Below are 57671 nucleotides of genomic sequence, written 5' to 3'. Positions count from 1 at the left end.
CGGCCGAGTTCGCCGACCGTCCCGACGACTACGTCGCCGAGGTCTGCGGGCCGATGCTGACGGCCGCCGCGGCGTACTCGAAGTGGGTTGATGTGTTCTGTGAGCGTGGGGCGTTCGACGTGGAGCAGGCCCGCGCGGTGTTGACGGCCGGGATGGCGGCCGGGTTGCTGCCCAGGGTGCACGCGAACCAGCTCGCGGCGGGGGGCGGGGTGCGGTTGGCCGTGGAGGTGGGGGCGGCGAGCGCCGACCACTGCACGCACCTGTCGCGCGCGGACGTGGACGCGCTCGCGGCGTCGTCGACCGTGGCCACGCTGCTGCCGGGGGCGGAGTTCAGCACCCGGTCGCCGTATCCGCCGGCGCGGCGGCTGCTCAACGCGGGCGCGACGGTGGCGCTGGCCAGCGACTGCAACCCGGGGTCGTCGTACACGTCGTCGATGCCGTTCTGCGTGGCCCTGGCCGTGCGCGAGATGCGGCTCACCCCGGCCGAGGCCCTGTGGGCGGCCACGGCCGGCGGCGCGAAGGCGCTGCGCCGTGACGACGTCGGACACCTCGGCGTGGGGGCGCGCGCGGACGTCGCGCTGCTCGACGCACCCTCCTACCTGCACCTGGCCTACCGGCCGGGCGTCCCGCTGATCACATCCGTGCTGCACGATGGAGTGCCCTCATGACCGCCACCCTGTCCTGGCCCATCCACGTCGCGTCCACCGGGATCGCCGCCGCCGACGTGCTCGCCGTCGCCCGCCATGACGCGCCCGTGGCGCTCGGCTCCGACGCGACCGCCGCGATGGCCGCGTCCCGGTCGCTGGTCGACGCGATCGAACGCGACGGCCGGCCCGTGTACGGGGTGTCGACCGGGTTCGGGGCGCTCGCCGGCACGCCGATCACCCCGGCCCGGCGGGAGGAGCTGCAGCACGCGCTGATCCGCTCGCATGCCGCGGGCGTGGGCGTGCCGATGCCGCGCGAGGTCGTCCGGGCCATGATGCTGCTGCGCGTGCGGTCGCTCGCGCTGGGGCGGTCCGGCGTGCGGCCGCTGGTCGCGCAGGGGCTGGTGGACCTGCTCAACCACGACATCACCCCGTGGGTGCCCGAGCACGGCTCGCTGGGCGCGTCGGGCGACCTGGCGCCGCTGGCGCACTGCGCGCTCGTGCTGCTCGGCGAGGGGTGGGTGCTCGGCAAGGACGCCGTGCCGGTCGGGCCGGTCGGGGTGTCCGCGTCGCGGATCCCGGGCGGGGAGGCGCTCGCGTCGGCCGGGCTGTCGCCGGTCACGCTCGCCGCCAAGGAGGGCCTCGCGCTCATCAACGGTACGGACGGCATGCTGGCGATGCTGCTGCTCGCCATCGCCGACCTGGAGCACCTGCTGACCATGGCGGACGTGACCGCGGCCCTGGCGACCGAGGCGATGCTCGGCTCGGACCGGCCGTTCCTGCCGGAGCTGCACGCGATCCGGCCGCACCCCGGGCAGGCCGTCTCGGCGGCGAACATCCACCGGCTGCTCCAGCACTCCGGGATCATGGACTCGCACCGCGACGACCTGGAGCACGCGGTCCAGGACGCGTACTCGATCCGGTGCGCCCCGCAGGTCGCCGGCGCGGCCCGCGACACCCTCGACCACGTGCGGCTCGTCGCGGCGCGGGAGCTGGCGTCGGTCGTCGACAACCCGGTCGTGCTGCCGGACGGGCGGGTGCTGTCGACGGGCAACTTCCACGGCGCGCCGCTCGGCTTCGCGGCCGACTTCCTGGCCATCGCGGCGGCGGAGGTCGGCTCGATCTCGGAGCGACGCACCGACCGGCTGCTCGACGTGACCCGCTCGCGGGAGCTGCCGGCGTTCCTCACCCCCGATCCGGGCGTCAACTCGGGGCTGATGATCGCGCAGTACACGGCGGCGGGGATTGTCGCCGAGAACCGGCGCCTCGCCTCGCCCGCGTCGGTCGACTCGGTGCCGACGTCGGGCATGCAGGAGGACCACGTGTCGATGGGCTGGGCGGCCACCCGCAAGCTGCGCGTGGTGCTCGACAACCTGACGAGCCTGCTCGCCGTGGAACTGCTCGCCGCGGTCCGGGGCCTGCAGCTGCGCTCGCCGCTGGCCCCGTCGCCCGCCGGGCGGCGCGCGGTCTCGCTCGTCGCCGAATTCGCCGGGTCCCCCGGTCCGGACGTCTTCCTCGCGCCCGTGCTCGAGTCGACCCGCGCCCTCATCGCCGGCCGTACGCTGCGCGACCAGGTGGAGGCCGAGATCGGGCCGCTGGCCTGATCCGCACCACAAGATGCAGGCCATCATGCTGGTCAGCGGCTACGTGTGGCGCGAGTCCCAACTGATGATCGACATCGAGGCGGCCGTCAGCCGCGACGACAAGTGGCAGCAGATGCTGCTCAACTACGGCGCCAACCTCGCCGCCGTCGCCGACCGGGCCAGGTTCCCCGAGGTCAACGCCCTCATCGACGCCGGCACCTTCGAGGACGCCGACACCATCGACGAGGACTTCGCCTTCGGCCTCGACCGCATCCTCGACGGCATCGCCACCCTCATCAGGTGAGAGAATCGGTGCGATAAAGGAGCCACAGGGAGGCGCCATGAGCCGTGAAGGGATCGCGCCGCCGGGCTCGGGCTACGCCCAGCAACGGCACTACGTGATCGCGGTGCGTCTGGCCGACCTCCGCGGCCCGGACAGCGGCACCGTCACCCTCGACCACCGGCTGGACTGGTCCGGCGATGCGACATACGACCTCGATGACCCCGGCGACCTGCAGGTGATGTATCAGACAGTCCTGAACGAGGCGACCAGCGTCGATGATCTACACCGCTGGCTCGACGGTGCCACGCTGCGGCGACGATGGAGCGACCTGTGGCTCCCAGCCCAGCTCCGGGCGCTGTGGCAGGCCCCGCTTCCCGGAGCTTGCCGACCCGCCCCGAGCTATGGCCGGCTGAGTGGACCAGGCCCACGGCATTCTGGACCGGCCCACCGAGGACGTCGATCTCTTCACCGCATGGGTCCGCCGCAGCGAATTCGCCACGGCGGTTGACGCGGTTGTGGCCACCTACGTGGAGCACGGCTACAGCGTCGTGGTCGCGCAGCGCTTCGACACCTTCGCTCGCCTGGCAGTAACCGACCCGGCTGCCGCCGATCATCCATACAAAGTGGAATTGGCCGCGAACTGGCGGGCCCTGCCGCCAGTGACGATGAGCGTCGGACCGGTCCTCCACCCCGACGACGTCATCGCCGGCAAGATGTCCGCACCCTTCACCCGCGCGGAACCACGGGACTTCCTCGACGTGGACGCCGCGATCACGTCCGGACGCTACAGCCGCGACCGACTCTGCGAACTCGCGGAGCAGACTGACGCCGGCTTCGACCGCCGCATCCTTGCTGACCTCTTCGGCGTTCTGGGCCGCTACCCCGATCGGCGTTTCGCCGCCTATGGCGTGTCCGCCACCCGTATTGCCGACATGCGCGGACGCTACGCAGATTGGCGCATTCGCCTCCTCGCCGAGGCGTAGGTCGCCACCGGACGGTAGGGCTAGCCCTACCGTCGACTGTGGAGGTGTCCTGGTGTCGTGACGACAGCCCAACTGGAACGCTCTATCTCATGGCATTCGACGCGTTGCTAGGCCTGGACGGTGGCGTGCTCGACGTGGGCTCGCGCATATTGATCATCGCCTTCATCGTGATCGCCACCCGCGTCGCCCCGTTCCGCGAGGTCCCTCACGAGCCCGAGGTGGCGACCCACGCCGACGCGCACGCGGACGCCGTTCGCTAATCGATCACCCCCACTTAATCTTGGGACCAAATCCACGGATAACCGCGTGATTCGTCCCAAGATTTTCCATGGAGATCAGGATGCGTCGGGTTCGAGGAGGGCGATCGTCTCGGCGGCGCTTGCCGCGGCCGGCTTGTCGGCCGTGCGGGTGTAGAGGTCGTGTTGCCAGCGGGCGCAGCCCAGGGCAACGAGTCGCGCCTTCGGGTCGATCATCGCCGGCAGCAGGAGTTGACCGACGATGCCCGTGAGCCACCGGGCCGCGTCGAGGGCCGCGTCGAGGAGTTCGTTCTCCAGGTGGCGCTGGCCGAAGTTCACGACCGCCGTCGCCCAGTGCTGTCCGAAGTGACCGAACTCGTAGCGCATCGCGGGCAGCTGGGCCTGCGAGGCGCCGGCGAACAGCGCGTGCGCCTCGAGCGCGAGGAGCCGCTCCTCCATCACGCCGGCGGCGTCGATCTGGGCGTCCGACAGCATCACGGCGTGGGCCGGGGCCAGTTGCCGGGAGCAGCGCATCGCGGGCACCAGGATCCGCACGTCGCGCGCCGGGGCGGTGAGCGTCCGCGCGGGCCCGTGGCGTTCGACCGAGTCCAGCGCCCACGCCAGCGTGACCAGGCCGGTGGCCTGCGCGACGATGCCGTCCTCGGGCACCCGACCGCCGGCCGTGGTGAGGAACCACCGCGCCATGGGCACCAGGTCCTCCCGGCCGGCCGCCGCATGCAGGACGTACGCCGTCGTGCCCGCGGCCTGCACCGCCGGGGCGTACTCGAGGGGCAGGGCGAACCGGCCGCCGGCACCGAACGCGCCCAGGAACTCGCGCAGCGCCCAGTCGGCGGCGCCCACGGCGATGTCCGGGTCGGCGCCGATGAGCAACTGGACGTGGGAGGCCATGCCGAGCACGCGGGCCGCGTCGAGCCGGGCCTGCCGCCCGGGGTCGTCCTCGATCCGGTCGAGGCAGGCCAGGACGGCCTGCTGCGCGTCGGAGATCGCGGACAGCGGGTGCCCGGCCATCGCGTGCACCCGCGCCCGACGGATCACGACGTCGGCCACGAGCTGCCCGGCCCCCGGCCGGCGGAGCCGCCCGTAGGCCGCCTCGGCCTCGGTGAGCGTGTCGACGGCCGCGTCCAGGTCGCCGCCGTTCAGCTGCCACTCGCCGAGGGTGTAGAGCATCGCCCCGAGCTGCTGGACGTTGTCCTGGTCGCGGGGTTCGCTCTCGATCGCCTCCCGGACCATGACGCACGCGCGCTCATACGCGTCGATGGCGCCGGGCTGGTCGCCCCGCGCGTGCCGCCGCTCGCCGTCCTCCATCAACCGCAGCACCGCGTGGCGCAGCGCCCTGTCCGCCATTCACCCAACGTATACGACGGCGTCACGCTTCGATATTTGAATTCGTATCAACCCCGGACAATGCCGAGGATCGTGTCCATCGCCTTGAGCCGGTCGGCGCCCGTGCCGAGGAACCCGTCGGGCACGATCAGCTCGTCGAGCCCGATCGCCCGGTACTGCGCGATCGTGTCCGCGAGCGCCCCCGGCGACCCCCCGATGACCGGCATCGGCATGTTCTCCGGCAGCGGCCCGTCGACGACGGTGAGGGCCTGCGCGGACCGGAGAATCGACCGCGGGTCCCGGCCCACGGCCGCGCAGTGCCCGTCGAGCACGGCCATCTTGTGCGCGATCAGGTCGGGGCGGCCCCACGTGTTCCACGCGTCGGCGTGCTCGGCGACGATGCGCAGCATGCGCTTCTCGCCGCTGCCACCGATGAGGATCGGCAACGGGTCCTGGACCGGCTTCGGCTCGCAGTACGCGTCGGTGAGCTGGTAGTACTCCCCGTCGAGGGTGGTGGTCGGCTGGGTGAGCAGGCCGCGCAGGACGCGCAGCGCCTCGACGAACCGGTCGAGCCGCTGCTTCACCGGCGGCAGCTCGATGCCGTACTGCTCATGCTCGTTGACCTGCCAGCCCGCGCCGACGCCGAGGATGAACCGGCCGTCCGTGATGTGGTCCACGGTCGCCGCCATGTTGGCGAGCACGGCCGGGTGCCGGTACGTGATGCCGTAGACGAGCGCGCCGATCCGCACCCGCGGCACGAGCGCGCCCAGCGCGGCGAGCAGCGAGCCGCACTCCAGGACCGGATCGTCCGGCAGGCGGACGCCGCCCGCGTTCGGCATGAAGTGGTCGGCCACGTACACGCCGTCCCAGCCGGTCTCGCCCGCGTGCCGGGCCGCCGCCACCAGTTCGCCGTAAGGTTGCCCCGCGCCGGGCCAGATCGACAGTCGCATGCGCTCCACCTTGCCACGTCGTAGTCTGTGCACCCCGAGAGCAGGAGGTAGTCGTGTCCGACGAGGCCGTGTTCTTCGCCGTCGCCGCCCTGGTCCTGCTCGCCGCCGGCATCGGCGCGGGCCGCTGGCTGGCCCGCCGACCCGCGATCACGCTGTGGCCGCTGCTCGGCGCGCTGGTCGCCGTGGCGCTGCTGCTCTCGCTGATCGGCGACGGGGCGACGGCCGCGCTGACCGCCACCCTGCTGTGGGCCGCTGTGGTCACCGGCACCGCCCTGATCGCGCGCCGCCTGCGCCCGGCCTGGGCCGGCGTCCTCGGCGTCCTCGGCGGGGCGGTCGCGGTGCAGGCTGCGATGATCGCCTTCGTGTCCGCGCGGTTCAGCGCCGCCGAGGCACCCCGGGAGTACGCGCTGGCGTGGCTGCCCGCCGCGATGACCGGCGCGGTCAAGCGCCTCGGCGGCCCGGACGACCCGGACGCCCTGCCGCTGTGGGTGCGCATCTCGCAGGACGCGGGCGTGCTGCCCTGGCTGCTGGTGATCTGCACCGGCCTGGCGCTCGCCTACGTGGCGCGGGCGGGCCAGGCCACGGTGACGGTAGCGCCCGCGAAGGCGCCGTAACGGGCGAAGGCCGCCTCGATCGCGGCCCGCTCGGCGTCGGACAAGTCGACGGCCACGGTCGGGGTGACCTCGATGCCGGCGCCGGTTACCGTGCGCCGCCAGTAGCCGATGAGCTGGCTGTCGAGCACCAGCGGGTGGGCCAGCATGTTCAGGTTGGCCGGGCCGATGTCGCGGTCCGCGACGTTCACGATGGGCAGCCGGCCCTCGGAGTAGGCCTGCACGTACTCGTCGTAGATGGGCAGCACGTGCGCGGTGGGTGACGGGTCGCGCGGCGGCGGGGCGGACGGCGCGAACCAGTAGACCCGGCCGTCGACCGTGACGGACTCCAGGGCCGGACCGACCAGCGACAGGCCGTGCCGGATCTGGGTGAGTGTCAGGCTCGACCAGGACGCGAAGTCCTTGACCGTGGCGGGGCCGTGGCTGGTGAAGAAGCGGCGGGTCAGCTCCGCGAGGGCCTCGTCGGGGGTGTAGTCCGGACCGCGGTCCGGCACGCGCTCGTCGAGCAGCGCGTACGTGTGCTGCTTGCCGCGCATCGGGCCGTTGACGATGAGGCAGTCGAGCTCGGCGCGCATCACCACGTACGCCAGGTGGTTGCCGGTGGCCGGCAGGCCGGCGGCGGCGAGCACGGCGGCCAGCTCGGGGCGGGTGAGGTGGTTGCCGCCGCGCAGCGCGGACGCGATCACCTTCGCGGTCCGGGCGGCCATCTCGTCGTCGAGGCCGTGCATGCGGTAGTAGGTGCCGCTGAGCCGGTGCACCCGCGGCGCGGTGGCGGCCTGGATCCACCGGATGTCCTCCGGGGCGACGAAATGCCAGGTCGGCCTGATGATGTGGGTGCGCAGGATGCGGCCCGCGTCGACGGCGTCGCGCACCGCGTCGTCGTCGACACCCGCACAGCGTTGCCCGACGGCCCAGCGCGCCACCGCGTACTCCTGGGCCTGGACGCAGCCGAGGTGGCGGACCACGGCGACCGGATCGCTCAGCGCGACGCCCGAAAGGTGTTGATTGTGCAGCCGCCGGCGGGCGACCTCCAGCGCGTCCATGGGCACGGAGTCTAGGCCCGACCTGCGACAGCATCCGTTTCCCGGGCCACCGCGTCCTTACCTACGTAGGTACGCTCAGCAGCCACGAAGGGCGGGGGACGTGTCGGCCCACGACGAGTTCATCGAGTACGCGACGGTACGGGCGGCCCGGCTGCGGGACCTGGCCTACCTGATGTGCGGCGACTGGCACCAGGCGCAGGACCTCACCCAGCAGACCCTGGCCAAGCTGTACGTCTCGTGGGCGCGGATCCTGCGTCGGGAGAACGTCGACGCGTACGCGCGCCGGGTGCTGCTGCGCGAGCTCCTCACCGAGAAACGGCGGCTCCGCTCGACGGAACGGCCCGTGGCCGACATTCCGGACAGCGCGGGTTCCGGGGACCAGGCGGACCTCCGCCTGACCCTGGTGGACGCGCTGCGCGGGCTGCCGCCACAACGCCGCGCCGTGATCGTCCTGCGCTACTGGGACGACCACAGCGTCGAGACGACCGCCGAGATCCTGCGGCTCACGCCGTCCGCGGTGAAGAGCCTCACGGTCCGGGCGCTGGCGGACCTGCGCGCGGTCCTCGGCACGGACCTACCGATCACCACTTCCTGAACCGCCCTCCGAAAGAGGTTGCTCATGCAGTCCGAGATTCGCGATCGGCTCACCGGGGAGCTGGCCGACAGCGGCCCGCCGCCGCTCGGCTCGCTCGTCACCGACGCCGTCGCCGCCGGGACGCGACTGCGGCGGCGCCGGCTCGCCGCGCTCGCCAGCGGGGCCACGGCCCTGGTCATCGCCGCGTCGGCGGGCGTGATCGCCACGCTCACCGCCGGCCCGGCCCCCACGACGGTCCCGCAGTTCGCGTCGGCGGCCGGGACGTCGGCGGCCGAGAAGACCGTCGAACCCTCGGCGTCCGCGCCCGCGCTGGTCATCCCGCCCGGCCACAAGGCCACCAGCGGGCAGGCGGTCGTCGCCGTCCTCAAGACGCTGGTCCCGGACGGCCGGATCTCCGAGATCGACTTCTACGACGTCCCGGGCACCGCGTCGGGGATGTTCGTCCTCGACGACGGTCACGGCAAGGCGACCATCACGGCGGGCGTCAGCAACCAGCCGTTGAGCTACACCGACGGCGAGCCCGCGCCCGGCGAGCTGACCTGCCCGCCCGACGGGAAGGGCTTCACCTGCACGGTGTCGGACCTGCCCGGCGGCGCCAGGTTGCGGGTGGCCACGATGGGCCCGTACGGGTGCCCGGACACCAAGTGCTCCCTCAAGGACGTCCGCATCGAACTGATGCGCGCCGACGGGGTGGTCGTCATGATCGAGTCGTACAGCGGCCCGTTCGGCCACGGCCGCGGCGCCACCCGCCCGGACACGATCCTCTCGGTCACCAGGATGACGGCCATGGCCAAGGACCCCCGCTGGTCCCTAACGATGCCCGCCCCCTTCGTCGACCAGTCCAACAAGATGATCCACCGCGGCAAGTAGCCCTGCAGAAGTCGACTTCTGGCGGTCTCCCAGCCCGGGATAACCGCCAGAAGTCGACTTCTGCCGCTCAGGCAGGGGCGACGCCCGTGTAGTTCTCGGCGAGGGTGGTCGCGGCGGGGCGGGAGGTCGTGACGTAGCGGAGCTGGGCCAGTTGCAACTGCGTGGTGAAGGGGTCGCCGGGGAGCGGGTGGAGCATCCGGGTCATCCACCAGGAGAAGTGGGTCGCGCGCCAGACGCGTCGCAGGGCGGCCGCCGGGTACGCGTCGGCGAGCGACGGGTCGCCGTCGCGGAGCCAGGCGATCAGGGCCGGGGCCAGCAGGGCGACGTCGGAGACCGCGAGGTTGAGGCCCTTGGCGCCCGTCGGGGGGACGATGTGGGCGGCGTCGCCGGCGAGGAACAGGCGCCCGTGCCGCATCGGCGAGCTCACGAAGGAGCGCATCGGCGTGATCGCCTTCTCCCGGACGGGGCCCTCCCGGAGCGTCCAGCCGGGCAGGGCGAAGCGCCTCTGCAGGTTCTCCCAGATCCGCTCATCCGACCAGGCCTCGATCGCGTCGTCGGCCGGCACCTGCAGGTAGAGGCGGCTGACGTGCGGCGTCCGGATGCTGTGCAGCGCGAACCCGTCCGGATGGTGCGCGTAGATCAGCTCGTCCGTGGACGGCGCGACGTCCGCGATGATGCCCAGCCACGAGAAGGGATAGACCCGCTCGTACGCCACGACGTCCGGCACCGCCGCCCGGCTGATCCCGTGGAACCCGTCGCACCCCGCGATCACGTCGCACGCGATCGCCCGCGCGGCGCCGGACGCGTCGACGTAGCGCAGCACCGGACGAGGTCCGTCCAGATCGGAGACCGCCGTGGCGGAGACCGAGAAGTCGAGCCGCTGGCCGGCCGCCAGCCGGGCCGCGATGAGGTCCTTCACGATCTCCGTCTGGGCGTAGATCGTGACCGTCCGGTCGACGAGGTCGCGGAAGTCGAGATGGTGCCGCTCCCCCGCGTACTGCAGATAGATGCCGCCGTGCTCGACGCTCTGGGCGTCGAGCCGGCCCGCGAGCCCGGCCGCCCGCAGCGTCGCCACGGTGCCGTGTTCGAGCAGGCCGGCCCGCTGCCGCTGCTCGCAGTGCTCGCGGCTGCGCAGCTCGACGACGACCGACTCGACACCCGCGAGGGCCAGCAGGTGTGACAGCAGCAGCCCCGCCGGCCCCGCCCCGATGATGCCGACCTGCGTGCGTTCCATGGCGACCATCAAAATGGAAAAGCAGCCGCGCCGCCAGGTTCGTGCCGCGAACAGTGGTTCGGCAACCGAGCAGACGTGAGACAGATTCACAGGTCAACAAGTTGACCCGAGGTTCTCCGCCCCCGTAGCGTTCGCCAAGAGCACCTGCGTTCGGTTTCCGAACAATGAGAAAGAGGTCGGCATGGCGGAGATCGTGTCGCTGGCGGACGCCGTCGGCGGGCTGGTCCGCGACGGCGACACGGTGGCGCTGGAGGGCTTCACCCACCTCATCCCGTTCGCCGCCGGGCACGAGATCATCCGCCAGCGGCGGCGGGACCTCACGCTCGTCAGGATGACGCCCGATGTCATCTACGACCAGCTGATCGGCATGGGCTGCGCCCGCCGGCTGGTCTTCTCGTGGGGCGGCAACCCCGGCGTCGGCTCGCTGCACCGGCTGCGCGACGCGGTCGAGAACGGCTGGCCCCGCCCCCTCGAACTGGAGGAGCACAGCCACGCCGGCATGGCCAACCGGTACGTGGCGGGCGCCAGCGGGCTGCCGTTCGCGGTGCTGCGCGGGTACGTCGGCACCGACCTGGCCGGCCAGACCGCCACCATCAGGCCGATCGAGTGCCCGTTCACCGGCGAGGTCCTCACCGCCGTCCCGGCCCTGACCCCCGACGTCGGCATCGTGCATGCGCAACGCGCCGACCGGGCCGGCAACGTGCAGCTGTGGGGCATCACCGGCGTGCAGAAGGAGGCCGTGCTCGCCGCGAAGCGCAGCCTCGTCACCGTCGAGGAGATCGTCGACGAGCTGACCCCGGTGCCCGACGCGGTCGTGCTGCCCGGCTGGGCGCTCACCTACGTGGCGGTCGCAAGAAACGGGTCGCACCCCTCCTACACGCACGGATACTCGACCCGCGACAACGACTTCTACGTCGCCTGGGACGACATCAGCCGCGACCGCGACCGGTTCGCCGCGTGGATGGAGAGCCATGTCCTATAGCCCGGACGAGATGATGTGCGTCGCCGCGTCGCGCGCGCTGCGCGACCGGGCGGTCTGCTTCGTCGGCATCGGCCTGCCCAGCACCGCGGCCAACCTGGCCCGGCGCACCCACGCGCCGCACCTCGTCCTCATCTACGAGTCCGGCACGCTGGGCGCCAAGCCCGGCACGCTGCCGCTGTCCATCGGCGACGGCATCCTGGCCGACACGGCCGACTCCGTGGTCAGCGTGCCCGAGGTGTTCAACTACTGGCTGCAGCCGGGCCGCGTCGACGTCGGGTTCCTCGGCGCCGCCCAGATCGACCGGTACGCCAACATCAACACGACGATGATCGGCGGCGACTACCAGCACCCGAAGGTCCGCCTGCCCGGCGCCGGCGGGGCGCCGGAGATCGCCGCGTCCTGCCGCGAGGTGGTCGTCATCGTCCGGCAGAACCGACGCGCGTTCGTCGAGCGCGTCGACTTCGTCACGAGCGTCGGCTTCGGGTCCGGCCCGGGCGACCGCGAACGCCTCGGCCTGCGCGGCGCCGGCCCCCGCACGGTCATCACCGACCTCGGCATCCTGGAGGCCGACCCGGCCACCTGCGAGCTGACGCTGACCCACCGGCACCCCGGCGTGGACCCCGACGCGGCACGGTCGGCCACCGGCTGGGACCTCAGAGTGGCCCACGACGTCCGGACCACCCCGCCACCGACCCCGGAGGAGCTCGCCGTGCTGCGAAAGCTGCAACAGACATGACCGAGCGGAGCGAGGTGGCGACATGACCGAGGTGTTCATTCTCGACGCCGTGCGCACGCCGATCGGTCGCTACGGCGGCGCGCTCGCCGACGTCCGCCCCGACGACCTGGCCGCCGTCACGCTGCGCGCGCTCGTCTCCCGTACCCCGGGAATGGATCCTGCGACGATCGACGACGTGCTGCTGGGCGACGCGAACGGGGCGGGCGAGGACAACCGCGACGTGGCGCGCATGGCCGTGCTGCTGGCGGGCCTGCCGACCAGCGTGCCCGGGGCGACCGTCAACCGGCTGTGCGGCTCCGGGCTGGAGGCGGTGATCGGGGCGGCGCGGGCCATCGCGGTCGACGACGCGTCGCTGGTCATCGCAGGCGGCGTCGAGTCGATGAGCCGCGCCCCGTGGGTGCTGTGCAAGCCGGAGCGCGGCTTCCCGCGCGGCCACGAGACGCTGCACTCCACCACGCTGGGCTGGCGCATGGTCAACCCGCGCATGCCCGCCGAGTGGACCGTCGCCCTCGGCGAGGGCGCCGAGATCCTCGCGGACAGATACCGGATCACCCGCGAGGCCCAGGACAGCTTCGCGCTGCGCAGCCACGTCCGCGCGGCTGCTGCCCACACCCACGGTGAGTACGTCCGGGAGCTCGTGACCCTGCCGGAACTGGCAACGGACGAGTCGATCCGCGCGGACACGTCACTGGCGGCGCTGGCCAAGCTCAAGCCCGTGTTCCGCCCGGACGGGACGGTGACGGCGGGCAATTCGTCGCCGCTCAACGACGGGGCGGCTGCGCTGCTGCTCGGCTCCCCGGACGCCGCCGAGCGCGTCGGGGCGCGCCCGCTCGCCCGGATCGTGTCGCGCGCGGTCGTCGGCGTCGACCCGCACCTGTTCGGCATCGGCCCGGTCGGGGCGGCGCGCACCGCGCTGGCCCGGGCCGGCATCGGCTGGTCCGACCTCGCGTCGGTGGAGCTCAACGAGGCGTTCGCGGCGCAGTCGCTGGCCTGCCTGTCCGAGTGGCCCGACCTGGACCCCGAGATCGTCAACCCCGACGGCGGCGCCATCGCGCTGGGCCACCCGCTCGGCTGCTCGGGCGCGCGCCTGCTCGGCTCGCTGGCCTGGCGGCTGCACCGCCGCGGCGGCGGCTACGGCCTGGCCGCCATCTGCATCGGCGTGGGCCAGGGCCTCGCCGTCGTGCTGGAAGGACTCGCGTGATCGTCCTCCCCTCGTACGAGCGGCCGGTGGGGGTGCACCCGCCGCTGGACAGCCCGGGGTACGGGTCGACCGCCCTGCGGCACCCGAAGCGCGACCTCGTGCTGCTGCCGCAGAACCTCACCGAGGTGACCGGCCCGATGCTCGGCGCCGACCGGATCCGGCCCGGCGACGACGACCTGACGCACGCGCTCGGCGGCGAGGCGCAGGGGCAGCGCATCCGGGTGTTCGGCCGGGTGCTCGACTCGGACGGCCGGCCGGTGCGCGACAGCCTCGTCGAGGTGTGGCAGGCCAACGCCGCCGGCCGCTACCGCCACGCGGCGGACAACTGGGACGCCCCGCTCGACCCGCACTTCACCGGCGTCGGCCGGGTGCTCACGGACGCCGACGGGCGGTACGGGTTCACGACCGTCAAGCCCGGGGCGTACCCGTGGCGCAACCACCACAACGCGTGGCGGCCCGCGCACATCCACTTCTCGTTGTTCGGGCGCGCCTTCACCCAGCGCCTCGTCACCCAGATGTACTTTCCGGACGACCCGCTGATCCCGTACGACCCGGTGCTGGGCGCGATCCCCGACCCGGCGGCGCGCGAGCGGCTCGTCTCCCGGTTCAGCCTCGCCGGCACCACGCCGATGTACCAACTGGCGTTCGAGTTCGACATCGTCCTGCGCGGCCCGGCGGCCACGCCCATGGAGGCACCGCACGATGACTGACCTGGCGCCCACCCCGTCCCAGACGGCGGGGCCCTACCTGCACCTCGGGCTGCTGTGGGACGACGGGCCGGACGTGGTCGCCGAGGGCACCCCCGGCGCGATCGTCATCAGCGGGCGGGTCCACGACGGCTCCGGCGCCCCGGTCACGGACGCGCTCGTGGAGACCTGGCAGGCCGACCCGGACGGCCGCTTCGCCCACCCGGACGACCCGCGCGGCCCATCGGCCTGTCCCGGGTTCCGTGGGTGGGGCCGCTGCGCGACCACCGCCGACGGCGGCTACGCGATCCGCACCCTCAAGCCCGGCGCGCTGCCCACGCCCGAGGGCGCCACCGAGGCGCCGCACGTCAACGTGTCGGTCTTCGCGCGCGGGCTGCTCGACCGGGTCGTCACCCGGATCTACTTCGCCGACGAGGACAACGCCGCCGACCCCGTGCTGGCCACGGTGGACGCCGACCGGCGCGACACCCTGATCGCGCGGCCGGTCGACGGCGGCTACCGGTTCGACGTTTGCCTGCAGGGCGCCGGGGAGACGGTGTTCTTCGATGTTTGACGAGACGTTCGGCGCGCCCGCGGCGGTCGCGGCGACAGGCGACGCGGCGTGGGTGCGGGCCATGCTGGACGTCGAGGCCGCCCTGGCGCGCGCGTGCGCGGCCCGCGTCATGATCCCCGAGGCTGCGGCCGACGCGATCGCCACGGCCTGCGCGACGGACCTGGTCGACCCCGCCGACCTCGCCCGCGCGGCGGTCGCCTCCGCCACCCCGGTGATCCCACTCGTCGAGGCGATCCGGGCGGCCGTGCCGGAGCACGCCGAGCACGTCCACGTCGGCGCCACCAGCCAGGACATCGTCGACACCGCGATGATGCTGGTGACCCACCGGACCCGGCCGATCATCGAGAAGGACCTGCGCGGCTGCGTCGACCGCCTCGGCGACCTCGTCAGGCAGCACCGCGACAGCGCGCAGCTGGGCCGGACGCTACTCCAACCGGCCGAGCCGATCACGTTCGCCGGGACGGCCGGCGGGTGGCTGGACGCCATCGGCTATGCCCGGGCGGGCCTGTCCCGCCCACGGCCGGTCGTCCAGCTGGGCGGGGCGGTGGGCAACACCGCCGCCTTCGGCGTCAGGGGCCGGCAGATCGGCATCCAGATGGCCAAGCTGCTCGGCATCCACTACACCGAGCCGTGGCAGACCGACCGGGCGCGGGTCGCCGAGCTGGGGGCCGCGCTCGGTGTGGTCGCCGGCACGCTCGGCAAGGTGGCGCTCGACGTGGTCCTGCTCGCGCAGGCCGAGATCGGCGAGGTGAGCGAGGCCTCCGCCGACGGCGGCCGGTCGTCGGCCATGCCGCACAAGCGCAACCCGGCCCGCGCCGTGCTCACCATCGCCGCCGCCCACCGCGCGCCGGCCCTGGTCGCGACCCTCTTCGCGGGGATGCCGCAGGAGCTGCAGCGCGCCGCGGGCCGCTGGCAGGCCGAGTGGCCCACGCTCACCGAGCTGCTGCGGGTCACCGCCGGCGCCGCCCACCACGCCCGGGCCATGCTCGACAACCTCCAGGTGCACCCGGACCGGATGGCCGCCAACCTCGCCGCGGCCCGGACATGACGCTCCATCACGTGGTCGACGGGCCGGCGGACGCGCCCGTGCTGCTGCTCGGCGGGTCGCTGGGCAGCGACGTCTCGCTGTGGGCGGCGCCCGCCCGGGCGCTGTCGGAGCGCTACCGCGTGGTGCGGTTCGACCACCGGGGGCACGGGCGCTCGCCCGTACCCCCTGGGGTCTGGGACGTTGCGGATCTCGGCCGGGACGTGCTCGCGTTGCTGGACCACCTGGGGGTTGCGCGGGCGCACTACGCCGGCCTGTCGCTGGGCGGGATGGTCGGGATGTGGCTGGCCGCGCACGCGCCCGAGCGGGTGGACCGGCTGGCGCTGGTGTGCACGGCGGCGTTCCTGCCGCCGGCGAAGGGGTGGCTCGACCGCGCGGCGGCGGTGCGGGCCGGCGGCCTCGCGAGCATCGCCGACGCGGTGCTGGCCCGGTGGTTCACGCCCGGGTTCGACCCCGGCCCGGCGCCGCGCGCCATGCTGCTGGGCACGCCGGCGGACGGCTACGCGGCGTGCTGCGAGGCGATCGCCGCCATGGACCTGCGGGCCGACCTGCCCCGCATCGCGGCGCCGACGCTGGTCATCGCGGCGGCCGACGACCTGGCCATCCCGCCGGCGCTGGGCGCCGAGATCGCGGCGACCGTGCCCGGCGCGCGGTTCGCGGTCGTGCCCGGCGCCGCGCACCTCGCGGCGCTGCAGCGACCCGACGCGGTCACGGACCTGTTCGCGCGGCACCTGGCCGGCGAGGTCGTGGGTGACGCGGCCGCAGTGCCGACCGCGACCCGGCACGCCGCGGGCATGGCCGTGCGGCGCGCCGTGCTCGGGGACGCGCACGTCGACCGCGCCGTGGCGGACACGGACGCGTTCACCGCCGACTTCCAGGACCTGATCACCCGGTACGCGTGGGGTGAGGTCTGGACGCGCGACGGGTTGGGCCGGCGCGAACGCAGCCTCATCACGCTGGCCATGCTCGCCACGCTGCGCAGCGGGGAGTTCGCTGTGCACGTGCGGGCCGCGCTGCGTAACGGGGTGACGCCGGAGGAGATCTCCGAGGTGCTGCTCCAGGTCGCCATCTACGCTGGTGTCCCCGCCGCCAACGCGGCGTTCGCGGTGGCCCGGCGTACGCTCGCGGCGACCGGTGAGGAGACAGAGCCGACGTGAGCGAACCGACGACCGAGTTCGTCCAGTCCCTGGACCGTGGGCTGGCGGTGATCCGCGCGTTCGACGCGGAGCACCCCGAGCTGACCCTGGCCGAGGTCGCCCGGGCGACCGGACTGAACCGGGCATCGGCGCGGCGGTTCCTGCACACCCTGGTCGAGCTGGGATACGTCCACTTCGACGGGCGCCTGTTCTCGCTGCGGCCCAAGATCCTCGAGCTCGGGTACGCGTACCTGTCGAGCCTGTCGCTGCCCGAGGTCGCGATGCCGCACCTGGAGCGGCTGGTCGAGCGGGTGCACGAGTCGTCGTCGGTGTGCGTCCTCGACGGCGACGAGGTCGTGTACATCGCCCGCGTGCCCACCCGGCGCATCATGCGCATCGCGATCGCGGTGGGCACCCGGTTCCCGGCGTTCGCCACCTCGATGGGTCGCGTGCTGCTGGCCGGCCAGTCCGACGACTGGCTGGACGGCTACCTGGCGACGGCCAAGCTGTCCGCGATCACCCCGAACACGATCGCGGACGCCAAGCGGTTGCGGGCCGAGTTGCTGTCGATCCGCCGCAGCGGGTACGCCCTCGTCGACCAGGAGTTGGAGGAAGGGCTCATCTCGCTGGCCGCCCCGATCCGCGACGGCGACGGTCGGGTGATCGCGGCCGTGAACCTGTCGACGCACGCGAGCCGGGGCTCGGCCGAACAGATGCGCGAGCAGTTCCTGGAGCCGCTGCGGGAGACCGCGGCGGCGATCGAGGAGGACCTGCGCGCCACGGGAGCAACCTGGCGCTCCTCGCGCTAATTGTGCCTTTGCGTCCGTTTTCAGTGATATACCTGGTCGTAGGAATTGTCACTAAATGGGCGGTTTACCCATGCCTGCAATCTCCCGGCGAACGCGCCGCGCGACCATGTCCGTCACCGCCGCCATGGCGGCCCTGGGCCTGGCCACGGTGCTGGTGATGCTGCCCACGGGCGCGTCGGGGGCGACGGTCGGACCCTTCAACCCCGTGGACCCCACGGACGGATTCCTCGTCTACGTCGCCGAGGACGCCAACCTCATCACGAACGAGAACGAAGGGACCCTCGCGGTCGGCGGCGACCTCACCGTCGGCGGCAACTACCAGCTCGCGTTCGTCACCGCGGGCAACTTCATCGTCCCGGGCGAGACCCTGCCGACCTCGCTCGTCGTGGGCGGGCAGGTCGACTGGGCCGCGAGCACCGCGGGCGTCCGCCTGTACGTCAGCCTCGCGAGCAACGTCCACATCGGCGACATGTCCAACAGCTTCGCGCGCTGGACCGACAACAACAACGCGCAGGTGAGCACCCGCATCCTGCCGGGCAACGACTACAACGCGTACCCGAACATCCAGCTCAACACCCGTCAGGACCCGGCCACCGTCCAGAAGAGCGTGCTGGACTTCAGCACCGCCTTCGCGACGATGGGCCAGCAGGCCACCGCGATGGCCACCTGCGCACAGAACGTCACGCTCACCGACACCGGCGGCACCGCGATCACCCGCCCCATCACCGCCGACACGCAGGTCACGGTCCCGCTGACCGCCGGGGTCACCAACGTGCTCAACCTGACGGCCACCGAGGCCAACCACCTCACGGTCGCGAACTTCCCGACGGCGCCGACGGCCACCTCGCCCCTGATCATCAACGTCGACACGAGCGACGTCGGCGACGACTTCACCTGGCGCATGCCCACGTTGAGCGGCAGCTTCGACGCGCACTACATCCTGTGGAACTTCCCCACCGCGACCCGGATCGTCCAGCCGTCGTCCGCGGCCGCGTCCGTCGAGGGCACCATCTACGCCCCGAACGCGGACTTCATCGACGACAGCCCGGGCAACAACGAGGGCAGCATGGTCGTCAAGTCGCTCATCCACGGCGGCCCGCCGTCGGTCGGGACCGTACGCAGCGGCGAAATCCACAACTTCCCGTTCCTTGCCCAGGTCAGCTGCCTGACCGCCACCCCCACGCCGACCACCACGGAGACCACCGGCACCCCCACCGCAACCACCGCCGCACCCACCGAAACCACCGCCGCACCCACGGAGACCACCGCGGCCCCCACCGAAACAACCGCGGCCCCCACCGAAACAACCGCCGCACCCACCGAAACAACCGCCGCACCCACGGAGACAACGACGGCGCCGACCGGCCCTCCGGTAACGGCAAGCCCGACGGCGGGTGAACCGACGCCCACCGCCACGGGCGGTGGCGGCGGAGGCGGGGCCGCCGGCGGTGGCGGCCTACCCGTCGTCGCGTCGACCACCGGTCTATCGGGTCCACCGGGCGGCACGCTCCCCGTGACAGGGTCCGCCGCAGCCACCGCCCGGGCCTGGGCCGGCGCGGGGCTGATCCTGGCCGGCGCCGCGTTCCTCCTCGCGGCCCGTCGCAGGCGCGACGACGGGGCGTGATCCGCCGGAGGATTGTGTGTGGTGAACCCGCGTTGTTACCGTCGTGCTCCGCCGACGACGGGCTGGGGTGCACGTGGGAATCAAGCAGAGACTCAGGACGGGCCTCAAGGGCAACCGGAGGGTCGCGCTCGGCTGGTCGGTGCTGTTCGTCGCGGCGTACCCGGGACTGTTCGTGGGCGCGGCCATCCCCTCGGCCGCCGCCTTCGCGATCAGCCTGACCGTCGTCTGCCTCGCCGAACGGCAGACCCCGCGCCGCGCGCCGGGCCTGGTCACCGCGCTCAAGCGCGCGCAGCTCGACGCGCCGCACCGGCTGCTGCTGCGCGACGGGGCGATCCTCGCGTTCGCCGTGCGGGTGGCGCCCACCGCGGTGGCCGTCGCGCTCGCCGTGGCGCTGCTGGCGTTGCACCTGCTGCGCGGCCTGCTCGCGAACCGGCTGCGCAACGTGGTGCTGCTGCGCACGTTCCCGCTGCTGACGCGCAACCTGAACCTGGATGCCCTGCGCATCCCGGACGCGCCGCCGGCGTGGCTGGGGCACGCCCACCGCGGCTGGTTGATCTACGCGGGCCTCCCCCTCGCCGCCGGGGTCCTCCTCGACCACCTCGCGGGTACGGGCATGAGCGCGATCATCCTCGCGACGCTGACCGTGGCCGGGGTGGCCGGGGTGGCCGGGATGGCGGCCGCGCACGTCGGCCGCAACCGGCACCTCGGCGACGCGGACCGGGTGAAGGCCGAGATCGCGCGCCAGGTCGCGGCGTTCCGCCCCGAGGTGGTCGTCTACTTCTCGCTCGCCGGCGACGGCACGTCGACATACCAGATCGACCAGTGGCTGCCCACGCTGCACAAGCTGCCGCGGCGCACGCTGATCCTGGTCCGCGAGCGCGTGCACCTGCCCCGTATCGCGCCCACGTCGCTGCCGATCCTGTGCGTGCCGACCTCGGCCGACGTGCAGGATCTGGCGCTGCCGCAGGCCCGGGTGGTGTTCTACGTCGCCCACGCCGCCAAGAACATCCACATGCTGCGCGTACGCAGCGCCCGCCACGTCTTCATCAACCACTGCGAGAGCGACAAGGAGGCGAACTACAACCGGTTCGCCCGCGTCTACGACGAGGTCTGGGTCGCCGGTCCGGCGGCCCGCGACCGGTACCGGGTGGCCGGGGGCGGGGCGGTGGCCGACCGCGACATCGTGGAGGTGGGCCGCCCGCAGACGGCCGGCATCGCCCCGGCGGTCGCGCCGGGCACCCGCCCGTTCACCGTCCTGTACGCCCCGACGTGGGAGGGCGTCGCGTCGACGTTCGATGTCTCGTCCGTGCGCGCCGCCGGCGCCGCCATCGTCACCGCCCTGCTGAGCCTCGATCCGCCGGTCCGCGTCATCTACAAGCCGCACCCGCTCACCGGCAGCCGCGACCCCGGCGCCGCCACCGCCAGCAGAAAGATCGCCGCCCTGGTGGCGGAGGCGAACGCCCGCCGCGCCGCCGACCCGGCCTTCGCGGCCGACCCTTCCTATGTGGCGGATACCGCCACCCGCGCGGCCGCCGCCGAGCAGGTCCGCTCGCTGACGGCCCGCATCGCGGAGCTGGCCGAGCCCTCAGGTGACCGCGACGAGGCGCAGCTCGCCCGCGACCACGGGCGCCGCGACCCGGCCGCCTTCGCGGAGCTGGTCGCGTGCGAGCGGCAGCTGCGGGAGGCCGACTGGGCGGCGGTCGGCCGTTGGTCGCACCGCGTGGTCACCGACCGCGCGCCCGACCTGGTCTCCTGCTACAACGAGGCGGACCTGCTGGTCTGCGACATCTCCGCGGTGGCGTCGGACTTCACGGTCAGCGACAAGCCGTACGTCATGGCGAACGTCTCGGGCATCGACGACGACACGTTCCGGGCGGCGAACGCGACGGCCGCCGGCGCGTACCTGATCGCTCCCGACGCGGCCGGCCTCGCCGAGGTCGTGGCGGCCGTGCGGGGCGCCGCCCCGGGCGCCGACCCGCTGGCCGGGACCCGCCGGATCACCCGGGAGTACCTGCTCGGCCCAGCCGAGCCGGACTCGTACACCCGGTTCGTCGCGGCACTCGACGCGGTGGAGGCGACCCTGCCGGCGCGCACCGTGCCCGCCCAGGCGCGCGGCGAGGTGATCGCGGCCCACGGCTGAGGGGCGCGCCGCTGTTAGCGTGACGTCATGCCGGACCCCCTCATCATCGCGCTGGCCGTCGTCGCCGGCGTCATCGTCGCCGGCCTGGTCGTCTCCGGCGTGCGGCGCCGCGCCCAGGGCACCGACCTGGTCGGCTCCCAGCTGGCCCGGCGCGCCGCCCCGGCCGCCCCACCGGCCACCATGGAGGAACGGATCGCCGACCTCCTGCGGCACGGCCGCAAGATCGAGGCCATCAAGGTGTACCGCGAGGCGACCAGCGCGAACCTCGCGGACGCCAAGCGCGCCGTCGAACGCTTCGAGACCGGCAACCCGCTCTCCCACGACCCGCTGCCGCCCGTCACCCCCAGCGTCCTCGACGACGCCGCCTGGCGCCAGCTCCGCGACCTCACGTCCCGCGGCCAGAAGATCCAGGCCATCAAGCTCTACCGCGACCTGACCGGCGCCAACCTCCGCGACGCCAAGAACGCCATCGACTCCCTCTGACAAAGAATCCTGGGACGGGATCAATGGATGTCCGTGGGTTTCGTCCCAGGATTCCCCAAGAGGATCACGCCCGCTGCCTCCAGTGCCATCGCACGTTACTCGCGCGTACGTGGTTTCGGTAAGGCAACGGTACGCAACATATCGACCACCGTCGTGGTATGAAAACGTTGACAGAGTCCCGGCGGGCCGGAATGCTGTTGCGATCGGCGAAACCCGCTTCGAATTGTGAAACGTCTTCAGTCGCGGAACTCCACCCCGGGAGCCCCATGACGACCACGCTGCCGCCGAGCCTGCTGGCCACGCTGCCCGGAACCGCGTACACGGATCCGGCCGTGTTCGCCCACGAGCAGGAGCTCATCTTCGAACGGATGTGGTTCTGCGCGGTGCGGGCTTCGGACGTGGCCGACGCCGGGGACTTCCGGACCGTCACCGTCGGGCGGGAGAGCGTCATCGTCGTGCGCGGGCACGACGGTGCCGTCAACGCGTTCTTCAACGTGTGCCGCCACCGGGGAGCCCGCGTCTGCACCGAGGAAGCGGGTTCGGTGAAGCGGACGCTGCGGTGCCAGTACCATGCCTGGTCTTATGATCTTGATGGTCGGCTGGTCGCGGCGCCGAACCTGGTGCACATGCCCGACATCGACCGGGTCGCGTTCGGGCTGAGGCCCGCACACACGCGCGAGTGGCTCGGCTACGTGTGGGTGTGTGTCGCCGACGAGCCACCGTCCTTCTCCGACGACGTGGTGGGCGCGGTCGTGACACGGCTGGGCGACGTCGCCTCCATCGACCGCTACGCGCTGCAGGACCTCGCCGTCGGCGCGCACATCCGCTACGACGTCAGGGCCAACTGGAAGCTCATCATCGAGAACTTCATGGAGTGCTACCACTGCTCGACGATCCATCCCGAGCTGGTCAGCGTCCTGCCGGAGTTCGCGAAGGGCTACGCGGCGCAGTATTTCGTCGGCCACGGCGCCGAGTTCGGCCCGCGGATCGAGGGCTTCACGGTCGACGGGTCACCGGGCCACGGGACGATCCCGACGCTCGCGCCCGAACAGGACCGGCGCTACTACGCGGTGACGGTCCGACCCAACCTGTTCATCAACCTGGTGCCGGACCACGCCATCCTCATGCGGATGACGCCGCTGGCCGCCGACCGCACGATCGTGGAGTGCGACTGGCTCTTCCAGCCGCACATCGTCGCGCAGGGCCGCGACCTGACCGCGAGCGTGGAGCTGTTCGACCGGGTCAACCGGCAGGACTTCGACGCGTGCGAGCTCTGCCAGCCGGCGATGTCCTCGCGCGCCTACGCCGGTGGCGGCGTCCTCGTGCCCAGCGAGCACCACCTCGCCGACTTCCACGCCTGGCTGAGCGCGCGGCTCAGCCCAACCAGCCCAGCCCATGACTGATCTCGTCGGCGCCGGCCACGAGCACCGGCGCGCATTCGGTCATCCGGTCCGGCGTGAACCGGTACGCCGGCCCGGACGCGCTCACGGCCGCCACGACGTCGCCGCGACCGTCGCGCACCGGGGCGGCGATGGCGTTGAGCCCGACCTCGTACTCCTCGATGGTCTGCGCGTAGCCGCGCGACACGGCGCCGACGAGGTCCCGCTCCAACGCGGTCCGCGTGACCAGGGTCGCCGGCGTGAAGCGGGCCAGCCCGGCGGTGCGCAGCAGGTCGGCGCGCCGCGTCTTCGGCAGGTACGCCAGCAGGATCTTGCCGCTGGACGTGGCGTGCAGCGGGGTGGCCCGGCCGACCCAGTTCTGCGCGGCGACCGCCGCGGTGCCCTGCACCTGGTCGATGTTGACCGCGTGCTCGTCGCGGGCGACCGCGACGTTGATGGTCTCGCCGAGCGTCGCGGCGAGACGCTCGCACACAGGCCGGGCGCAGCGGCTGAGGTCCATCCGCGCGGTGACCGCGCCGGCCAGCCGCACGATCCCGAAGCCCAACTGGTAGCGCCCGCGGTCGCCGTCCTGCTCCACGAGGCCGCGCGCCTCCAGGGCACCGAGCAGGCGGAACGCCGTGGACTTGTGCACGCCGAGCTCGTCGGCGACCTCGGTCACCCGGCTCGGCCCGCGCCGGGCCAGCAGCTCCAGCACGGTGATGGCGCGGTCGACCGACTGGACGCCGCCGGAGTCCTGGCTGTTGCTCATGGCGAAACCTTAAGCACAATCGTGGGAACGGGGTGGCATGGCGCCGACATATGACGTGGTGATTGTGGGCGGCGGCTCGGCGGGCAGCGTGCTGGCCGACCGGCTCAGCGCCGACCCGGCCATCTCGGTGCTCGTCCTGGAGGCCGGCCGGCCGGACTACCCGTGGGACGTGTACGTGCACATGCCGGCCGCGCTGACCTTCCCGATCGGCAACCGGTTCTACGACTGGGGCTACGAGTCCGAACCTGAGCAGAACCTGAACGGCCGCCGGATCTACCACGCGCGCGGCAAGCTGCTCGGCGGCTCCAGCAGCATCAACGGCATGATCTTCCAGCGGGGCAACCCGCTGGACTACGAGCGCTGGGGCGCCGACCCGGGCATGGAGACCTGGGACTACGCGCACTGCCTGCCGTACTTCAAGAAGTTGGAGGACGCCACGGCGGCCGCGGCGGACGACGAGTTCCGCGGCCACGGCGGCCCGCTGACCCTCGAGCGCGGCCCGGCGGACAACCCGCTGATCGGCGCGTTCTTCGGCGCGGCCCAGCAGGCCGGCTACAACCTCACCGACGACGTCAACGGATACCGCCAGGAGGGCTTCGCGGCCTTCGACCGCACGATCCGCAACGGCCGCCGGTGGTCGGCCACCCGGGCCTACCTACGGCCCGCGATGCGCCGGAGGAACCTGACGGTACGCACGCGCGCGCTCGCGCACCGGGTCCTCTTCGAGGGCACGCGGGCGGTCGGCGTGGTCTACGAACACGGCGGCCGGCTCGAGACCGTCCACGCGGGCGAGGTGATCCTGTGCGGCGGGGCGTTCAACTCGCCGCAGCTGCTGCAGCTGTCCGGCGTCGGCAACGCCGCCGAGCTGGGCGCGCTCGGCATCGAGGTCGTCGCCGACGTACCGGGCGTGGGCGAGCACCTGCAGGACCACCTGGAGGTCTACATCCAGTACGCGTCGACGCAGCCGGTGTCGATGCAGCCGTACCTGAAGTGGCGGCACCGACCGTGGATCGGGGCGGCGTGGCTGTTCGGCCGGACCGGTCCGGGCGCGACCAACCACTTCGAGTCGGGCGGGTTCGTGCGGAGCAATGACGACGTCGCGTACCCGAACCTGATGTTTCATTTTTTGCCGATCGCGGTGCGCTACGACGGGTCGTCGCCGGCGGGCGGACACGGGTACCAGGTGCATGTCGGGCCGATGTATTCCGACGCCCGGGGCAGCGTGAAAGTGCTTTCCTCCGATCCGCGCGCGAAACCCGCGCTGCGGTTCAACTACCTGTCCACCGAGACGGACCGTCGCGAGTGGGTGGAGGCGGTGCGGGTGGCCAGAAACATACTGAACCAACCCGCATTGGCGCCGTTCAATGGTGGCGAGTTGTCGCCGGGCCCGGATGTCGGGACGGACGCGGAGATTCTCGCGTGGGTCGCCCGCGACGCGGAGACGGCCCTGCACCCCTCGTGCACCTGCCGGATGGGGACGGACAACATGTCCGTTGTGGACCCCGCAACCATGGTGGTTAATGGGCTGTCCGGCGTCCGCGTGGTGGACGCGTCGGTGTTCCCGTACATCACCAATGGGAACATCTACGCGCCCACGATGATGGTCGCTGAGAAGGCGGCCGATCTGATCCTGGGCCGTCAACCCCTTGCGCCGTCCACAGTCGAGTTCTACCGTCGCAACGCCCTACCTCATTGATCCGGTACGGTCCCCTGTGGACCTTGCCATGCGTCGATCATCCAACCCGCCGGGATTGTGGCTTAAGTTACAATCATTTAATTTGGTGGAAATGATGGTCGCCAATCCTGAGTCCGATTCATGACGTCCGGCGGTCTGGAGATCCACAGCATCCAGGCGCAGATGGGAAGCGGTGCCACCTGATGAGACCGGCCACAACGCCCACCAACAACCGGCCCTCGCCCACGCGCACAGCGGCTAACGAAGTGGTTGGACACCGCCGCACCCGCGCCGCCCGCGACCGCGCCGGTTGGCAACCGGGCGAGGTGACCGAGCCCGCCGCCGGTCCGCCGGGGGGTCAGTGGTCGCCACCCACCAACATGCCGCCGCCCCCGCCCCCGCCACCCGGCTGGCAGCCCAACGAGGAGCCCGTCGCGCCCGGCCGCACCATCGGCGGCCGGCTCGGCCGCATCCTGGCGCTGCCGTTCGTCGCCGTCGTCGGGCTGCTCTCGGTCGTGGTGGTCAACGACTTCGACGCGTACCAGACGTCGACCCGCGCCACGGCGGCCGTGGAGCTCACGCTGCAGGTTCAGGACCTGGTCCAGGAGCTCCAGGTCGAGCGCGGCATCGTCAGCGGCCTGCTCGGCGGCAACGCCTGGTTCACCAACGTCATGGCTGACGCGCGCACAAAGGTGGACGCCGAGGTCGTCGACCTGCGGGCCAACGCGAGCGGCACCGCCCAGGGCGCCGACCAGGTGCGCAAGGCCGTGACCGCACTGAGCGACCTGGCGTCCGTCCGCGAACGGATCGACAGCAAGAAGATCACCCGCGCGGCCGCCTTCACGTACTACACGCGCCACATCGCGGCGCTCAACGGCATCGACTTCGGCCTCGACCGCGTCAGCGACCAGCGGCTGCGCCGCGCCGCCGTCGCGATGGAGGAGCTCGGCCAGATCAAGGAGACGACCGCTCAGGAGCGGGCGTTCCTCAACGGCGTGTTCGCCGCGGGCGGCTTCAAGGGCAAGGAGTACGTGCAGTTCTCCGCGATCCAGGGCGACTACCAGGCCGCCCTCGACCGCTTCCACCGCTACGCCAACCCGTACCAGAAATGGCTGCTGGACAAGTCGCTCGACACCGGCGCGGCCCGTGAGGCGGCCGCCTTCCGCGAGGTGGCCGTCGCCGCCGGCGCCGGCCGCCGGTTCGTCGTCGACCCGCAGTCGTGGTGGTCGGCGCTCACCACCGTGCTCGACGACATGCGCGAGGTCGAGGAGGAGGTCGGCGAGGGCATCTCGATCCGCGCGCACAACCTGCAGATCGACGCCACCTGGCGACTGGGCCTGCTGCTCGCGCTCGTCGCGATCTGCGTGATCGGCGCGATCATCCTGGTGGTCACGGCCGCCCGGTCGATCACCCGACCGCTGGCGGCGCTGGCCACCGAGGCCGACGCCGTGGCGAGCCGCCGGCTGCCCGACGCCGTGACCCGGGCGCAGGGCGCCACCGAGGTCGAGGATCTCCCGCCGCCCGAGCCCGTACGCGTGCCGGCCCGGGCAAGTCAGGAGATCCACTCGGTGGCGGCGGCACTCGACCGCGTGCAGCACACCGCGTACGCGCTGGCGACCGAGCAGGCGCTGCTGCGCCGCAGCACCACCGAGTCGCTGGCCAACCTGGGCCGGCGCAACCAGAACCTGCTGCGCCGCCAGCTCGGCTTCATCACCCAGCTCGAGCGGGAGGAGACCGACCCGGCGGGCCTGGCCAACCTCTTCGAGCTCGACCACCTGGCGACGCGCATGCGGCGTAACGCGGAGAGCGTCCTCGTGCTCGTCGGCGAGGGCGCCCCGCGCAGCTGGGCGACGCCGCTGCCCGTGGCCGACGTGCTCCGCGCCGCGATCTCCGAAGTGGAGGAGTACCGGCGGGTCCAGCTGCGCCGCATCGACGACGCCTGGATCGGCGGGCAGTACGTGGCGAGCATCGCCCACATGGTCGCCGAGCTGGTGGAGAACGGCCTGTCCTTCTCGCCGCCCGACGTGGACGTCGAGATCCAGGGCCGCCAGCTGCCCGGCAAGTACCTCATCGCCGTGACCGACCAGGGCATCGGCATGGAGGAGGCGGAGCTCATCCGGGCCAACGAGCGCCTGCGCGGCGGCGAGAACTTCCTCACCGCGCCGACCCGCTACCTCGGCCACTACGTGGTCGGCCACCTGGCCCGCCAGATGGACATCGACGTGCAGCTCGCGCAGTCGCCGGTCACGGGCATCACCGCGCGGGTCACGTTGCCCGGCACCGTGCTGGCCTCCCGGCCCAGCGTCACGTCGGGCAGCGCCGGTGACGGCGCACACCAGGCCCGCCAGGCACCGCCCGCGCCCGAGCCGCAGACGTCGTACGCGCGCCAGCCCGAGCCCGCGGCTCCGGCCGCGGCGTCGCAGTGGACGGCCGACTCGTCCTGGGGCGACCCGCTCACCGACTCGTCGTGGGGCCAGACCGACACGTCCTGGATGGACGCGCCGGTCCCGGACACGCCCCGGGCGATCCTGGCGACGCCCGTCTCCGTCGTGGAGTACGTGACGGCGCCCGGCGACTCGTTCGCCCAGCCGACCACCCACATCCCCGTGGTGGGCACCCCCGCCACCGGCGGCGACCGTACCGCCAACGGCCTGCTCAAGCGACAGCCGCGTAGCCGCGCGGCGCAGCCCGGGCCGGCCGTGCCCCAACAACCCGCGGCGCCCCGCGCCGCCGAAATGGATTCCTCGCCGGCGGAGGTCCGGTCGCGCCTGACCTCCCTGCGTGCCGGCATCCTGCGTGGCGAGAACGACACATCGATGGGGCTCGGTGCGTGGCCCGGCTCCGACGCGGAAGGGGGCTCCCGTGCCCGTTGATCTCCAGGCCGACGTCAACAACCTCAACTGGCTGCTGGCGAACTTCGTCCGGAACACCGACGGCGTCCGCGACGCCGTCGCGGTGTCCTCGGACGGCCTGCTGGTGGCCACCTCGGACGGCCTCGACAGGGCCAGCGGCGACCAGCTCGCCGCGATCGTGTCGAGCCTGGTCAGCCTGTCGCGCAGCGCCTCGCGCCGGTACGAGTTCGAGGCGCTCAAGCTGATCATGATCGAGATGAAGCGGGGCTTCCTGCTCGTCTCGGCGATCAGCGGCGGCAGCTGCCTCGGCGTCATCGCGGACTCCACGGGCGACCTCGGCCTCATCGGCTACGAGATCACCACCCTGGCCGACCGCTTCGGCGCCCTGCTGACCCCCGGCCTCATCGCAGAGTCCCGGCGTTACCTACCGCAATGAGCAATCTGGAGGGTCCCAGACTGCCGGATCCCCGGATGATCCCGCAGTGGCAGGCGCCGCCGCCCCGGCGGGCCGTCGACGATGACGGCCCACCGCCGGCACCCGGCCGCCACGCCGAGGACCCGCTCATCCGGCCGTTCTTCGTGACCGGCGGCCGGACGCTGCCGCTCCAGGACGGTCTACGCATCGAGACGCTTGTCAGCGCGCAGCCGTGGGCCGCGCACGCGCCGCTGCGGTTCGAGGCCCAACAGATCGTCGAGCTGTGCCAGTCGCCGCGCTCGGTGGCGGAGATCGCCTCCGGGCTCGGCGTACCGGTGGGGGTCGCGAAGGTGCTCATCGCGGACCTCGCCACCGACGGCTACGTGACGTGTCACCAGACCGTCGAGATTCCCATCGACATCATCGAGAGGATCAGGGACCGTGTTCGGGCGCTCTAGCCAACCGTCACCGCCGATGGCGGTGAAAATCGTGATCAGCGGGGGCTTCGGCGTCGGCAAGACGACCTTCGTCGGGGCCATCTCCGAGATCGAGCCGCTGGTGACAGAGGCCGACATGACCGAGATCTCCATCGGCGTGGACGACACCACCGGCGTCGACGGCAAGACCACCACCACCGTGGCCCTCGACTTCGGCCGGATCAGCCTCGACTCCTCGCTGCTGCTGTACCTCTTCGGCACGCCCGGTCAGGACCGCTTCTCCTTCCTCTGGGAGGACCTGGTCGACGGCGCGCTGGGCGCGGTGATCCTGGTCGACACCCGCCGCATCGAGGACAGCTTCCCGTCCATCGACTTCTTCGAGGACCGGAACATGCCCTTCCTGCTCGCCGTGAACGCGTTCGACTACGCGCCCCGGTTCGCGCTGGAGGAGATCCGCGAGGCCCTCGGCGTGAGCCTCGACGTGCCGATCCTCGAGTGCGACGCGCGCCAGCGCGGTTCGGTCAAGGGCGTTCTCGTGGCGCTCATCGAACAGGTGCTCGCGCACCGCCTGAGCCAGGCCACGGTGGGCACGCGGTGACCGGCGACGCCACGCTCGACGTGCGGCACCTGTGGAAGGTGTTCGGGCCGCGCGCCGAACGGGTCGTCGGCACCCCGCTCGCCGACCTGTCCCGGGCCGATCTGCTCGCGCAGACCGGTTGCGTGGCCGCCGTCAGAAACATTTCCTTACGCGTACGCCCTGGCGAGCTGTTCGTCGTGATGGGACTGTCCGGTTCCGGCAAGTCGACACTGGTGCGCTGCATGAACCGGCTCATCGAGCCGACGGCCGGGCAGGTGCTGCTCGACGGCGAGGACGTCGGCGCGCTGGACGCCCGCGGGCTGCGCGCCCTGCGCCGCAACCGGGTCGGCATGGTGTTCCAGCACTTCGGCCTGCTGCCGCACCGCCGCGTCCTCGACAACGTGGCGTACGGCCTGGAGATCCGGGGCGTGCGCCGCGCCGAGCGCTACCGGCGCGCCAGCGAGGTACTCGACCTGGTCGGCCTGTCCGGGTACGCCGACGCGTACCCCGACCAGCTCTCCGGCGGCATGCAGCAGCGGGTGGGCCTGGGCCGGGCGCTGGCGGTCGACCCGGAGATCCTGCTGTTCGACGAGCCGTTCTCGGCGCTCGACCCGCTGATCCGCCGGGACATGCAGAACGAGGTCATCCGGCTGCACCGCGAGGTCGGCAAGATGATGGTCTTCATCACGCACGACCTGCACGAGGCGCTGCGCCTGGGCGACCGGATCCTCATCATGCGCGACGGGGAGATGGTGCAGGTCGGCCGGCCCGACGAGGTGGTCGGCGCGCCCGCCGACGACTACGTGCGCGACTTCGTCGCCGACGTGCCGCGCTCGCACGTGCTTACGCTGCGCTGGGTGCTGCGCGACCGTCGTCCCGACGACGCCCTCGACGGCCCCGAGCTGGGACCGGACGTGGTGGTGCGCGACGCCGTACGCATCGTGCTCTCGTCGACCGCGCCCGTGCGCGTGGTCGAGGGCGGCCAACTGCTCGGCGTCGTCGACCAGGACGCGATCCTGCGGGTCATCGTGGCCGAGGAGCCCGAGGCCCGGGTCGGCGTCGCCGCCGGGGCCGCCTGATGGCGACGGTCTCCGCGACCGGGTCCACGCCCGTGCCCGCCGCACGCTGGCGCGCCCGGCGGCCGGGCAGGGGAGCCCTGGCGCTCGGCGTCCTCGCGGCGTGGGTGGTCGCCTGGTGGCCGTTGCGCGGGCGGGACACGCTGAGCCTGCCCACCTCCGACCTGACCCCGGCACACGACCGGCTCAACGAGCTGCGCGACTGGGTCGACGCCCACCGGGCCGACAACGCCTTCTTCACGGGGTTCGTCGAGGGCGTCCGGGTCACCGTCGACTCCCTGGCCACGTTCCTGCAGGAGCTGCTGAGCCAGCCCGCGTACGGGCGGCCCGTGCCGGTGATCGGCTGGCTCGGCGTGGTGGCGCTCCTGGCGGCCGTGGCGTTCCGGCTGGCCGGCCTGCGGGTGGCCGTCCTCGCGGCGGCCGGGTTCACGAGCTTCGGGCTGCTCGGGCTCTGGACCGAGAGCATGGACACGCTCGCGCTGACGCTCACGGCCGTACTCATCTGTGTGGTCATCGGCGTGCCGCTGGGTGTCCTGCTGGGCCTGTCGCCCCGCGTCGCCCGCGTGGTGAACCCCGTCCTCGACCTGACGCAGACGCTGCCGACGTTCGCCTACCTGGCCCCGCTGGCGCTGCTGTTCCTCATCGGCCCGGCCACCGGCGTGATCGCCACGGTCATCTACGCGATCGCCCCCGTCGTGCGGATCACCTCGCTGGGCGTCGCCGGCGCGAACGCCGCGGCCCTGGAGAGCGGCCGGTCGCTGGGCGCCACGGGCTGGCAACTGCTGCGCACCGTCCGGCTGCCGGCCGCGCGCCGCATGATCGCCGTGGGCATCAACCAGACCACCATGTGCGCGCTGTCGATGGTGACGATCGCGGCGCTGATCGCCGCGCCGGGCCTGGGCTCGACGGTGCTGCAGTCGCTGCGCATCCACGACACGGGCGGCGCGTTCACCGCCGGCCTCGCGATCGTCATCATGGCCGTGGTCCTGGACCGCATCACCACGGGCGCGATCCGGCGGGCCGAGCGCCGCACGCGCCCGCCGCGGCTCGCGGTGATCGGCGTTGCCGTCGGGGCCGTGGTCGCCGTCTACCTGTCGTACACGTTCTACTGGGCCGCGCTGTTCCCCGGCGATGGCTCCATAGGCACGGCGCTCGCCGACGGGGTGAACGCGGCCACCGACTGGGTCCGGGTCAACCTCGTCGACATCACCGGCGCGATCAAGAACGCCGTGACGTACGGGCTGATCAATCCCCTTGAGGCGCTGCTCGCCCAGTCGCCGTGGTGGCTCGTGTGCGTGGCCGTCCTGGCCCTCACCGCGATCCTCGCCGGCCCGCGCCAACTGCCGATCGTCGCGGTCTGTCTGGGCCTGGTCATCGCGACCGGGCTCTGGGAGGCGGCGATGACGACGCTCGCCGCCACGCTCATCGCGACCGCCCTGGTGCTCGCCGTGGGCGTCGCCTTCGGCGTGTGGCTGGGCCGCAGCGACCGGGCCGACCGGGCGCTGCGCCCGATCCTCGACGCGGCGCAGGTCATGCCGGCGTTCGTGTACCTCGTGCCCTGCCTGGCGCTGTTCGACCCGAGCCGGTTCACCGGGATCATCGCGGCCGTCGTGTTCGCCGCGCCCGTCACCATCAAGCTGATCGCCGCCGGCATCCGCGAGGTGCCCCCGACGATCGTCGAAGCGGCCACGGCGAGCGGCGCGACGGCCGGGCAGATCATCGCGAAGGTGCAGCTGCCGCTGGCCGGGCGCGCGGTCGCGCTGGCCGCTAACCAGGGTCTCAACTACGTGCTGTCCATGGTCGTCGTGGGCGGCCTGGTCGGCAGCGGCGCGCTCGGCTACCTGGTGGTGGCCGGCCTGGTGCAGAACAAGGTCTTCGGCAAGGGCCTGGCCGCCGGCATCGCGATCGTCCTCCTGGGACTCATGTTGGACCGCATCGCCCAGGCGACCGCCGCGCGCGCGGCGCGTGCGCCGAACCAACGACGTCCCATCCCAAGCCCCTCGTCCACAACACAAGGAGATGTCTGAGGTGAAGGTAGGTACACGCTGGGCCACCGCGATGGCAGGCGTCGCCGTTGCGACCCTGCTACTGGCCGGCTGTGGCAAGAAGATCGAGCAGACGGAGGCTCCGGCTACGGCCGCCGCCGCCCCGTGCGGCTCGTTCACGATCGCGGTCAACCCCTGGGTCGGCTACGAGGCGAACGCGGCCGTGGTGCAGTACGTCGCGAAGACGAAGCTGGGCTGCACGGTCACCCTCAAGGAGCTCACGGAGGAGGTGTCCTGGCAGGGGTTCGCGAACGGCCAGGTCGACGTCATCCTGGAGAACTGGGGCCACAACGACCTCAAGCAGAAGTACATCGAGCAGCAGAAGGTCGCCGTCGAGAGCGGTCTGACGGGCAACAAGGGCATCATCGGCTGGTACGTGCCGCCGTGGCTGGCCAAGGAGCACCCCGACATCCTCGACTACAAGAACCTCAACAAGTACGCCGACAAGTTCAAGACCTCCGAGTCGGGCGGCAAGGGTCAGCTGCTCGACGGTGACCCGTCGTACGTGACGAACGACGAGGCGCTCGTGAAGAACCTGGGCCTCAACTTCAAGGTCGTCTACGCCGGCAGCGAGGACGCGCTCATCGCCGCGTTCAAGAAGGCCGAGGCGGAGAAGACCTGGCTGATCGGCTACTTCTACGAGCCGCAGTGGTTCCTCTCCGAGGTGGCGCTGCAGCACGTGAACCTGCCGCCGTACACCCCGGGCTGTGACGCGGACGCCAAGAAGGTCGCCTGCGACTACCAGCCGTACGACCTCGACAAGATCGTCAGCAAGAAGTTCGCCGACTCGGACAGCCCCGCGGTGAACCTCATCAAGAACTTCACCTGGACCAACGACGACCAGAACTCCGTGGCCATCGACATCTCGAAGAAGGTGAGCTACGAGGACGCGGCCAAGAAGTGGGTGGACGCGAACCCCGACAAGGTCGCCGCCTGGCTGAAGTAGTCGCTCCACCGCACGTCGCGGGCCGGTCGCAGCTCTCTGCGGCCGGCCCGTTTTCTGTCGCCCTCCGGGCGGTCATTCGCGTCCGTTGGTGGCATCCTCATCGTCGTGGATGAACGCGCGAACATGCGGGCCGCCGACGTCGACCGGCAGGCCGTGGCCGACCGCCTCCGTGAGGCGCTCAACGAAGGCCGCCTCAACCTGCACGAGTACGACGAACGCCTGCAGCAGGCCTACGCCGCGAGGACGTACGGCGAGCTGGACGGCCTGCTCGACGACCTGCCGTCGGTGGCCCCGGAGGCGAAGTCCCAACTGGCGCCGCGCGCGACGGCCGCCGACCCGGCCGTGGCCGCCGGCGACGACAGCCCGCGCCGCTGGCTGGCCGGCATGTGGGGCCCGTGGCTCGCCACGTCCGTCATCTGCACCGGCATCTGGGCCGCGTCGCAGGTCGCCGCCGGCGGCTTCTACTGGAACACGTTCTGGCCCATCTGGGTGATCGGCCCGTGGGGCGCCGTCTGCCTGGCCCGCACGTTACGCAGCTTCATCGACCCGGACCACGCCGAGGACCAGCGCCGCGCCTACCGCGAGGCCCGCCGCGACGCCCGCCGCGACGCCCGCAAGGACCGCCGCGACCGCTGACCGGCCCCTCCCGCCGCACCGCCGCAGCGCACACCCGGCAGGCCGCACGCGGCTGCCCCGACGGCAGATGTGCACACACGTGGCGAGGCCCCGCGCTCCACCGTCGCTAACTGGTGCGAACGTAGCGAGGCCCGCGCTTCCAGCGTCGCCAACTGTGCACACGTCGCGACCCACGCCCACACGGATCCGCCAACTGTGCACAGTTGGCGGCCCGGGCCGTCCCGCACCTCGCCAGAAGCGCACAGTTAGCGAGGCGAGGCCTCCCGCACCTCGCCAAGAGCGCCCATATAGCGACCGGTCCGTCTCGCGCCGGTGGCGGGCTCAGCAACCCGACACCCGCCGAGCGGCCGGCCCGGTGACGGTACCCACGACAAAGGGCGCTCGCCACACGCTCATCGCGGCGTTGACCTGGGGTTACGCGGTATGAGGGGCGCACGTTCGCCGGGCTACCCGTGCGGGGCGTTGACAGGGCCACCCCGCGGCCGGGAGGCTTGTTGCGGTATTCGGACGTGTTGCTCACAGCGCATCTGCGCGGGAGGGCGGCCGGTGAAGGTTGTCATCGTGGGCGCCGGGGTGGTCGGGGCGGCGCTGGCCGACGAGTTGTCCGTGCGCGGCTGGACCGACGTTACCGTCGTCGACCAGGGCGCGTTGCCCAGGCCCGGTGGCAGCACGTCGCACGCGCCCGGGCTGGTGTTCCAGGTCAACAGCGCGAAGGCGATGACGAAGCTGGCCCGCTACACGGTCGAGAAGCTGGGCGCCCTGACGCACGAAGGGCGGCCGTGCTTCACCCGTACCGGCAGTCTTGAGGTCGCCACGACCGAGGAAAGGCTCGCCGAGCTGCACCGACGGCACGGCTGGGCCACCTCCTGGGGCCTGCTCTCGCACGTGCTCGACGCCCAGGAGACCGTCGGGAAGCACGACCTGCTCAACCGGGACGAAGTCCTCGGCGGCCTCTTCGTACCGTCCGACGGGCTGGTGCACGCGGTCGACGCCGTAGCCGCCCAACTGAGCCGGGCCCGGCAACGAGGCGTCAAGGTCCTGGACCGGCACCGGGTGCTCGACATCCGCACCACCACCGACAGCGAGCTGGACGGCAACGGGCGCCCCCGGGTGACCGCCGTGGTCACCGACCGGGGCGAGCTGCCCGCCGACATCGTCGTCTGCGCGGCCGGCATCTGGGGGCCGCTCGTCGCGGCCATGGTGGGGGTGAGCCTGCCCCTGACACCGCTCGCGCATCAGCTGGCGTGGTCGACGCCGTTGGGCGTACTCGATAAGGGGAGCGAAGCGACCCGGCCCATCCTGCGGCACCAGGGCGCGGACCTGTACGTGCGGGAGCGGTTCGACCGGCTCGGCGTCGGCTACTACGGCCACGACCCGCTCCCGGTCGCCGCCCAAGAGATCAGGTCAGTCGAGGACGCCGAGGTCATGCCGTCGGTGCTGGACTTCACCCCGGACGACTTCGCCCCCGGCTGGGCCGCCGCGCAACAGCTCATCCCCGCGCTGCGGGACGCGACCGTGGCAGAGGGCATCAACGGCCTGTTCTCGTTCACGCCCGACCAGATGCCGCTGCTCGGCGAGGCGCGGGACGTGGCGGGGTTCTGGGTGGCCGAGGCCGTGTGGGTCACCCACTCGGCGGGGGTCGCGAAGGCCGTCGCGGAGTGGCTGGTCGAGGGGCGCAGCGAGTCGTTCGCGCTGCACGAGTGCGACGTCAACCGGTTCGAGCCCTACCAGCTCGGGCCCGTCTACGTCGAGACGAGGAACAGACGCAACTACATCGAGGTGTACGACGTGCTGCACCCGCTCGACCCGATGGTCGAGCTGCGGCCCATCCGCACCAGCCCGTTCTACCCCCGCCACCAGGCGCTCGGCGGCTACTTCCTGGAGGCCGGTGGCTACGAGCGCCCGCACTGGTTCGAGGCGAACGCCGGCCTGCTCGACCGCTACGAGGTCACCGCGCCGAACAGCTGGGCCGCGCGGCACTGGTCGCCGATGGTCGGCGCCGAGGCGCGCCACACCCGGGAGGCGGTCGCGTTCTACGACATGACGCCGCTGCGCCGCGTCGCGGTCACCGGGCCGGGGGCGACGGCACTCCTGCGCTGGCTCACCACCGGCAACGTGGACCGTTCCGTCGGATCTGTCACCTACTGCCTGCTGCTCGACGCGGCCGGGCGCATCCGCAGCGACGTGACCGTCGCGCGACTGGGCGAGGACCACTACCAGGTCGGCGTCAACGGGCACCTGGACCTCGACTGGCTCACCCGGCACGCCGACGCGATCGACGCCCCGGTGCGGGTCACCGAGATCACCGGCGCGACCTGCTGCGTCGGCGTCTGGGGCCCGCGCGCCCGCGACCTGATCCGCGACCTGACCGGGGAACTCGACCACCTGCGCTACTTCCAGGGCGCCCGCGCCCACATCGGCGCCGCGCCGGTCACCGCGCTGCGGCTGTCCTACGTCGGCGAGCTCGGCTACGAGCTGTACACGGACGCCGATCACGGGCTGGCGCTGTGGGACGCGCTCTGGGACGCGGGCCGGCGTCACGACGCGATCGCGGCCGGCCGGGGCGCTTTCACGAGCCTGCGCCTCGAGAAGGGCTACCGGGCGTACGGGGTCGACATGACCGACGAGCACGACCCGTTCGAGGCGGGGCTGGACTTCGCCGTGAAGCTGACCGACGGCCGCGAGTTCGTGGGCCGCGAGGCGCTCCTGCTGCGCGCCGCGGCGGGCCCCGGCCGGCGCCTGGCCTGCCTCACCATCGACGACCCGGTCGACGTGGTCATGGGCAAGGAGCCGGTGTACGACGGGACGGGCTGCGTCGGCTACGTCACCAGCGCCGGCTACGGGTACACGGTCGGCAAGGGCATCGCGTACGCCTGGTTGCCCGCGGCCCTCGCCGTGCCGGGCCGCGAGGTGCAGATCGGCTACTTCGACCAGCGCGTCGACGCGGTGGTCGCGAACGCGCCGCTGTTCGACCCGGCGATGACGAGGCTGCGCGCGTGACGCATCCGGCACATCTGTGGCGCAACCCCGACCCCCGACGCACCTACGAGGTCGTCATCGTCGGTGCCGGCGGGCACGGGCTGGCCACCGCCTACTATCTCGCCCGCAACCACGGCATCACCGACGTGGCCGTACTCGAGAAGGGGTGGCTCGCGGGCGGCAACATGGCCCGCAACACGACGATCATCCGCTCGAACTACCTGTGGGAGGCCAGCGCCGGCATCTACGAGCACGCCCTCAAGCTGTGGGAGGGCCTTGAGGAGGAGCTGGAGTACCCGCTGCTGTTCAGCCAGCGGGGCGTGCTCAACCTGGCCCACTCCGAGCAGGACGTGCGCGACGGCGTGCGTCGGGTGCACGCCAACCGCCTGGCCGGCATCGACGCGGACTGGCTCACGCCGGACGAGATCACGCGGCTGTGTCCGATCGTCAATACGGACCCGGGCCTGCGCTATCCCGTGCTGGGCGCCACCTACCAGCCGCGCGCCGGCATCGCCAAGCACGACCACGTGGCGTGGGGCTTCGCCCGGGGCGCGGACGCGCTCGGCGTCGACCTGATCCAGAACTGCGAGGTCACCGGCTTCCTGCGCGACGGCACCCGACTCGTGGGGGTGAGCACAACCCGGGGCGACATCCGCGCCGGGACGGTCGCCCTGTCCGCGGCCGGGCACACTAGCGTGCTCGCCGCCATGGTCGGCCTGCCCTTGCCGCTGCAGAGCCACCCGCTGCAGGCCCTGGTCTCCGAGCTGCTGGAGCCGATCCACCCCACGGTGGTCATGTCCAACGCCGTGCACGTGTACGTCAGCCAGGCCCACAAGGGCGAACTCGTCATGGGTGCCGGCATCGACGCGTACAACTCGTACACCCAGCGCGGCGGCCTGCACGTCATCGAGGCGCAGATGGCCGCCGCGCTGGAGCTGTTCCCGGTCTTCGCGGGCGCGCACGTGCTGCGCACCTGGGGCGGCATCGTGGACGTCTCCCCCGACGCATCGCCGATCATCGGCCCGACCGGCATCGACGGCCTGCTCGTCAACTGCGGCTGGGGTACGGGCGGCTTCAAGGCCACCCCCGGCATCGGCTGGGTCTACGCCGACACGATCGCGCACGGCCGCCCGCACCCGCTCGCGGTGCCGTTCGCGCTGGAGCGGTTCACCACCGGGGCCCTCGTCGACGAGCACGGCGCCGCCGCCGTGGCGCACTGAAACGGAGTCGGAGTGCTGCTCATCCGGTGCCCATGGTGCGGGCCGCGCAACGAGACCGAGTTCCACTACGGCGGCCAGGCGGGCGTCGCCTACCCGGCGGACCCGGCCGCGCTGAGCGACGAGGAGTGGGGCCGCTTCCTGTTCGTGCGCGCCAACCCGAAGGGCGCGTGGGAGGAGCGCTGGTCGCACGCGGCCGGCTGCCGCCGCTGGTTCACGTTGCGCCGCGACACGTCGACGAACGAGATGCTCCCGTGAGCCGGCATCTGTCCGCCGGGCGCATCGACCGCGCCCGGGCGCTGCGCTTCACCTTCGACGGCGTCACGTTCGAGGGGTACGCCGGGGACACGCTCGCTTCGGCGTTGCTGGCCAACGGCATCCACCACGTGTCGACGTCGGTGACGCACGGCCGTCCGCGCGGCATCCTCACGGCCGGCAGCGAGGAGCCGACCGCCCTCGTGCGGGTCGACGCCCCCTACGTCGAACCGATGCGCACGGCCACCACGGTCGAGCTGGTCGACGGCCTGGTCGCCGAGCCGCTCGCGGGGCGCGGCCGGCTCAGCGGCCCGGACGGGGCCCGCTACGACGCCGTCTGGGCGCACTGCGACGTGCTGGTCGTCGGTGCCGGCCCGGTCGGCCTGTCGGCGGCCGCCGACGCGGCGCGCGAGGGCGCCCGGGTGATCCTCGTCGACGAGCGCCCCGAGCTGGGCGGTTCCGCGCTCGACCTGGGCACCGCCTTCGAGACCCGCGACCTGATCGCCGACGACCTGGCGGTCCTGCGGTCCCACGCCAGCTCGCCGGAGGTGACCCTGCTGTCCCGCACCACCGCCCTCGGCGTCTACGACGACGGGTTCGTGGCGGCGGTCCAGCATCGCACCGATCACCTGCCGGCCGGCGCCGGCGGCACGCGGCAGCGGCTGTGGCGCATCCGGGCGAAGCGGATCCTGCTGGCCACCGGCTGGCACGAGCGCCCGCTCGCGTTCGAGGGCAACGACCTGCCGGGCGTCATGCTCGCCTCGGCCGCGGTGTCCTACCTGCACCGGTACGGGGTCCTGGTCGGTCGCCGCGCCGTCGTGGTGACGACGAACGACACCGGGCACGCGGCGGCCGCCACCCTCGCCGCCGCCGGGGTCGAGGTCGCCGCGACCGTGGACACGCGCGACGCGTACCCCCGGATTGAGGTTTTCGGCGGCACGCGGGTGCAGGGCGTCGCGGTGCGTGACCGGCGCTACGACGCGGACGTGGTGCTGGTCGCCGGCGGGTTCAGCCCGGTGCTGCAGCTCTACAGCCAGGCGGGCGGGCGGCTGCGCTACGACGCGGCGATCGGCGCGATGGTGCCGGACGGCTGCCGGGCGGCGGTCGGGTACATCTCGCCGCTGCCGCCGCCGAGCCACGTGCCGGCGCCGCAGGGCGGGTATGTGGATCTGCAGCGGGACGTTCTGGTCTCCGACGTGGCCCGGGCGACCGGGGCGGGGCTGCGGTCGGTGGAGCACGTGAAGCGCTACACGACGGCGGGGACGGCGCACGACCAGGGCAAGACGTCCGGGTTCCTGACGTCCTCGACGGTCGCGGCCGGTCTCGGCACCGGGATGGAACTGACCACCTTCCGCCCGCCCTACGTGCCGGTGCTGTTCGCGGCGCTCGCGGGGCGCGACCGGGGCGCGCTGTTCGACCCGGTACGGGAGACGTCGCTGCACGACGCGCACGTGGCGCTCGGGGCGGTCTTCGAGAACGTGGGCCAGTGGCGGCGGGCCCGCTACTACCCTCGCGGCGGCGAGTCGATGGACGAGGCGGTGGACCGGGAGTGCCGGGCGGCGCGCGGCGGCGTGGCCATCATGGACGCCTCGACGCTCGGCAAGATCGAGGTCGTCGGCCCGGACGCGGGCGTGTTCCTGGACCGCGTCTACACCAACGTGATCAGCTCGTTGCCGGTCGGCGCGATCCGCTACGGGGTCATGTGCGGCCTCGACGGGATGGTGTTCGACGACGGCACCGTCGCGCGGCTCGCCGATGACCGCTTCCTGGTCACGACGACGACCGGCAACGCGGCCCGGGTGCTCGACTGGATGGAGGAGTGGCTCCAGACGGAGTGGCCCGACCTGCGCGTGTGGTGCACGTCGGTCACCGAGCAGTGGGCGACCGTCGCGGTCGTCGGCCCGCGGGCCCGTTCGCTCCTGCCCGCCGGGTGCCACGACCTGCCGTTCATGCGCTGGCAGGACGCGGTCGTTGCCGGCATGCCGGCACGGGTGTGCCGGATCAGCTTCTCCGGCGAGCTGGCGTACGAGATCAACGTGCCGTGGTCACGCGGGCCCGCCCTGTGGGGCGCCTTGATCGGCACGGGCGCGACCCCCTACGGCACCGAGACGATGCACGTGCTGCGCGCCGAGAAGGGCTACCCCATCATCGGCCAGGACACCGACGGCACCGTCACGCCGCACGACCTGGGCCTGAGCTGGGCCGTGTCGAGGACGAAGCCCGATTTCATCGGCAAGCGCTCGCTGGCGCGCCCGGACACGTCCCGCGCCGGCCGCAAGCATCTCGTCGGCATCCTGCCGTTGGATCCATCCATCCGGCTGCCCGAGGGGTCGCACCTCGTTACCGACGGTGTCCCGGTCGGGCACGTGACGTCGAGCTACCATAGCGAGACGCTGGGGCGCACGTTCGCGCTTGCTCTGCTTACCTCAGGTAGGCACCGCCACGGCGAGACGCTGGCAGCGACCCTGCTCGACGGCCCCAAGCTGCGAACCGTCCCGGTGACGGTGGTCAGCCCGGTCCTCCACGACCCAGACAACACCCGCCGTGACGGCGACCGAGCCGAGCCCGTCGCGTTGTCCGCATCGGATGCCGCCCGGCGCCCGCTCGCGGCCTTCGCCGGCGACGGCGTGCACCTCACCGAGCTGCCGCTGTTCGCCCAGCTCAACGTCCGCGCCCCGGCCTGGATGCCGCCCAGCACCGCGCACGTCACCGCCACCCACACGGCCCTCTGGCTGGGCCCTGACGAAACCCTCCTGGTGAGTACGCCCGAGAGCGCGCCCTCGGACCCGTCGACCTGGCCGCCCGCAGGGGCGTACTCGGTGGTGGACGTTTCGGAGGCGCGCGTCGCGATCGCGGTGACCGGCCCACTGGCCCGCCAGCTTTTCGCTTTCGGTTGCGCCCTCGACCTGCACCCGACCGCATTCCCGGTCGGCTCCTGCGCCCAGACGGTAATCGCCCGAGCCCCGACGCTCCTCTGGCACCCGGCCACCGACGATTACCGCATGCTGGTGCGTCCGTCGTTCGCCCGGTACACGGCCGCGTGGCTCATCGACGCGGCCGCTGGGTATGGTGGCCAGCCATGGGAACGCGTCGGAGGTACACGCGACTAGCTCCGGCCGAGCTGCACCAGGCACTGGGTGACCCGGACTACGCCAAGCGCCGGTTCGGGGAACTGCGTAACGACTACTACGCACAGGCCGGGGATCGACCATCGCCGGAGGAGGCGCGCGTCCTCGGCGTGGACAAATGGTGGGAGGAAATCGACGTCGTGCTACGTGCGGCTGGTATGCCCGTCGCAGTGCATTGCGGCGTTGACCATCTCTGGCCGCGCGAAAAGCCGATCGACTCGTTCTGGGAATACTTCGGCGAGGACGAACAGCGGAGCATGAGCCCGCCAACATATCTGACCCCCGCGAACACCGCGAACGTTGCGGAGTGGATGTCAACCCGGCCATTCGACGGACTGCTCGCCACATTGGATGCCGAGGGCACCGCTGCGCTCGTGGCTTTGGGCGGCTATCCGGCCAAAGATTACGAGGTTGTCGCCTACCTCGACGTTATCCGAGTCTTCGGCGACAGGGTGCGGCGCTTCTTCGCTGCTGCCGCGCAATCCGGCGACGCGATAGTGACTGACCTTGGCTGACGGTCCCTTGACGAGTTGCGGCGGGAGGACGTTAGTTCCAGCGGAACCACGCTTCCGGCCCGTCGATGTGCAGCAGGAACTCGGCGACCGGGCCTGACGGTGCCGCCAGCGTCATCGTCGAGGCACGGGAAGTCGGCGTCCGTCACCGTGATGGCGCCCAGCACCTCGTCGCCGCGACGCAGCTGCCAGACCTCGCCGATCACGCTCATGCCGTCAGTCGGCGGCCTGGGTGGGCGGTTGCTGCTCGGAGGCGGGCGGATTGTTGGGCGTCTCCCCCGGGTCCGGCCCGCCTGTCTGGGTCGGCTCGCCGGACGGCTCGCCGGCCGTCGGGGCCACGGTGGGGCCGGCGGTCGGCGGGGCGGTGGTGGTCACCGGGCCGTCGCCCGAGTCCGGCCGGGTGGGCGGCGGCTCGTCCACCGGACCGACGAGGACGGGCTGGCACGCGACGCCGTTGACGGTGAAGACGCTCGGCATCGGGTTGCGCTCGGCGTAGCTGCCCTCGAAGGCGAGCGTGACCTGCTTCTGCGGCTCGATCCTGTGGGCCTTGGTGCTGAGCCGGGCCGGGAACACCGACACGGTCTGCCCCTCCTGCCCCCACCCGACCGCCGCGCTCGGCGTGGGCGCCGCGGTGGATCGGAGCGTGGACAGCTTGAGGCCGCCCAGACGCTCGACGCGCTGGCTGCCCGGGTACCGGAAGGTGACGTTCCAGTCGCCCTCGATCGGCGTCGCGCCGTCGTTGGCGATCATCATGTCGCCGCTGAACCGGGTGCCGTTGTCGCTGCGCACCCAGTACGTGGCCGTGCAGGCCAGCGCCGGGCCGGTGGGCGACGCGGGCGGATCGGCGACTTTCCCCTTGGCCGCCCGGTCGGCGCTGGCCCACACGGCGAAGGCCACCCCGGCGGCCAGCGCAGAGACGAGGAAGCCCGCCAGCACGGGGCGCAGCCCCCGGCGACGCGGCGGCGGGGCGACGAGGCCGGTCGGGTCGTTCGCCCCGGGCAGGAACGATGTCACGTTGAGCGCGTTGTCGCCGGTGATCCGCGCCGGCCGGACGGCCGGACGGCGGCGGGTGGCGGCCTCGGGTACGGGCAGCGCGCCGAGGACCTCGGCCAGCTCGCCGGCCGTGGGCCGCGCCGCCGGGTCCTTGGCCAGGCACCGGTCGCAGATGTCGATCAGCTCGGCGGGGATCTCCGCGTCGGTGCCGGCGGCGTCGTGGGTGGGCAGCGGCGCGGGCGGCGTGTGCGCGTGGGCGAACAGCAGTGACTCCGCCGTCGTGGCCGGCCACGGCGCCTTGCCCGCGATGCACCGGTAGAGGGTCAAACCCAGGGCGTACACGTCGGCGGCCGGTTCGATCGCGTGGCCGGAGATGCGTTCGGGCGCGACGAAGCCGGGCGTGCCGAAGACCGCGCCCTCCTCGTCCTGCTCGCCGACGATGGCCGAGATGCCGAAGTCCACGATCTTCGGGCCGGTCGTGGAGAGCACGATGTTGGCGGGCTTGATGTCGTGGTGCACGAGGCCGCGCGCGTGGGCGGCGGAGAGGCCCTCGGCGACCTGCGCGCAGATGGCGGCCGCCCGGTACCACGGCAGCTGCCCGGCGCTCAACGCGTCGCTCAGCGACGGACCGTCAATCAATTCCATGACGACGTACGGGCGCACCGCGCCGTCCACGTCGGTCCACTCGCCGTAGTCGTGCACCACGCTGATGTGCGGGTGGGCGAGCCGCGCGGCGGCCCGCGCCTCGCGCTGGATGCGCTGGCGGAAGCTGGCGTCCTTGGCGAGATTGGGGGAAAGGATCTTGACGGCGACCGGCCGGCCCAGCACGTCGTCGTGCGCCCGCCACACCACCGCCATGCCGCCCGTGCCGATCAGATCAAGCAGGCGGTACCGACCCCCGAGGACATCCACGAGGCATTATTGCCCGCGGGAGCAAATCAACGAACGTCGGCCGGCACGAGTTCCGGCGCCTCGGTCGCCCGCGCGGCCGCGCGACCGCGGACCCCCACCACGACCGCCGCCGTGACCGCCACGGTCGCCACGATGAGCACGAGCGCGTTGGGCGCGCCGAACATCTTCAGCGCGCTGCTCAGCAGCACGACGACCAGCGCCGACCGGACCAGGCCGGCGGGGGCGCGGGACGAGAGGCGGGCGCCCAGCAGCACGCCGGGCACCGAGCCGACCAGGATCGCGGCGGCCAGGTCCAGGTGGAGGTCGCCGAAGAAGGTGTGGCCGAGCGCGGCGGCCGCGACGAGCGGCACCGCCTGCACGAGGTCCGTGCCGACCAGGTCGTTGGGCCGCAGCGCGGGGTAGAGCGCCAGCAGGATCACGATGATCAACGAGCCCGAGCCGACCGAGGTCAGCCCGACGATGAGCCCGCCGCCCGCGCCGAGCAGCGCGGTCGGCAGCGGCCGGACCACGATCGGCCCGCTGACCTTGGTTGCAGACCTGCGCCGGCCCGAGTACGCCTTGGCGACGAGACCGAACGCGGCGAGCACCAGGGCCGCGCCGAGGGCGTACTTGATCGCGTCCTGCACGGACGCGTCGCTCGGCAGCACCCGGGTGAGCAGCACGCCGAGGAAGGCGGCGGGCACGCTGCCGAGGCACAGCCAGCGGACGAGCTCCCAGTTCACGGTGCCCCGGCGGGCGTGCACCCAGCCGCCGAACGGCTTCATGACGGCGCTCGCGACGAGGTCGCTGGAGACGGCCGCGAGCGGCGGCACGCCGAACGCCAGCACGAGCAGCGGCGTCATCAGCGCCCCACCACCCATGCCGGTCAGGCCGACCACCAGGCCCACGCCGAACCCGGCGAGCGTCAACAGCAGGTCCACACCCGGAAGTGTGATTAATGCGGCCGCGGGTTGTCCACTTACCAGGGCGAGTCAGTAGAGAATTCCCAGCTCACGGGACGCCCGGCACTGAAAATCCGGACGTCGGCAGATCTTGGGGGCGATAACGGCCCATAGGATGTGCTCGCGCACAAGATCGCCCAGCGAGCCCAGGCCGTCTTCCGGTAACGCCCGGCGGAGAACCGGACATAGTGGAGGGACCGCGCCATGACAGAGGCACGCTCGCAAACCCGGCGTACTGGTTGGTCTTCGCACTGCCGTGGCCCGGCCCTCGAGCTGCGCCGCCAGGGCGCGCTCAGAGAATAGAGGGATTCACATCTTGACCGCGCTCCATGGCTGTGGGACGGTCCTCCCTAGAACTGTTTGGAAACTTTCCTAACTGTAAGGGGAGGGTTCATGAGACGTTCCGTGCGCCGCGCGATGATCGCCGGCGCGGCAGCGGTCCTGGCGGTCGCGATGATTCCGGCCGTCAACGCGCTCGCGGCGGGCAGCGTCACCGCCACGTTCACCGCCTCGTCGGACTGGGGCACCGGTCACGAGGTCAAGGTGACCGTCACCAACGGATCCGACGCCACCGTCAACACCTGGCAGATCGCCTTCGACCTGCCGTCCGGCACCACCATCTCCAGCTTCTGGGACGCGGACGTCACCAGCAGCGGCACCCGTTACACGGCCACGAAGAAGAGCTGGGCGGGTCCCCTCGCGCCCGGCGCCTCCTTCAGCTGGGGCTACATCGCCACCGGCGCGTACAGGGCGCCGCAGAACTGCACCATCAACGGCGGCGCGTGCGGCGGCGGCACCACGCCGACCAGCAGCGTGCCGACCACGACCCGCGCGGCCACGTCGGCCCCTCCGACGAGCACCAGGCCGCCGACCAGCAGCGTTCCGACGACCGCCGTTCCGACGACCACGGTCCCCACCACGGGAACGGGCGGCGGAAAGAAGGTCCTCGGCTACTTCGTGGAGTGGGGCGTCTACCAGCGCAACTACCACGTCAAGAACATCGTGACGAGCGGCTCGGCGGCCAAGCTCACGCATATCAACTACGCCTTCGGCAACGTCACAGGCGGGGCGTGCGCGATCGGCGACTCGTACGCGGACTACGACAAGGCGTACACGGCGGCGGACAGCGTCGACGGCGTCGCCGACACCTGGGACGCCGGCGCGCTGCGCGGCAGCTTCGGGCAGCTGCGCAAGCTCAAGAAGCTGTACCCGAACATCAAGATCCTTTGGTCGTTCGGCGGCTGGACCTGGTCCGGCGGCTTCGCGCAGGCGGCGGCGAACCCGACCGCGTTCGCGAACTCCTGCTACAACCTGGTCGAGGACCCGCGCTGGGCGGACGTGTTCGACGGCATCGACATCGACTGGGAGTACCCGAACGCGTGCGGCCTGAGCTGTGACGCCAGCGGCTTCGCGTCGTTCAGGACCCTGATGTCGGCGCTGCGCGCCCGGTTCGGCTCGAACAACCTGGTGACGGCGGCCATCACGGCCGACGGCACGAGCGGCGGCAAGATCGACGCGGCCGACTACGCGGGCGCGGCGCAGTACGTCGACTGGTACAACGTCATGACGTACGACTACTTCGGTCCGTGGGCGGCGCAGGGCCCGACGGCGCCGCACTCGCCGCTGACGTCGTACGCCGGCATCCCGCAGGCCGGGTTCTACGCCGACAACGCGATCCAGAAGCTCAAGTCGAAGGGCATCCCCTCGGCCAAGCTCCTGCTCGGCATCGGGTTCTACGGCAAGGGCTGGACGGGCGTCACCCAGGCGACCCCCGGCGGCACGGCGACCGGCCCGGCGCCCGGCACCTACGAGCCCGGCACCGAGGACTACAAGGTCCTCAAGACCCGCTGCCCGAGCACGGGCACGATCGCGGGCACGGCGTACGCCTTCTGCGGCGGACAGTGGTGGAGCTACGACACCCCGTCCACCATCACCGGAAAGATGACGTACTCCAAGAACCAGAGCCTCGGCGGCGCCTTCTTCTGGGAACTGTCGGGCGACACCACCAACGGTGAGCTGATCACCGCGATGCGCTCCGGCCTAGGCTGACCCGCATCGCACCCCGTGGGGGAGTCGACCGGTGGTCGGCTCCCCCACTGCCTTTTGCACACCCGTCACGCCGCCCCTCGCCACATGTGCACATGCGACGCCCGGCGACGACCCACCGCCGCGACATCGGCCCTCCGGACGGACCCGCCCACGACATGTGCACCGAGCACGGGCCACCACCACGGCCCACCCCCCGCATGTGCACACTTGGCGGACTGCCTCCGAGCCTGCCCACCAGGTGTGCACAGTTGGCGGCCCGATCGCCGACCAGCGTCACCAACTGTGAGCTTCTGGCGGAGACGCAGCACTCGGACCTCACCAAAAGTGAGCTTCTGGCGGGACGGCACACCCGTAAGCCCGCCAAACGTGCACATATGGCGACGTCCGAGTCGCCAGGGCTGCCAAGTGTGAACATATGGCGGGGCGGGGCGGCACATTGCCCTTAAGCGGTGCCTCGCGTGGGGGCAGTAGCGCTCTCACCCCACCAATGGGTCGCTTTTGGCAAAGGTCGCAGCGCATCTCCCCGCCGAGGGGTCGTCGTTGGCGTTGTCGCCACGCGCGCCGGCCGACAAGGGATCCTTCGGCGGTGCGACGCGGGGCGGATGCGGCGGGCGGTTTACGGCGACGGGGGTCGGGCGTCTGCCGCCCGGGTGAGCAGGTCGGCGAGGAGGCGTGGGCCGGCGCCGGTCGGGTCGGGAGCCGAGGGGTCCCAGGTGCACGCGATGTCGAGCGCCGCAACCCGGCCCGTGTCGAGCACCCGCCCCACGGCGGCCAGCAAGGAGGCCGCCGACGGCCCGCCGGGCACCGGGAAGCGCAGGCCGGGCAGTTCCTCGGCCCGGATCACGTCGCAGTCGACGTGCAGCAGCAGCGGTCCGTCCGGCAGCGCGGCCGCCGCCAGCGATTCCACTGTGGAGACGGCGATGGCGGCGGCGCGCAGGTACTCCGCCTCCGGCGGGTCCAGGTCGCGGGCGTCGACGAGCACGGCGCGCGACTCGGGAACGGCGCGCAGGCCCAGCGACGACGCGATCAGCTCGGGGCGGTAGCCCACCATCACCCGCAGCGGCATCCCGCCGAGGTAACCGGACGTGCTGGTCTCCATCGTCTGCACGTCGCCGTGCGCGTCGAACCACACGACGCCCGCGTCGACGCCCGCGCGCTGCAGGCCGGCGAGGACACCGAGGCTCACGCCGCAGCAGCCCGACACGACCGAAAGAGGCGCGTCCGGACGTACCCCGGAATGGACGGCGTCGGCGACGGCGCGGTAGAGGGGCGCGAGCCGCGACCAACCGCGGACGTCGTCCGGCAGTGTCGCGGTCACCGTCGTGGTCGGGGTTGCGGGAGGCAGCGCGGCGTCGAGGTCGGGGAGAAAATCATCCTGGTGGTACGGCACGAGGAGCGTCACGCGGACGAGCCTAGGCGGGGCGCGCCGCAATAGGGTGGGAGTTATGGCGACGTGGGACGAGGTGCGCGCGCTGGCGTCGGCGCTGCCGGAGGCAGAGGAGACCGCGAGCCGCGACGGGTTGCCGGCCTGGTCGGTGCGGGGCAAGGGGTTCGCGTGGGAGCGGCCGCTGCGTAAGAGCGACCTGGCGGCGCTCGGCGAGGCCGCGCCGACGGGCGCGATCCTCTGCGCGCGGGTGCCGATGGTCGAGAAGGAGGCGCTGCTCGCGAGCGAGCCGGACGTCTTCTTCACCACCCCGCACTTCAACGGGTACCCGGCGGTGCTGGTGCGGCTCGAGGTCATCGACGCGACGGCGCTGGAGGAGCTGCTGGTCGAAGCCTGGGTGACACAGGCACCTAGGCGGCTTTCCCGGACTTATCTCGACAGCCGCTCCCAATAGAAGCTTTCACGCCGGGCCGGGACGCAGCCGCAGGCCCGCGCGCATGTCACTTAACCGGTTTTGCAGACCGCTCGACATTTATCTACTCTGATGCCCAGCATCACCCGGGAGCCGGTGCATGCCTGAAAGCGGCCAACTTTCGTCGTCCCTAGCAGGGCAAAACCTCCGAGGTACTCCATGAAGAAACGTCTCGCACTCGCGGCTGTGGCGGGTCTCGCCCTCGCCGCCTCCATCGTGGTCACCGCGTGGCCCGCCCAGGCCGCCGTCGGCCTGCGCATCAGCGGCGGCAAGCTCGTTGAGGCCAACGGCACGCCGTTCATCATGCGCGGTGTCAACCACGCCCACACCTGGTACCAGAGCCAGACCGCCACGTCGCTGGCCAACATCAAGGCCGCGGGCGCGAACTCCGTGCGCGTCGTGCTCGCCAGCGGCCAGCGCTGGACCAAGAACGACACCTCCGACGTGGCCAACGTCATCTCGCAGTGCAAGGCCAACAAGCTCATCTGCATCCTCGAGGTGCACGACACCACGGGCTACGGCGAGCAGAGCGGCGCGGCGACGCTGTCGCAGGCGGTCGACTACTGGATCAGCGTGCAGAGCGCGCTGACCGGCCAGGAGAACTACGTCATCCTGAACATCGGCAACGAGCCGTACGGCAACCAGGGCTACGGCACCTGGGCCTCCGACAACGTCACCGCCGTGCAGCGGCTGCGCAACGCCGGCTTCCAGCACACGATCATGATCGACGCGCCGAACTGGGGCCAGGACTGGTCCTTCACCATGCGCGACAACGCCTCCACCGTGTGGAACGCGGACACGCAGAAGAACCTGCTCTTCTCCATCCACATGTACGGCGTGTTCGACACGGCCGCCGAGGTGAGCGACTACCTCAACCGGTTCGTCTCGGCGGGCCTGCCGATCGCGGTCGGCGAGTTCGGCGACATGCATTCCGACGGCAACCCCGACGAGGACGCCATCCTCTCCACCACCCAGGCGCTGGGCCTCGGCTACCTGGGCTGGTCCTGGAGCGGCAACGGCGGCGGCGTCGAGTACCTGGACATGGTGACGAACTTCAGCACCACGTTCACGTCGTGGGGCAACCGCCTCTTCAACGGCACCAACGGCATCAAGGCCACCGCCAAGGAGGCCACGATCTACGGCGGCGTGCAGCCGACGTCGGCCGTCGTGACCACCCGGGGCGCCACGACCCGCCCGCCGACCTCGGCGGTCGTGACCTCCCGCCCGCCGACCTCGGCCGTGGTCTCCAGCCGCCCGCCGACGTCGTCCGTCGTGACCACCCGCCCGCCGACCAGCGGGCCGACCGGGACGAAGTCCTGCACCGCGACGTACTCGATCGTGGGTTCGTGGCCGGGCGGCTTCCAGGGCAACGTGAAGGTCACCGCCGGTAGCTCGGCGATCTCCGGCTGGACCGTCACCTGGACGTTCGCGAACGGCCAGACGGTCACCCAGTCGTGGAGCTCGACGATCACGACCAGTGGGGCGACCGTCACCGCGAAGAACGCGGCCTGGAACGGCAGCCTCGGCGCCGGCGGCTCCACGGAGTTCGGCTTCATCGGCTCCTGGACCGGCAGCAACACGGCCCCGACCGCGAGCTGCACGGCGGCCTGACGCTAATCGCCACACGCGAAGGGCGGGCCCGCGATCGTCGCGGGCCCGCCCTTCCGCGGTAACCGACCTGTCGGTCAGCCGGCCTTGATGGTCGTCGCGGACATGATGTACATGTCGCTCGGGCACGCCTTGCTGGACGCCCGCCCGCTGCTGGGCCACTGCCACGTCCCGAAGTAGTGGTACGAGTACGGGTTGTCCGGGGCGTACTTGCAGGTGATCCGGACCTGGTAGTAGCCGGTGCCAGACAAGCAGGTAGCCCAGCCGAACCCGCCCTTGACCCACTGGTAGACCTCGGAATAGCACCCGGTCGGCGCGGCGGACGCGGCCGTGGGCGTGGCGATCACGGCGGCAGCGGCGACCGCCGCGGCGATGCCGACCTGGGTGATGACTCTTCGAACGCGCATGCGAACGCTCCCCGTGTTGATCGATGATCGACCATTCTTGGAGCGGACCCGAAAGTTTGTCAACTGTGGACGGTCGCGCGCCTCGGCCGCCACGGGCGCGGCAGGAGCGCCGGCGTCGCGGCCTGGTAGGCGGCGTACTCGGGGTAGCGGGAGCGGGTAATGCTCTCGGTGAACCGGGTCGAGCCGAGGAACAGCAGGGTGAGCAGCGCCGCCCCGAGGACGGTCGGCTGCAGGAGCGAGCCGGCGGCGACCGCGCCGAAGGCGAAGACGAGCCACCACTGCGCCTGCTCGAACAGGAAGTTCGGGTGCCGCGAGAACCGGAACAGGCCGGTCGTGAGGAACCGCGGTGACGGGTCCGCCTGCCGCTTCTTCCACTGGTGGAAGTCCCACTGCTGCTGGTCGGCGACCGTCTCGCCGACGAGGCAGGCGAGGAACGCGCCGGCGACCACGACATCGAGCGCCGAGAACCGGGCCCGATGCTGCAGCGCCGTCCACGCCGGCAGCGTGATGAGCAGCAGGATCAGGTTCTGGTAGATCGTGATGAAGAACAGGTTGAACAGCTGGAACCGCCAGCCCGTCAGGCGCTCCCGCAGGATCGCCCAACGGTAGTCCTCGCCGCCCGGCGCGTACCCGCCCTTGCGGGCGAAGTTGAACGTCAGCCGGGCGCCCCACAGCGCGACGAGCGCCAGCATGACATTGAGCCGCGCGTCGGCGAAGCCGGCCGAACCCGCGAAAACCGCCACGTAGACCACGGGGATCACCGACCAGATCCGGTCGACCCACGAGTACTCCCGGGTCAGCACCGACAGCAGCCACGTGGCCGCGCACGTACCCACGAAGATCCAGCCCACGGCTCCCATAGCGAGACGGTAGACCCGAAATGATCGTGGGCCGATCGGCCGCTCGGACGATCCGGGCCCGCGTGATACGAAGATCACGTACGGCGGACGCGGGTCGCCATCTCGGGTGCCTGCCCTTATCTTCTGTGTCGTGCGCTTCGTTTTCACCCCTCCGGCGGAGATCGCGACCGGCCTGCTGACCCTGCCCTGGCGCGAACCGCTGGAGGAGTGGGACGACGACCGCATCGTCGAGATCGCCCAGCGGGGCATCTCCCGGCACATCGTCCGCTTCGTCGTCGACAACGGCCGGGTGTACGCGCTCAAGGAGATCGACGAGCGACTCGCCCGACGCGAGTTCAAGCTCCTGCGCGAGCTCGACGAGATGGAGATCCCGGCCGTCAAGGTGCTCGGCGTGGTCGTGGACCGGGGCTCTGGTAATACAGACCTCGACGCGATTTTAGTTACCGAGTTCCTCGACTTCTCGTCCTCGTACCGCGCGTTGTTCTCGCACCCGCGCGGCGTCGCGCCCACCGGCCGGCTGCTCGACGCGCTGGTCGAGCTGCTCGTGCGGCTGCACCTCGCGGGCTTCTACTGGGGCGACTGCTCGCTGTCCAACACGCTGTTCCGCCAGGACGCCGGCACGCTCAAGGCGTACCTCGTCGATACCGAGACCGCCGAACTGCACTCGTCGCTGTCCGCCGGGCAGCGCGAGGACGACCTGACCCGGGCGTTCGAGCGCGTCGGCGGCGAGCTGTTCGACCTGGAGGCCGGCGGGCTGCTGCCCGAGGGCATCGACCCGATCGAGGTGGCCGAGGAGGTCGGCATCCGGTACGCCAAGCTCTGGGAGGAGATCACCCACGACGAGGTGTTCCGCCCGGAGGAGCAGCGCTACCGCATCGGCGAGCGGCTGCGCCGCCTCAACGAGCTCGGCTTCGACGCCGAGGAGGTCGAGCTGCTCACCCAGGACGACGACAAGGTGCGGCTGCGCATCCGCACCCGGGTCGGCGAGCCGGGGCACGAGCGGTGGCTGCTCTACGGCAAGGTCGGCATCGTCGCCGAGGAGAACCAGGCCCGCGCCCTGCTCAACGACATGGCGAGCTTCCGGGGCCACCTGCAGAAGAAGGAAGGGCGGCCGGTGTCCGAGGCCGAGGCCGCCCAGCGCTGGCTCGCCGGGGAGTACCAACCGGTGATCAACGCCATCCCCGGCCACCTGCGCGGGCGACTTGCACCGGCGGAGATCTTCTACGAGATCCTCACCCACCGGTGGTTCCTGTCCGAGTCCGCGGGCCGCGACGTCGGCACCCGGGTCGCGTCGAAGTCCTATTTCGACAACATCCTGCCCAAGGTGCCGGCCGAACTGACCGAGGTGGTCGACCCCGAGCTGGCCCTCGCGACGCCGGAGGGCAGTCCACCCGACGTGCCCAGCTGACGCCCGTCCCCCATCGGGGTGGGCGTGCGCGTCGCGAGCCGGGCGACCGGGCGCACCGGGCTACCGTACGGAGATGTCCGATGCACCGACCGTGACGGTGGAGTTCGTTGACGCCGAGACCGGCCAGACGATCGGCCGCAGCGAGATGCCGGCCACCACCCTCCCGCCCAGCTTCGCCCCCCGCACCACCGTCGACTTCGACGACGCCGCCTGGCAGGTCGAGGGCGCCGACCCGGTCTCGTCCGAGGAGTATCTGGCGCGCCGGCACCTCGTGCTGACCGTGCGCCGCCTCGGGGCCATCAACAGCGAGCAGATCCGCTACTCGCTGCCCACCATCTGCGACCCGTTGCCACCGATGCTGCCCAACGCGCCCAGCGGCGAGCTGCTGGAGCTGCACGAGGACGACTGGCGTCAGGTCGAACTGATCTCGGGCACGCAGGCCAACGCGGTCATGGCCGACTTCGAGGCCATCAAGCGGATCTACGACGGGCACGGCATCTCGGGTCCGGACGGCATCCTGCGCGGCTTCGGCAGCATCCACCTGCGCGAACGCATCACCGAGCCGCTCTCCCCCGCGCTGCCCGGCCGCCAGTTGCGCCGGCTGCTCCCCGACATCCAGCACGTCTACCGGGGCGTCGGGTTCCGGGACACGCCCGGCGGCGTCGCCGGCTCGTTCGCGCTGGGCCTCGGCCCGATCGCCATGTACGGCGTCACCGACAACGAGACCGTGACCACCCTGGCGCTGCACCCGGACGACCGGGCCACACTCGGTCTGCTCGACAGCGTCGCGGCCGGGATCACCAGCGTGATGCGCGCGTTCGACCTGCTCTTCGTGGACTGGTGCCATTGCGGCACCGTCGACGCCGACCAGGTCGCCGACTATCTGCGCGCCGCGCTGCGCGCCTGAGGAGCCCGTACGCTGAAGGCGTGCGCGTCGGGATCATCATCTTGCCGGACCAGCCGTGGTCCGTGGCAGCGCAGCGCTGGCGCCGGGCCGAGCAGTACGGGTTCCACACCGCGTGGACGTACGACCACCTGGGCTGGCGCGATCTCGTTGACGGGCCGTGGTTCGACGCGGTGCCGACGCTGACGGCGGCGGCCGGCGTGACCGGCCGGATAAGGCTCGGCACGTTCGTGGCCAGCGCCAACTTCCGGCATCCGGTGGCGTTCGCGCGCGAGGTGACGGCGCTGGACGACATCAGCGACGGGCGGCTCGTGCTGGGCCTGGGCTCGGGCGGCGCGGGCTTCGACGAGCTGGTGCTCGGCGCGGCCCCGCTCACCCCGCGGCAGCGCGCCGACCGGTTCGGCGAGTTCGTGACGCTGCTCGACCTGCTGCTGCGCGAGGAGCGGGTGACCTGGTCGGGCGCCTTCTACTCGGCCGTCGACGCGCGGGCCACGCCGGGCTGCGTCCAGCGGCCGCGCGTGCCGTTCGTGGTCGCGGCGAACGGGCCGCGCGGCATGGCGCTCGCGGCCCGCTTCGGCCAGGGCTGGGTGACCACCGGAACGAGGACCGACAACCTCGAGGAGTGGTGGCGGTCGGTGGACGAGGCCGCCGACCGGTTCGCCGACGCGGTGGCGGCGGCGGGCCGGGATCCGGCCTCGGTGGAGCGGCACCTGTCCCTCGACGCGGCGCCGGTGTTCTCGCTGAGCGGGGCCGGGTTCTTCGCGGACGCCGTCGGGCGCGCCGCCGAGCTGGGCTTCACCGACGTGGCCACGCACTGGCCGCGGGAGAGCAGCTGGTACGCGGGGGACGAGGCGGTGCTGGATGAGATCGCCGGGACTGTCCTGGCGAAGTTGCCATCAGACGTGCCCTGACGGTGTAGCGTCCGATTTACCACATCAAATCAGCCTAAGGGCGATGTGACACGCCGGACACCCACCGAAAGGGGCAGGCAATGGCGCACAGCTCGGGCCGCTCATCCACCTCACGCGCGTGGGCGGAAGGCGGTCTCGTCTTCGCCGCGACGATGTTGATGATCATGGGTCTCTACCAGGTCTTCATGGGCATCGCGGCGATCGCGAAGGGCCAGTTCTTCATCGTGGCCCCCAACTACGTGTACTCGATCGACACCACGGCGTGGGGCTGGGTCCACCTCGGCATCGGCGCCATCGCCGCGATCACGGGTTTCTTCCTGTTCACCCAGGCGACGTGGGCTCGGTGGGTCGGCATCGCGATCGCCGGCCTCTCGGCCGTCGCCAACTTCTTCTTCCTGCCGTACTACCCGATCTGGTCCCTGGTCATCATCGCCATGGACGTCTTCGTGATCTGGTCGCTGGCCGCGGTCGGCAGCCGTGACCGGACCCCGGTCTGGGGCGACGAGATGGCCCCGTCGGCGTCCGCCGGCATGCCGATGGCGGCGCCCATGGCGCCGCCCATGGCCGGGGCGCCCCAGGAGGCCATGGCGGGCACCCGGTGGCCGGGCAACCCGCCGCCCACCCCGACGTACGACACGATGCCGAGCAAGGGCATGGCGGAGCCGACCGGCACGCCCGAGACGGAGGCCGCCCAGCAGGGCATGGCGGGCATGGCCCCGCCGCGGCCGCCGACCCCGTCGCAGTAGGACAGCCGCGAGGCGACGTCGCGGCCCGCCGCACACGGGCCGCGACGTCGCCGTTCCTTATCCCGACTGTCGAAGTTTTTCGGGACAATCCCCGGAGACAAGGCCTCTCACCTGGGCAAACGCCCGGGCGTTCAGCGAGCGGTCACGGGTCGTCTACCGCTGACGGCGCGCGCGACCTACGGTGACATCCGTGACCGTCCACCCGCCGCCCCGCCACCAGCCCATCACGGTCCTGCTCGCCGACGACAACCCGGTCGTCCGCGCGGTCCTGCGCGACCTGCTGAGCGACGGTGGGCACATCTCGGTGGTCGGCGAGGCGGCCAACGGCGTCGAGGCGCTGGAGCTCGCCGACGCGCTGCGGCCCGACGTCACCCTCCTCGACCACCGCATGCCGCTGCGCGACGGGCTCTCTGTCGTGGTCGCGCTGACCGGGCACACCCGCGTCCTCATGCTCACCCGCAGCGCCGAGGAGGACGTGGTCCTGCAGGCCGTGCGGGCCGGCGCCCTCGGCTATCTGGTGCACGGGCAGTTCAACCCGGCCGAGCTGGTCACGGCCGTGCGCGCGGTCGCCAGCGGCGAGGCGCACCTGTCCCCCACCGCCGCCCGGGTGCTCATCCACGCGGTGCGCACCGGCGCCGCTCAGGAGCCGCCCCACACGCACCAGTACGGGCTGTCCCGGCGCGAGCGGGAGGTCATGGACCTCATCGCGCAGGGCATGTCGAACGCCTCGGTGGCGATGCGCCTGTTCCTGGCGCCGAAGACCGTGCAGAACCACGTCAACCGGATCTTCGCCAAGCTCGGCGCGGGCAACCGGTCGGAGGCCATCGCGATCTGGCGGGGTGAACCTACCGCCGTGCGCCACCCGTGAGCCCTGCCGCCGCGACCCGCGTGCACGCCGGGCAGCTGACGCTCGCGCTGCTGGCGGCCGCCGTCGCCGCCGTCGCCGTGACCGTCGCCCTCGCCCGGCCCGGGGACCAGCGGCTCACCATGGCCGCCCTGCTCGGCACCGTGGCGAGCACCGGCTCAGCCGTGCTGGCCGGCTGGGCGCCCCGCTGGCCGGCCTGGACCCGACCGCCGGCGTTCGTCGTCGTGGTGGACACCGCGCTCGCGCTCGCCGTGGCGGCGTACGGGTCCGCGGCGCCGGGCGGCGCGGCCGCGCTGGCCATGGTGCTGGTCGGCGGCGCCGCGGCGTTCGCCGGCACCCAGCTGGGCATCTGGGCGACGTTCGCGTGGTCGGCCCAACTGCTGCTCTGCTGGGTCGTCGGGCTCGCCGGCCAGCCCTGGGTCACCCTGACGACGGTGGTCGCCGGGCCGCTGGGGGCCGGCCTGGCCGCCGGCTGGGCGGCCGCCCGGCGGCGACGCGCCGAGGAACGCGCCCGGGCGCAG

52 protein-coding genes and 1 pseudogene (1 of these 53 running past the window's edge) are annotated in these 57671 nt (G+C 72.1%); 43 read left to right on the top strand and 10 right to left on the bottom strand.

The genetic code is table 11. The features are described 5' to 3' along the window. The 5 genes from hutI to ABD211_RS17050 form a co-directional block, all read left to right on the top strand. On the top strand, positions 1–668 hold the 3' portion of the coding sequence (gene hutI / locus ABD211_RS17070) for an imidazolonepropionase (RefSeq protein ID WP_425560435.1). Its footprint begins 499 nt before the window's first position; the window shows 668 of its 1167 coding nt (coding positions 500–1167); its start codon lies off the left edge, out of view; the stop codon is at positions 666–668. Next, the gene (gene hutH, locus ABD211_RS17065; RefSeq protein ID WP_344132307.1) at positions 665–2248 is read left to right on the top strand and encodes a histidine ammonia-lyase; all 1584 of its coding nucleotides are present in this window, start codon (positions 665–667) and stop codon (positions 2246–2248) included. The genes hutI and hutH overlap by 4 nt, the downstream gene beginning before the upstream one ends. Before the next feature lie 13 nt (positions 2249–2261). Then, positions 2262–2531: a TetR/AcrR family transcriptional regulator C-terminal domain-containing protein gene (locus ABD211_RS17060; RefSeq protein WP_344132304.1), complete on the top strand. Its 270-nt coding sequence runs from the start codon at positions 2262–2264 to the stop codon at positions 2529–2531. Between the two features lie 392 nt (positions 2532–2923). Next, positions 2924–3493: a nucleotidyl transferase AbiEii/AbiGii toxin family protein gene (locus ABD211_RS17055; protein ID WP_344132301.1), complete on the top strand. Its 570-nt coding sequence runs from the start codon at positions 2924–2926 to the stop codon at positions 3491–3493. A gap of 89 nt (positions 3494–3582) precedes the next feature. Further along, complete coding sequence (locus ABD211_RS17050) at positions 3583–3753, top strand: hypothetical protein (protein WP_344132298.1); 171 nt, start codon at positions 3583–3585, stop codon at positions 3751–3753. A gap of 75 nt (positions 3754–3828) precedes the next feature. On the opposite strand, the gene ABD211_RS17045 is transcribed toward ABD211_RS17050, so the two are convergent. Next, a complete protein-coding gene (locus ABD211_RS17045) occupies positions 3829–5094 on the bottom strand; it encodes a hypothetical protein (protein ID WP_344132295.1) in 1266 nt (421 codons plus the stop codon). Positions 5095–5141: 47 nt separating this feature from the next. Next, the gene (locus tag ABD211_RS17040; RefSeq protein WP_344132292.1) at positions 5142–6023 is read right to left on the bottom strand and encodes an LLM class flavin-dependent oxidoreductase; all 882 of its coding nucleotides are present in this window, start codon (positions 6021–6023) and stop codon (positions 5142–5144) included. A 53-nt stretch (positions 6024–6076) separates the two neighbouring features. Between ABD211_RS17040 and ABD211_RS17035 the strand changes: the two genes are divergently transcribed. Then, on the top strand, positions 6077–6637 hold the full coding sequence (locus tag ABD211_RS17035) for a hypothetical protein (protein ID WP_344132288.1): 561 nt from the start codon (positions 6077–6079) through the stop codon (positions 6635–6637). Here ABD211_RS17035 and ABD211_RS17030 read toward each other — a convergent pair. Then, on the bottom strand, positions 6580–7677 hold the full coding sequence (locus ABD211_RS17030) for a winged helix DNA-binding domain-containing protein (protein WP_344132285.1): 1098 nt from the start codon (positions 7675–7677) through the stop codon (positions 6580–6582). The genes ABD211_RS17035 and ABD211_RS17030 overlap by 58 nt on opposite strands. Before the next feature lie 100 nt (positions 7678–7777). Here ABD211_RS17030 and ABD211_RS17025 point away from each other — a divergent pair, with 100 nt between their 5' ends. Both ABD211_RS17025 and ABD211_RS17020 read left to right on the top strand, forming a co-directional pair. Beyond that, positions 7778–8272 carry a SigE family RNA polymerase sigma factor gene (locus ABD211_RS17025; RefSeq protein WP_344132282.1) on the top strand — a complete coding sequence of 165 codons (495 nt, stop codon included), beginning with the start codon at positions 7778–7780 and terminating at the stop codon, positions 8270–8272. A gap of 24 nt (positions 8273–8296) precedes the next feature. Next, the gene (locus ABD211_RS17020) at positions 8297–9142 is read left to right on the top strand and encodes a hypothetical protein (RefSeq protein WP_344132279.1); all 846 of its coding nucleotides are present in this window, start codon (positions 8297–8299) and stop codon (positions 9140–9142) included. Positions 9143–9209: 67 nt separating this feature from the next. Here ABD211_RS17020 and ABD211_RS17015 read toward each other — a convergent pair whose 3' ends face one another. Then, entirely contained in the window at positions 9210–10376 is a 1167-nt protein-coding gene (locus ABD211_RS17015) for a 4-hydroxybenzoate 3-monooxygenase (RefSeq protein ID WP_344132276.1), read from the bottom strand. A 181-nt stretch (positions 10377–10557) separates the two neighbouring features. Here ABD211_RS17015 and ABD211_RS17010 point away from each other — a divergent pair, with 181 nt between their 5' ends. The 12 genes from ABD211_RS17010 to ABD211_RS16955 all read left to right on the top strand — a co-directional run bounded on the left by ABD211_RS17010 (position 10558) and on the right by ABD211_RS16955 (position 23195). Continuing rightward, the gene (locus tag ABD211_RS17010) at positions 10558–11358 is read left to right on the top strand and encodes a CoA transferase subunit A (RefSeq protein ID WP_344132273.1); all 801 of its coding nucleotides are present in this window, start codon (positions 10558–10560) and stop codon (positions 11356–11358) included. After that, complete coding sequence (locus tag ABD211_RS17005) at positions 11348–12094, top strand: CoA-transferase subunit beta (protein WP_344132270.1); 747 nt, start codon at positions 11348–11350, stop codon at positions 12092–12094. Before ABD211_RS17010 ends, ABD211_RS17005 begins: the two co-directional genes overlap by 11 nt. 22 nt (positions 12095–12116) lie before the next feature. After that, on the top strand, positions 12117–13295 hold the full coding sequence (locus ABD211_RS17000) for a thiolase family protein (protein WP_344132267.1): 1179 nt from the start codon (positions 12117–12119) through the stop codon (positions 13293–13295). Beyond that, complete coding sequence (gene pcaH / locus ABD211_RS16995; protein WP_344132264.1) at positions 13292–14005, top strand: protocatechuate 3,4-dioxygenase subunit beta; 714 nt, start codon at positions 13292–13294, stop codon at positions 14003–14005. Before ABD211_RS17000 ends, pcaH begins: the two co-directional genes overlap by 4 nt. Then, a complete protein-coding gene (pcaG, locus tag ABD211_RS16990; protein ID WP_344132261.1) occupies positions 13998–14555 on the top strand; it encodes a protocatechuate 3,4-dioxygenase subunit alpha in 558 nt (185 codons plus the stop codon). Before pcaH ends, pcaG begins: the two co-directional genes overlap by 8 nt. Next, a complete protein-coding gene (locus tag ABD211_RS16985; RefSeq protein ID WP_344132257.1) occupies positions 14548–15603 on the top strand; it encodes a lyase family protein in 1056 nt (351 codons plus the stop codon). Before pcaG ends, ABD211_RS16985 begins: the two co-directional genes overlap by 8 nt. Next, entirely contained in the window at positions 15600–16757 is a 1158-nt protein-coding gene (gene pcaDC / locus ABD211_RS16980; protein WP_344132255.1) for a bifunctional 3-oxoadipate enol-lactonase/4-carboxymuconolactone decarboxylase PcaDC, read from the top strand. Before ABD211_RS16985 ends, pcaDC begins: the two co-directional genes overlap by 4 nt. Next, positions 16754–17545 (top strand): IclR family transcriptional regulator domain-containing protein, encoded by a 792-nt coding sequence (locus ABD211_RS16975; RefSeq protein ID WP_344132252.1) that lies wholly within the window; start codon positions 16754–16756, stop codon positions 17543–17545. Before pcaDC ends, ABD211_RS16975 begins: the two co-directional genes overlap by 4 nt. Before the next feature lie 70 nt (positions 17546–17615). Then, positions 17616–19169 (top strand): collagen-binding domain-containing protein, encoded by a 1554-nt coding sequence (locus ABD211_RS16970; protein WP_344132249.1) that lies wholly within the window; start codon positions 17616–17618, stop codon positions 19167–19169. 73 nt (positions 19170–19242) lie between these two features. Continuing rightward, a complete protein-coding gene (locus ABD211_RS16965; RefSeq protein WP_344132246.1) occupies positions 19243–21309 on the top strand; it encodes a hypothetical protein in 2067 nt (688 codons plus the stop codon). 27 nt (positions 21310–21336) lie between these two features. After that, the gene (locus ABD211_RS16960) at positions 21337–21792 is read left to right on the top strand and encodes a hypothetical protein (RefSeq protein WP_344132243.1); all 456 of its coding nucleotides are present in this window, start codon (positions 21337–21339) and stop codon (positions 21790–21792) included. Between the two features lie 266 nt (positions 21793–22058). Then, entirely contained in the window at positions 22059–23195 is a 1137-nt protein-coding gene (locus ABD211_RS16955; RefSeq protein ID WP_344132241.1) for an aromatic ring-hydroxylating oxygenase subunit alpha, read from the top strand. On the opposite strand, the gene ABD211_RS16950 is transcribed toward ABD211_RS16955, so the two are convergent. Next, on the bottom strand, positions 23167–23940 hold the full coding sequence (locus ABD211_RS16950; RefSeq protein ID WP_344132238.1) for an IclR family transcriptional regulator: 774 nt from the start codon (positions 23938–23940) through the stop codon (positions 23167–23169). The two genes, ABD211_RS16955 and ABD211_RS16950, sit on opposite strands and share 29 nt — an antisense overlap. Positions 23941–23977: 37 nt before the next feature. On the opposite strand from ABD211_RS16950, the gene betA reads away from it, so the two are divergent. The 14 genes from betA to ABD211_RS16880 all read left to right on the top strand — a co-directional run bounded on the left by betA (position 23978) and on the right by ABD211_RS16880 (position 42693). Beyond that, positions 23978–25636 carry a choline dehydrogenase gene (gene betA, locus ABD211_RS16945; RefSeq protein WP_344132235.1) on the top strand — a complete coding sequence of 553 codons (1659 nt, stop codon included), beginning with the start codon at positions 23978–23980 and terminating at the stop codon, positions 25634–25636. Positions 25637–25881: 245 nt separating this feature from the next. After that, positions 25882–28488: a sensor histidine kinase gene (locus ABD211_RS16940; protein ID WP_344132232.1), complete on the top strand. Its 2607-nt coding sequence runs from the start codon at positions 25882–25884 to the stop codon at positions 28486–28488. Beyond that, on the top strand, positions 28478–28903 hold the full coding sequence (locus ABD211_RS16935; RefSeq protein ID WP_344132230.1) for a roadblock/LC7 domain-containing protein: 426 nt from the start codon (positions 28478–28480) through the stop codon (positions 28901–28903). Before ABD211_RS16940 ends, ABD211_RS16935 begins: the two co-directional genes overlap by 11 nt. Further along, complete coding sequence (locus ABD211_RS16930) at positions 28900–29340, top strand: DUF742 domain-containing protein (RefSeq protein WP_344132227.1); 441 nt, start codon at positions 28900–28902, stop codon at positions 29338–29340. The genes ABD211_RS16935 and ABD211_RS16930 overlap by 4 nt, the downstream gene beginning before the upstream one ends. Next, the gene (locus ABD211_RS16925) at positions 29324–29917 is read left to right on the top strand and encodes a GTP-binding protein (protein WP_344132224.1); all 594 of its coding nucleotides are present in this window, start codon (positions 29324–29326) and stop codon (positions 29915–29917) included. Before ABD211_RS16930 ends, ABD211_RS16925 begins: the two co-directional genes overlap by 17 nt. Further along, positions 29914–30975 carry a quaternary amine ABC transporter ATP-binding protein gene (locus ABD211_RS16920; protein WP_344132222.1) on the top strand — a complete coding sequence of 354 codons (1062 nt, stop codon included), beginning with the start codon at positions 29914–29916 and terminating at the stop codon, positions 30973–30975. Before ABD211_RS16925 ends, ABD211_RS16920 begins: the two co-directional genes overlap by 4 nt. Beyond that, complete coding sequence (locus tag ABD211_RS16915; protein ID WP_344132219.1) at positions 30975–32999, top strand: ABC transporter permease; 2025 nt, start codon at positions 30975–30977, stop codon at positions 32997–32999. The genes ABD211_RS16920 and ABD211_RS16915 overlap by 1 nt, the downstream gene beginning before the upstream one ends. A gap of 31 nt (positions 33000–33030) precedes the next feature. Next, on the top strand, positions 33031–33963 hold the full coding sequence (locus ABD211_RS16910) for an ABC transporter substrate-binding protein (protein WP_344132349.1): 933 nt from the start codon (positions 33031–33033) through the stop codon (positions 33961–33963). Positions 33964–34068: 105 nt separating this feature from the next. Next, entirely contained in the window at positions 34069–34599 is a 531-nt protein-coding gene (locus ABD211_RS16905; protein WP_344132216.1) for a DUF1707 SHOCT-like domain-containing protein, read from the top strand. A 546-nt stretch (positions 34600–35145) separates the two neighbouring features. Further along, positions 35146–37599: a GcvT family protein gene (locus ABD211_RS16900; protein ID WP_344132214.1), complete on the top strand. Its 2454-nt coding sequence runs from the start codon at positions 35146–35148 to the stop codon at positions 37597–37599. Beyond that, entirely contained in the window at positions 37596–38798 is a 1203-nt protein-coding gene (locus tag ABD211_RS16895) for a sarcosine oxidase subunit beta family protein (protein WP_344132211.1), read from the top strand. The genes ABD211_RS16900 and ABD211_RS16895 overlap by 4 nt, the downstream gene beginning before the upstream one ends. A 12-nt stretch (positions 38799–38810) precedes the next feature. Further along, on the top strand, positions 38811–39053 hold the full coding sequence (locus ABD211_RS16890) for a sarcosine oxidase subunit delta (protein ID WP_344132209.1): 243 nt from the start codon (positions 38811–38813) through the stop codon (positions 39051–39053). Then, positions 39050–42160 carry a 2Fe-2S iron-sulfur cluster-binding protein gene (locus tag ABD211_RS16885; protein WP_344132207.1) on the top strand — a complete coding sequence of 1037 codons (3111 nt, stop codon included), beginning with the start codon at positions 39050–39052 and terminating at the stop codon, positions 42158–42160. Before ABD211_RS16890 ends, ABD211_RS16885 begins: the two co-directional genes overlap by 4 nt. Then, positions 42130–42693: a DUF1877 family protein gene (locus ABD211_RS16880; RefSeq protein ID WP_344132205.1), complete on the top strand. Its 564-nt coding sequence runs from the start codon at positions 42130–42132 to the stop codon at positions 42691–42693. The genes ABD211_RS16885 and ABD211_RS16880 overlap by 31 nt, the downstream gene beginning before the upstream one ends. Positions 42694–42906: 213 nt before the next feature. On the opposite strand, the gene ABD211_RS16875 is transcribed toward ABD211_RS16880, so the two are convergent. Next, positions 42907–44595: a serine/threonine-protein kinase gene (locus ABD211_RS16875; RefSeq protein WP_344132202.1), complete on the bottom strand. Its 1689-nt coding sequence runs from the start codon at positions 44593–44595 to the stop codon at positions 42907–42909. A gap of 26 nt (positions 44596–44621) precedes the next feature. Next, a complete protein-coding gene (locus ABD211_RS16870; RefSeq protein WP_344132199.1) occupies positions 44622–45515 on the bottom strand; it encodes a sulfite exporter TauE/SafE family protein in 894 nt (297 codons plus the stop codon). Between the two features lie 414 nt (positions 45516–45929). Here ABD211_RS16870 and ABD211_RS16865 point away from each other — a divergent pair, with 414 nt between their 5' ends. Beyond that, positions 45930–47585, top strand: a complete 1656-nt coding sequence (locus tag ABD211_RS16865) for a glycosyl hydrolase family 18 protein (protein WP_344132196.1) — start codon at positions 45930–45932, stop codon at positions 47583–47585. 616 nt (positions 47586–48201) lie between these two features. Here ABD211_RS16865 and ABD211_RS16860 read toward each other — a convergent pair. Continuing rightward, positions 48202–48987 carry an arginase family protein gene (locus ABD211_RS16860; RefSeq protein ID WP_344132193.1) on the bottom strand — a complete coding sequence of 262 codons (786 nt, stop codon included), beginning with the start codon at positions 48985–48987 and terminating at the stop codon, positions 48202–48204. 43 nt (positions 48988–49030) lie between these two features. Here ABD211_RS16860 and ABD211_RS16855 point away from each other — a divergent pair, with 43 nt between their 5' ends. Together ABD211_RS16855 and ABD211_RS16850 are read left to right on the top strand one after the other, a co-directional pair. After that, positions 49031–49423, top strand: coding sequence for an MmcQ/YjbR family DNA-binding protein (locus ABD211_RS16855; protein ID WP_344132190.1), 393 nt, complete (start codon positions 49031–49033; stop codon positions 49421–49423). A 177-nt stretch (positions 49424–49600) separates the two neighbouring features. Continuing rightward, positions 49601–51052, top strand: coding sequence for a cellulase family glycosylhydrolase (locus ABD211_RS16850; RefSeq protein WP_344132187.1), 1452 nt, complete (start codon positions 49601–49603; stop codon positions 51050–51052). Positions 51053–51126: 74 nt separating this feature from the next. Here ABD211_RS16850 and ABD211_RS16845 read toward each other — a convergent pair whose 3' ends face one another. Together ABD211_RS16845 and ABD211_RS16840 are read right to left on the bottom strand one after the other, a co-directional pair. Beyond that, positions 51127–51456, bottom strand: coding sequence for a hypothetical protein (locus ABD211_RS16845; protein WP_344132184.1), 330 nt, complete (start codon positions 51454–51456; stop codon positions 51127–51129). A 59-nt stretch (positions 51457–51515) separates the two neighbouring features. After that, complete coding sequence (locus ABD211_RS16840; RefSeq protein WP_344132181.1) at positions 51516–52316, bottom strand: DUF1295 domain-containing protein; 801 nt, start codon at positions 52314–52316, stop codon at positions 51516–51518. Positions 52317–52446: 130 nt separating this feature from the next. Between ABD211_RS16840 and ABD211_RS16835 the strand changes: the two genes are divergently transcribed. From ABD211_RS16835 to ABD211_RS16810, 6 genes and pseudogenes are all read left to right on the top strand, one after another. Beyond that, positions 52447–53724, top strand: a complete 1278-nt coding sequence (locus tag ABD211_RS16835; protein WP_344132178.1) for a DUF4032 domain-containing protein — start codon at positions 52447–52449, stop codon at positions 53722–53724. Positions 53725–53797: 73 nt separating this feature from the next. Further along, positions 53798–54631, top strand: coding sequence for a hypothetical protein (locus tag ABD211_RS16830; RefSeq protein ID WP_344132175.1), 834 nt, complete (start codon positions 53798–53800; stop codon positions 54629–54631). A 20-nt stretch (positions 54632–54651) separates the two neighbouring features. Next, positions 54652–55539, top strand: coding sequence for an LLM class flavin-dependent oxidoreductase (locus tag ABD211_RS16825; RefSeq protein WP_344132172.1), 888 nt, complete (start codon positions 54652–54654; stop codon positions 55537–55539). A gap of 80 nt (positions 55540–55619) precedes the next feature. Further along, a complete protein-coding gene (locus ABD211_RS16820) occupies positions 55620–56285 on the top strand; it encodes a DUF7144 family membrane protein (protein ID WP_425560434.1) in 666 nt (221 codons plus the stop codon). Positions 56286–56475: 190 nt separating this feature from the next. Then, on the top strand, positions 56476–57153 hold the full coding sequence (locus ABD211_RS16815; protein ID WP_344132167.1) for a response regulator: 678 nt from the start codon (positions 56476–56478) through the stop codon (positions 57151–57153). Beyond that, positions 57150–57671 (top strand): annotated as a pseudogene (locus tag ABD211_RS16810) (hypothetical protein); the annotation flags it as partial. The gene ABD211_RS16815 and the pseudogene ABD211_RS16810, both read left to right, overlap by 4 nt.

Source organism: Luedemannella flava (assembly GCF_039528515.1).
Taxonomy (GTDB): Bacteria; Actinomycetota; Actinomycetes; order Mycobacteriales; family Micromonosporaceae; genus Luedemannella; species Luedemannella flava.
This window is presented reverse-complemented; position numbering and strand designations above follow the sequence as displayed.

What these genes read in the sequence shown, in the direction of transcription:
- hutH (WP_344132307.1), top strand. Translation starts at nt 665, where the DNA reads ATGACCGCCACCCTGTCCTGGCCCATCCACGTCGCGTCCACCGGGATC.
- ABD211_RS17060 (WP_344132304.1), top strand. Translation starts at nt 2,262, where the DNA reads ATGCAGGCCATCATGCTGGTCAGCGGCTACGTGTGGCGCGAGTCCCAA.
- ABD211_RS17050 (WP_344132298.1), top strand. Translation starts at nt 3,583, where the DNA reads ATGGCATTCGACGCGTTGCTAGGCCTGGACGGTGGCGTGCTCGACGTG.
- ABD211_RS17045 (WP_344132295.1), bottom strand. Translation starts at nt 5,094, where the DNA reads ATGGCGGACAGGGCGCTGCGCCACGCGGTGCTGCGGTTGATGGAGGAC.
- ABD211_RS17040 (WP_344132292.1), bottom strand. Translation starts at nt 6,023, where the DNA reads ATGCGACTGTCGATCTGGCCCGGCGCGGGGCAACCTTACGGCGAACTG.
- ABD211_RS17030 (WP_344132285.1), bottom strand. Translation starts at nt 7,677, where the DNA reads ATGGACGCGCTGGAGGTCGCCCGCCGGCGGCTGCACAATCAACACCTT.
- ABD211_RS17020 (WP_344132279.1), top strand. Translation starts at nt 8,297, where the DNA reads ATGCAGTCCGAGATTCGCGATCGGCTCACCGGGGAGCTGGCCGACAGC.
- ABD211_RS17015 (WP_344132276.1), bottom strand. Translation starts at nt 10,376, where the DNA reads ATGGAACGCACGCAGGTCGGCATCATCGGGGCGGGGCCGGCGGGGCTG.
- ABD211_RS17010 (WP_344132273.1), top strand. Translation starts at nt 10,558, where the DNA reads ATGGCGGAGATCGTGTCGCTGGCGGACGCCGTCGGCGGGCTGGTCCGC.
- ABD211_RS17005 (WP_344132270.1), top strand. Translation starts at nt 11,348, where the DNA reads ATGTCCTATAGCCCGGACGAGATGATGTGCGTCGCCGCGTCGCGCGCG.
- ABD211_RS17000 (WP_344132267.1), top strand. Translation starts at nt 12,117, where the DNA reads ATGACCGAGGTGTTCATTCTCGACGCCGTGCGCACGCCGATCGGTCGC.
- pcaG (WP_344132261.1), top strand. Translation starts at nt 13,998, where the DNA reads ATGACTGACCTGGCGCCCACCCCGTCCCAGACGGCGGGGCCCTACCTG.
- ABD211_RS16985 (WP_344132257.1), top strand. Translation starts at nt 14,548, where the DNA reads ATGTTTGACGAGACGTTCGGCGCGCCCGCGGCGGTCGCGGCGACAGGC.
- pcaDC (WP_344132255.1), top strand. Translation starts at nt 15,600, where the DNA reads ATGACGCTCCATCACGTGGTCGACGGGCCGGCGGACGCGCCCGTGCTG.
- ABD211_RS16970 (WP_344132249.1), top strand. Translation starts at nt 17,616, where the DNA reads ATGCCTGCAATCTCCCGGCGAACGCGCCGCGCGACCATGTCCGTCACC.
- ABD211_RS16960 (WP_344132243.1), top strand. Translation starts at nt 21,337, where the DNA reads ATGCCGGACCCCCTCATCATCGCGCTGGCCGTCGTCGCCGGCGTCATC.
- ABD211_RS16955 (WP_344132241.1), top strand. Translation starts at nt 22,059, where the DNA reads ATGACGACCACGCTGCCGCCGAGCCTGCTGGCCACGCTGCCCGGAACC.
- ABD211_RS16950 (WP_344132238.1), bottom strand. Translation starts at nt 23,940, where the DNA reads ATGAGCAACAGCCAGGACTCCGGCGGCGTCCAGTCGGTCGACCGCGCC.
- betA (WP_344132235.1), top strand. Translation starts at nt 23,978, where the DNA reads ATGGCGCCGACATATGACGTGGTGATTGTGGGCGGCGGCTCGGCGGGC.
- ABD211_RS16930 (WP_344132227.1), top strand. Translation starts at nt 28,900, where the DNA reads ATGAGCAATCTGGAGGGTCCCAGACTGCCGGATCCCCGGATGATCCCG.
- ABD211_RS16915 (WP_344132219.1), top strand. Translation starts at nt 30,975, where the DNA reads ATGGCGACGGTCTCCGCGACCGGGTCCACGCCCGTGCCCGCCGCACGC.
- ABD211_RS16910 (WP_344132349.1), top strand. Translation starts at nt 33,031, where the DNA reads ATGGCAGGCGTCGCCGTTGCGACCCTGCTACTGGCCGGCTGTGGCAAG.
- ABD211_RS16880 (WP_344132205.1), top strand. Translation starts at nt 42,130, where the DNA reads ATGGGAACGCGTCGGAGGTACACGCGACTAGCTCCGGCCGAGCTGCAC.
- ABD211_RS16865 (WP_344132196.1), top strand. Translation starts at nt 45,930, where the DNA reads ATGAGACGTTCCGTGCGCCGCGCGATGATCGCCGGCGCGGCAGCGGTC.
- ABD211_RS16855 (WP_344132190.1), top strand. Translation starts at nt 49,031, where the DNA reads ATGGCGACGTGGGACGAGGTGCGCGCGCTGGCGTCGGCGCTGCCGGAG.
- ABD211_RS16850 (WP_344132187.1), top strand. Translation starts at nt 49,601, where the DNA reads ATGAAGAAACGTCTCGCACTCGCGGCTGTGGCGGGTCTCGCCCTCGCC.
- ABD211_RS16845 (WP_344132184.1), bottom strand. Translation starts at nt 51,456, where the DNA reads ATGCGCGTTCGAAGAGTCATCACCCAGGTCGGCATCGCCGCGGCGGTC.
- ABD211_RS16840 (WP_344132181.1), bottom strand. Translation starts at nt 52,316, where the DNA reads ATGGGAGCCGTGGGCTGGATCTTCGTGGGTACGTGCGCGGCCACGTGG.
- ABD211_RS16830 (WP_344132175.1), top strand. Translation starts at nt 53,798, where the DNA reads ATGTCCGATGCACCGACCGTGACGGTGGAGTTCGTTGACGCCGAGACC.
- ABD211_RS16820 (WP_425560434.1), top strand. Translation starts at nt 55,620, where the DNA reads ATGGCGCACAGCTCGGGCCGCTCATCCACCTCACGCGCGTGGGCGGAA.